Below are 44672 nucleotides of genomic sequence, written 5' to 3'. Positions count from 1 at the left end.
GTTGCTCACCGAACTGGTCCAGATCCTCTGAAAACGACACGGTCGTCGCAACCTCTCAATCGAGAGTGTTGCGACGACCGCGTGAACCCGCCCCTGCTTTCGGGGGTTTCGTCGTTGCTGGGGGCTTCCTCGGGTTCAGGGGCGGGTTTGTGTCGTACCCCCGGTTTACCGTTGTCGCATAACGCGAGTCGAGGAGGGTGGCGATGACCGAGAGTGGGCGTGAGCGTGCGCAGTGCCCGGAGGATCTGAGCCGGCTGGTGGTGCAGCGGTTGAATGCCGGGGATGTGGAGGGGCTGGTGGAGTTGTACGAAAGCGATGCGGTGTTGGCGCTGCCGGATGGGGTGGTGGCAACTGGCGTGGGGGAGATACGGGCGGCGTACGCACGGCTGGTGGCTGATCGGCCGGTGTTTCAGCCGGGACCGCAGGCGCCGGTTCTGCGAGCGGGGGATCTGGCGTTGACGTCGTCGCGGTTACCCGGCGGCACCGGTGGGACCGTCGAGGTGGCGCGCAGGCAGCCCGATGGGAGTTGGCGGTGGATTCTGGACCAGCCGAACGCGCCGTGGGTCGGCAGCGAAGCCGGGTGATCAGCTCGGGTTCAGGCCACTGGCGATCACGACGACCACCTTCTCGTCGGTGACTTCGTTGACCCGCACGTCCATACCGTTGCTGGCCTGAGACTGGCCGACGGGAACCGTGACCTGCTGGCCGCCGATGCTCAAGGTGACCAGGTCACCGTTGACCGAGACCAGTTCCGCGTCGATCCCCAGGACCGAGGCTTTGGCGCTCACCCCGCGTTCGAAAGTGACAGTGCAGCCGCTGAGGGTGCATTCGGAGGTGGTGCCGGGTCCGTTCATGGTGCAGGCGGAAGCGGCGAAGGGAAGCAGGAGGGCGAACGCGGAAAGCGTGATCAGCCGTCGAACAGGCATGCGATCAGTGTAGTGCGCGCGGGCGGGCGATGACCCAATGCGTGGACTCGGGATCGAAGCGACAACGGAACGGTCTCGTCAGGTTGCCCGCCGGTCACAGCGGGAATACCGTCGCTGATAGGTAACTGGCATCGCACGCTTCGATGCCGATCGTGTCGGGCTGACGACCGGCTGGCCGGGTGCTCACCCGACAGGTCGGTCGAGACTGGGAGGTGGCGCAGCATGATCGCGAGCGAAATGACCGTTGCCAGCCGCTGGTGGTGGCGGCCGGGGTGGACACCGGGTCGCTCGTTCTATGACTGGCAGGTCGTGCCGACGCAGCCGGTCGCCGACAAACTGGTCGAGATCTTCGCCCCGACATTGTCGACCCTGCCCGGATTCGAGCAGGTCGACGCGGCGCGATTGCGAATCGGGGTGCAGGGCATCGGTTTTGTCGACGGGGTGAAGGGCCTGCACCTGGCGGCCCTGGTCGCCGGGGCGCGGAAGTTGCTCGCCGGGCACGCACCGTTCCAGATCACCTTCGGACCGCCGGTGGTTGCCGCGGACTCGGTACGACTGCCGATCGCGCTACCGGAGGAGTTGCTGCGAGTACGCGAGGATCTCACCAGCGCACTGACCGACGTGTGGATTCGCGAACGAATCCCCGAATTCGGCGAACCATTGCGGCCCTACCTGGCGCTGGCACACGCGACGAGGCCGATGCCGGTGCGGGAGATCACCGCGGCGTTGGAGCAGGACGGATTCACCGATTTCAGCATCGATGACACGGTGTCCGCGGTGTCGCTGGTCGAATTGCAGTGTGAGAACGACAGATACGACTGGTGTGAGGTCAGCGCCGCGGACCTGCTGCGCGTGCCGGACCCGATCGTCGAGCGCAGCATCTTCGACATGCAGTTGCCCGGTCGGCGTTAGTCGCTTTCGGTCGGTTCGATCGCACCCGACACCCGGATCACGCCCGCATCCAGGTCGATATCGATCCGCGGCTCGTGGTTTTGGCCGTCGGAATCGCCGGTGCCCTCGTTCTGCAGCTTCTTGCCCGGAAACAGCTCGCCCATGATGCCCACGACTCCACGATAGTCGCGGTGGTCAGCTGGTCGATTTCCCGCGGTGAACCGTGGTTATCGGTGCTGGTCAGCTGGATTTACCGAGGGTAGTTCCGCTGCGAGCATGGCGGCGATGCGGTCCAGGAGCGCTTCGAGGCGGGTTTCGATGCCGGTGCCGTTGCGGGCGGAGACTGTCAGTTCGGTGCGGCCGTCGAATTCGGTGAGGCCGAACAGTAGGGGCATGGCGACGCTGTGTTGGGGGAGGACGTACAGCCCGGTCGGGTGGAAGCCGGGGACTGCGAGTTCGTCGGTGGTGAAGCGGCCCATGTGGGACACGGTGGCGGACGCCAGGTTTCGGCCCAGGCGGGCGCCGAGCCAGTTGGTGGTGCGTAGGACGCCGCGGGTGATCGGGTTGGGGATGAGGGCTACTCGGGTGTTGGCCAGTTGATTCAGTTCGCGTCGGTCGGCCAGGCCTGCCTTCATGTGGGCTTTGATGGCGGACCAGTCCTGGCCGGGTTCGATGTCGAGGAACAGCGGCAGGGCGAGGTTGGCGGTGGAGCGCAGTTGCGGGTCGTGGCGGCGCAGGTCCACGGGCATCATGATGCGCGAGGTGCCGGGGGTTTCGGCGGCGAGCAGCGCGCAGACTCGGGCCAGGGCGCCGGGGCCCGCTGCTTCGATGGTGCGGTGACGCAGTAGGTGCGGGGCGAGGTGGCGGTGTTGGCGGCCGCGGCCGACGGCGGTGCGGTAGCGCGGGATCATGGGGGTGGGACGGCCGGGGGCGCCCACTCGGGAAACCAGTTCCTGGTCGGCGACCGCGTCCGGTTGGGGGATCGGGTCTTCGCCGCGTAGCGCACGCAGCACGTTGGTCGCCCAGGCGAGCATGCCGCCGCCGTCCATGACGCCGTGGAAGACACGGAAGATCAGGGTGGTCGTCGCGCCGGTCAGGAGTAGGACTTCGACGGTGGTGTCGGGGGTGGGGCCGATCGCGCTGGTGAGGACGGGGTCGGTTTCGAGGGCGCGGGTGGTCAGTGCGTGGTCGTGGACGACTCGGACTGCGGGGGTGATGCCGCTGTCGATCCATTCGTTGCCGTGGCGGCGTAGTCGCGCGCCGGGGGTGACGCGGGCGGCTTCGGTTACCGCTGTGCGCAATGCTTCCGGGTCGATGTTGCCGTCACCGGGAATGACCAGGTGCATGAGGAAGGGTGGGGCGAGGTCGCGCATGGGGAAGTACATGCGTTCGGTGGTGGTGATCGGGCGTCGGAAAGCGTTGCTGCTGTTCATGTTTGCCTATCGCAAGTCTTGGGCGAGCACTTCGATGCCGCCCTGCTCGTCGAGCCAGGTCAGGAAACCGGTCAGGCCGGTGGCGCGGTCGGTGACCGGGGTGTAGCCGAGATCGCGGTGGGCTGCGCTGGTGTTGTAGGTGGCGGTGCGGGTCATCAGGGCGACGGCATAGCGTGACAGTGGTGGTGACCATCGGTTCGCGATAGCCGGTATGCGCCAGAGGGTTTCGAGGGTGGCGACCACGGCGGTGAGCACTCGGGGGTTCGGTCGGCGTGTGGGCGGCTGGAACCCCAGTCGGGTGGCGACCTCACCGAGAAAGCCCCATACATCAGTCTTTTCGGCATCGGCGATGAAATAGGCATTGCCGCCCACCGCATTCGAGGTCAGCGCGAGCTGGCAGGCGTGAACGATGTTGTCCACGTGGCACAGTGAGGCCTCGATGGTGCGGCCGTAGGACAGGTCGGGCAGCGAGCCGGTGGCGGTGCGGTCGAGCAGGCGGACGATCGGGCCGGAGCGGTCACCTGCACCCCAGATCGCCCGCGGGCGCAGGGCGACTGTGGTGAATTCGGTGGTGTCGGCGGCGAGTACGGCTCGTTCGGCGGCGGCCTTGGTTTCGGAATAGTGGTTGAGGTGGCGGCGGGGGTAGGGCAGCGACTCGTCGACGTCGATCTGGTCGCCGCCGTCGCGTTCCATCAGGGCGCTCGGGCTGGAGATGAAGACGAACCGGCCGGCGCCCTCGCTGCGCGCCGCCTCGAGGAGTTGTTCGGTGGCGCTGACGTTTTCGGTCCAGAACCGGTCCCTGGTGCCACGCTCGTCGACGCGTGCCGCGCTGTGGATCACGACGTCGATGCCGGTCGCGGCCTTACGCAGGGAGTCCGCGTCGGTGAGATCGCCGTATACCAGCGTGACCTGATCCCGTGCGGGGCCGAGATCGTCGAGAGTGCTGGTGCGGCGCACCAGGATTGAGATCTCGTGCGAACCGTCGGCGACCAGTGCGCGCACGATGGCACCGCCGAGGAACCCGGAGGCACCGGTGACCAGGATCTTCATCGGCGGGAATCCTGTCGTCGGGTGGCCCAGCGGGCGAGTTGTTCGCGGCCGATCTTGGCGTTGTGCCGGATATCGACGGGGAAGCCGGGGTGGACCAGGAAGTCGCTGATCGGCACCAAGGTATCGAATTCTGTTGCCCTGGTACGTAATCGGGTCAGTGCCGCCATCTCGTCCGCGCCCGGCTCGAGCTCCACGCACAGCACCGGCTGCTGGTTGCCGGGAGCACCGACGCCCACCAGCGCGGTGCGCGAGACGCCCGCCACCGCATTGAAAACCTGCTCGACCTGCACGGTGAACAGAGGACCCGCAGCGGTGGTGATCCGCTGAGTCTTGCGCCCGCAGAACCAGATTCGGCCCTGCTCGTCGAGCCAGCCCAGGTCACCGGTGCGGTGCCAGACCTGCTCGCCGTCGGCGATCTTGCCCGCGGCATTGGCGTGCTCGGGCCAGTAGTACCGCGTACTCACATTCGGGCCTGCGACCACGATCTCGCCGACCTCGCCCGCGGCAGGTTCGCTGGCATCCGCCCAGCTGGCGACCGGTTCGTCGGTGATGCCCAGCAGTCGAACCTGGACGCGATCGGTGGGTCGGCCGATGCACGTGCCCTCGCCGCGCGTGGCCCGCTCGACCAGACCGGCGAGCAGTTCCCGCGATTCGATGGTCGACAGGGGTAGCGCTTCGGTCGACCCGTAGCCGGCGTAGATCCGCACGTCGGGATGCAGCACTTCGCGCAGTCCGGCGATGCACCAGTGCGGCACGGGCGCTCCGCCGGAAAAGATGCTGACCAGGGACTTCAGCTGGTCGGGGTGGGTGCGCAACCGTTCCAGCAGCGGGATCAGCAGCGCGGGCGAGGCGAACATGGTGCGCACCCCGAAACGCGTGATCGCGTCGATCACGTGGGCCGGGTCGGTCGAGCCGACCTTGCTCGGGATCAGCGGCGGCAGCACACACCGCGACCCGAGCAGCAGGTCCAGCACGCCCACCAGTGGCAAGGTCACCAGCGAGGTGTCGGGCGGTGTGTGGCCGCGGGCGGCGTGCACCTGCTCCACCATCGCGGCGAGGTTGCCGTGGGTCAGTTCCACGGCCTTGGCGGGGCCGGTGCTGCCGGTGGTGAAGCCGATGATCAGCAGCTCGTCCGGGTCGGCGGCCACCCGTTCGGGCAGGATCCCGGTCGGTGTGCGGCTCCACGACGACAGGGTCGGCCCGCCCCAGAACCAGCGGCGTCCCACCGTGAGCGCGGTGCGCACGCCCCGGAAACTGCGCGGGAACAGCACGCGCAGGGCGTGCGCCTGCGGGATGCCGATGAACGCCTCGGCTTCGACCGCGCGCAAGCAATGCGCCATCCGACGCACACCCATGCCCGGATCGATCACCACCGGCACCGCGCCGATCTTCAACAGCGCGAACAGGATTGCGTACAGTTCCGGGCTGGGCAGCACGAGCACGATGGTGCGGGTGCCGCTGCGCACACCGGTGGCGGTGAGGTGTTCGGCGATCGCATCGGACCAGCGATCGAGCTCACCGTAGGACAGGGTGCGGTAGTCGGGCGGACCGTGCGCGGTCGTGCCGTCGGGGTAGGTGACGGCCTCGCGATCGGGTTGCTCGCGGGCGACGGCGCGGAATCGGTCGATGGTCTGCCAGTAGGTCGCGGTCGTCACGCGGGGGTGCCCAGCTGGTATAGCGTCGCGGCGGCGGACGGGCCCGCGCCGGCCGCCACGAACAGCACGTGGGTGTAGCCGACGAGGGTGCCCTCGGCGATCGCACGTGCGTAGGCCAGCGGCAGGGCTGCGGTGTGTGGGTCGCCCTCGGACAGGTCGGGTACCCGCACCGCGTCCTGGTCGATGCCCAGAGCGTCGGCCAGGCGCTTGGGGAACTGCGGGCTCGGCGTGGAGGCGATCAACGCGACGAACGCACCGTCGAAGTCGGCCAGTGCGGCTTGCGCGACTTCGGTTGCGGCAAGCAGGATTCGGTCCTCGAAGTCGGGTTCGCGTTCGACCGTCATCAGCGAACGGCCCACGGTGCCCATGGTCGCGGTGTCGACGTAGGCCACGCCCGCGGGGGTGCCGGGGGAGGTGGCGGTGTGCACGGGGCCGAAGCCTTCGGGGCCGTCTACCTTTTCCAACAACAGTGCGGCACCGGAAGTGGCATAGGGGAATTCGGCGTCCGCGCTGGACTTTGTCATCGACGGGTGCGTGTCGCCCGCGACGATCAGGACGTGCTCGGTGCTGCCGGTGGACAGGATCGACCCCGCCACCTGCACGGCATTGACAACGCCGACCGCACCGTTCATCAGGTCGAACGAGAACGTGCGCGCATCGTCGCGGGTGTAATCCAGGCCGATGCCCGCCGACTTCTGGATCAGCGCGGACACCGCCGGTTCGACGGTGTTGGAGTCGCGGAAGATGCCGGTGTTGATCAGCACGCCGACCTGGTCGGCACGGATACCGGCCTGTTCGAGGCACTGTCGCGCGGCGCGCCCGCTGTGTTCGACGACGCTGTGGGTGTCGGCCGACCTGCTGGTGCCGGTTGCCCGGATGCGGATTCCCATGACGAACCTCAGACCTTCAGGGAGGAGATGGTGGTGGACAGGAAACCCGCGACGACACCGGACGCGGCCGGGACCATGAGCAATTTCGAACCCGCCGCGATCTTGTCGTCGGACAGCTGATCGTGCAGCACGATGAAATGCGAAGTGGTCGAAGTGTTTCCGTACTTCTCGATCACATTCAGATCCGGCGGGATCGGCGCACCGAACTCCCGCGCGGCCACCGCGTTGATGTAAGGCACAGCGGCAGCACCGAATTGGTGGTGAATGATGTAGTCGAACTGCTCGCCGGCGAAATCGCCGCCGCGCTGCTCGAGGAACGTGCCCTGGGCGTCGGGCCACAGCAGGAACCGGGCCTCGTTGTGCATTTTGCGGTTGTCGGTGTACAGGGCCACGCCCGATGACTTGTCGCTGGGCATACCGAGGCACAGGTGCGAATGTTCCGCGGCGGTGAACAATTCGATGTAATGGATCTTGTCGGCGTCGTCGACCGCCTGGTCGAGCACGACCGCGCACCCGGAGTCGCCCACCGACAGCGACGCGAACTGCAGATCGTACTTCTCGGAGATCTCGTGCACCGCGGTCTCGGCGATGGGGGTGATCGCCTCGCCGCTGACCACCATGCCGTTGCGCACCACGCCCGAGCGGATCATCCGGTCGAGAATGTAAGTGCCGGTGAGCATTCCGGCGCAGGCATTGGACACGTCGAAGGTGATGGCGCGGTCGGCGCCCAGCGTCTTGGCGATCGTGGACGCGAACGAGGGCTCCATGTACATCTGGGTGCCGTTGTTGCTGCGGGTGATCGAACAGGAGATGATCACGTCGAGTTCGTCCGGCGCGTACCGCGACCGGGACAGGCAGTCCTGTGCGGCATTCATCGCCAGGGTGAACGAATCCTCGAGCGATTCCGGCCGGGTGTCGCGCACGCGACGTTCTTGCACGCCGGTGATGCGTTCCAGATCGAACGACGGCGGGGTGTGCAGCCGGGAGATCAATTCGGCGGTGGACAACACATCCGACGGTAGATAGGCCCCGATGGATTCGAAACGCGAATGCGACACGTGAGCTCCCGGATGCGGTCGACAATGGAGGGCCCACGACAGCGGATCGTCGGCGAAATCGAACCCTACCGGCCACGGACGGACCGTGCGCTGTTGTGAGCCACCACACTGTGTGCTGCGATTGTCTGTGTGTCGCACGGTGTTGCCACAGGCTCGGCAACCCTTCTTTATCGAATAGATCACCAGTACACGTACATGATGAAGTTCACGGCAATGTACTGGCTACCGGGTCGGGCGGTGTCGTGGTCAGGGTGCCGTACTGCAGAATGATGCTCACACAGTGAGCGACTTCACGATCGCGCGCCCAGCCGAATATCTTCACCGCGCGGCCGACTTGTTTTCGTAGCTGAACGCACCGCCGTGAATTTGTCGCCGGAGAGCAACAGAATAGGGAGAACTATGGAAATCGAAGCAACCAATTTGGACATCTACGGCGGCGAACCGCTGCCGTGGTCGCGGGTCGAACAGGCGTTGGACAATTACATCGGCGGCCCGGGCAGCCCGGCATTTCTCAGTACTGTGCGACCCGACGGCCGCCCGCATACCGCCGCGGTGGGGGCACTGTGGCTCGACGGGGGTTTCTATTTCACCAGCGGACCCGCCACCCGCAAGTCGCGCAATCTCGCCAGAAACTCGGCCTGCACCGTGGCGGTTTCGCTCGAAGGCATCGATCTGATCGTGGACGCCACCGCCGCCGTCATCACCGAACCGGACACCCTCGAACGCATCGCGGCCCGTTATCGCGAGGCAGGCTGGGCGGTCGAAGTGGACGGCGCGGCCTTCACTGCCCCCTACAGCGCCCCCAGCGCGGGACCGGCGCCCTGGCAGCTCTACTTCGCCACCCCGCACAGTGTGGTCGGTGTCGGCACCGCCGAACCCAACGGCGCCACCCGCTGGCAATTGTCCTGAACGCGGCAGTGATCTTCGCAAGAGTGGCCGCGCACCAACCCTGGACCAACCTTTCGCCACCATAGTGGGCTCGCGAGCACGATTACCGTCGATAATCCGCGAGGAGTGCACCATGGTTCGACATCCCCACGGCCGCAAGGTCGATCACCGCCACCGTGCGGTGCAGGCCAGCGACGACGCGCTGCGGGTGTTGCGGTTGCTGTTGGAAATGCACGGTCCGGTGGTGCTGTATCTGCCCGCGGGCAGCGACGGGTTCACGCCGATGTGTGTGCGGCGCAGTGACTTTCGGCCCGGCGACGGCGATGTGCTCGCCGGGCAGACGGCGTGGCACACGCAGTTGTGGATGGCGGACCCGTTCCATATCGGCCTCGACGATCTGGACGTGAAGATCGAGGTGCGCAACCGTGCGCAGCAGGCGCGCGAATCCGCTTCGCTCGAGGCGATGTGCGGGTTCCGGTTCACCCTCCGAATCGAAAACGCCGATACCGCAGCGGAATTGGTCGAGGAAGCCTCGTAATCACCAGAACCGCGGGGTCAGGCCCCAGTCGGCGAACTCCGCGGCCAGCAGGTCGCGCAGGGCCGCGCGGGTGGGGAAACGGTCGGGGTCGCCGCCGGTCACGACCAGGGTGACGGTGTCGTCATCGCAGGAGAAGGCGAGGTTGACACCGACCTCCACCTGACGGAACAGCGCCACCGGGCCGGGGTTGACCACCGGGCGCATGATCACGTCGCGGGCCCGGTGCCCGCCCAGCACGGCGATGTTCTGCGCGGTGCGACCCATGTTGGTGCACAAGCACTCCGGGGCTTTGGCGGTGCGGGCGAACCGGTGCAGGACCACCTTCGGCAACAGCATCTGCACTGGTTGCAGGTGCTGGATCGGGGGGATGGTCTCGGGGTTGCGGTAGGCCAGGCCGGCTGCTTTGAGCGCGGTGCGCACGGCGGGCAGATCGGTGCGTTCGCCGGTGCGGTAGGCCACGCTGATCGGCAGGCCGGTGGTGGCGTTGGCGCGCGGGTCGTCCGCTTCGCGCATCGAATGCGGAATGTCCACGCGGACCTGCGCACCGTCGGCGATGCGGCCGCTACGACCGAGCAGGCCGACCGCGACACCGATCAGCAGGCCGTTGGTGGTCCCGCCGTGCTGCGCGGCGACGGCGTCCCATTCGGCCAGATCGAGCTGGACGATGGTTTCGGCGGGCTGCCAGGTGTCGGCATGGGGTAGCACCGGCTCGGTCGGGCGGGGATTGCGGGCCGGTTCGCTGACACCGCGAGCCCGGCGAGCCGCACGTACCCCGCGCACGACCGCACCCAACTGTCCACGCGCGTCGGCGAGATCGGCGGCGAAACGACCGGCACCTGCCACGGGCCCGACGAGCTTGCCCGCGCTGGCGAACCGATCCGGTGCCTCACCCCGGTTGAGGCGGTCCAGCGAATCGACGATCGCGTGCATCATGCCGCCGCCGTCACAGGCCACATGCGAGGCGACCAACGTGACCACGGTGCCACCGGATTCGGTCGGCGCACCGGCCAGCTGCCAGACCAGTCCGCGTTCGGGATCGAACTCGACCGCGGCCTGTTCGAGGAACCAGTCCAGCACCTTGTCCTCGGGGACCGGGGTGTCGGACCAGCGCAGCGGCAGCGACTCGGTGGCGGGCTCCCAGTGCGCGCGGGCGATCGGGAACCGCGTCGTGCGGACTCGGCGGGCGATGAAGCCGGTTGCCAGGTGGGCGTGCCAGTCGGCCAGTAGGTCTCGGCCCAGTGCGGTGTCGAACCGGTAGGCCAGCTGGTTGACCAGGGCGTTGGGGTAGAGGCTGTGCAGTTTGAAGAACAGGTCGTCGTCGGCGGTGATCCGGTTGAGGCCGGTGGGCGCGGTGGCCACCGTGACGGCGGGGGAGGTGACGGTCATCGGGAACTCCTGATCGGGAACTGCGCGTCAGCGGGAACGGAGGGTGCGCACGGTCAGCGGCGCGAACACCGCGACCACGACCACCGAGGCGACCAGCGACCACAGGGCGTCGGCGCCCACGGTGCCGTCCGCGGCTAGGGTGCGCACCGCGGAGACCAGGTAGGACACCGGATTCAGGTCGGACACGTGCCGCATCCAGGTCGGCATGGACTCCTCGGGCACCAGCGCGTTGGACGCGAACCCCAGGAACGTCAGCACCAGCATCGACATGCCCTGCACGGCGGCGGGGCGGGCGATGGTGGCGCCGATGAACGCGAACAGCCAACTGATCGCGGTGGTCGCGAACACCACCAGCACCGCACCGGCGATGAAGCCCGCGGCGTGCTCGGGTCGGTAGCCCATGCAGAAGCCCACGATCACCACGGTGGTCGCGGCGATGAGATAGCGAACAGCGCCCGCGAGCAACGCCCCGGCAACCGGTGCGGATCGGGCGATCGGCATGGCGACGAAACGGTCGAAGACACCGGAGTGGATGTCCTCCGACAGCTGCACACCGGTGGCCACCGACGAGGTGAGCACGATCTGCACCAGCACGCCGGGGATCATGATCGGCAGATACGCCTGCATGCTGCCCGCGATGGCGGTGCCGAAGATGCTGCCGAACAGCACGGGGCCCACGATCGGCAGCAGGATGGCGTCGTAGAGCAGTTGCGGGCTGTGCCGGAAGGTGAGCAGGCCACGCCACGCCATCATCAGCGAATGCTGCAGGGCGGCAAGGGGACTCACGCGGGTCACGCGCGGCTTGCGCACGACCTGGGCGGGTTTGTCGGTGGTGATCGTCATAGTCATGCGGCGTCCTCGGTGCGGGCGCGTCCGGTCAGCGACAGGAACACCTCGTTGAGATCGGGTCGGTCCACGGCGAAACCGCGCAGGGTGATGTCGGCGTCGCGGCAGGCGGCGACGATGTCGGCACCGCGCTGCACGTCACGCAACGGCACGGTCAGCGTCCCCGCCGACGAACCCTCGGGCACCTCGCCGGTGATCTCCTGGATCAGGGCCTCGGCCCGGCGCAGGTCGGCGGTGTCGGGGATGTCCAGGCGCAGCACCTGTTCGCCGATGGAGGCTTTGAGTTCGGCGGGGGTGCCGTGCGCGACCAGCGTGCCACGGTCGATGACCGCGATCCGGTCGGCCAGCGCGTCGGCTTCCTCTAGGTACTGGGTGGTGAGCAGCACGGTGGCGCCGCGTTCGACCAGGCCGCGCACGATGCCCCACATGCGATCGCGGGTGTGCGGGTCCAGGCCGGTGGTGGGCTCGTCGAGGAAGATCAGCGGGGGCACCGTGATCAGGGTCGCGGCCAAGTCCAGGCGTCGCCGCATGCCGCCGGAGAACGCGCTGACGCTGCGGCGCGCCACCGCCGTCAGTTCGAATTCCTCGAGAAGTTCGTCGGCTCGCACGCGGGCATCGTGGCGTGACAGGCCGAGCAGTCGGCCGAACAGGCGCAAATTCTCACTCGCGGTGAGGGTTTCGTCGACCGACGCGTACTGGCCGGTCAGCCCGATCATCGAACGTACCGCGGTCGCCTCGCGCACCACGTCGAAACCGAACACCTCGGCATTTCCGCGATCGGGTCGCAGCAGGGTGGCCAACATGCGCACGGTGGTGGTCTTGCCCGCGCCGTTGGGGCCCAGCATCGCGAACACCGAACCGGCCGCGATGCTCAGATCGACACTGCCCACAGCGGTGAAATCACCGTAGGACTTGCCCAGGCCGCTGGTGCGGACGGCGATCTCGGTGCTCATAGGTGCCTCCCGGCATGGACGGACAGTGGTGTCGGGATCGACACGGGCAGCAGGCATTCCACTTCGTCGGCGGCACGCGCCACTCCGGTGTCGGCGAATCGGCTCGCTTGCGCGGCCGCGCGGGCCACCACGTTCGGGTCGGCGACGTGATCCAACAGTGCGGTCAACTGGGTCTCGGACAGGTCCGCGGCGCGCACAGTGCCTGCCAGGCCGAGTCGCGCGAGCGCCCGTCCCCAATACGGCTGATCGGCTTGAATCGCGCAGATCACCTGGGGGACACCGGCTCTCAGCGCGGCTGCGGTCGTGCCTGCACCACCGTGATGCACTGCGGCTACGCAGCGCGGGAACACCGAGGCGTGGTCGACCTGGCCCACGATCGCCATGTCGGAGGTCAGGGCGGGTTCGATTCCCGCCCAGCCCGCAGCCAGCAGCAGTCGGCGACCACGCCGGGCGCACACCGAACGCAACATGGTCACCAGTGCTGCCGGGTCGTCCACGGCCATCGAGCCGAAGCCCACGTAGATCGGTGCCGAACCGGCATCGAGCCACCCCATCAGCGCGGGATCGCGTGGGGCACTGAGGAATCCGTCGGGATCGACCATGAACCCGGTGACCGGGTAGCGCGCGGGCAGCTCGGCGGCCAACCCGGGAAACAGGTCGACATCGTAGGCCTGGATCGAAACACGGTTCGGCAGTGCGTGTTCCACGATCCCGAACTCCGACAGCGGCTGCCGCAGCGCGGCATCACGTGCCCACCGCAGACCCGACCAGATCCGCTGATTCAGCGACGCGGGAACCCGAGAACCCCACGCGGCCGGCACCACCGGCACCGACCTGTTCGGGTGGATGGGAAAGAAATGCACTGCGGCTAGCGGCAATCCGATGTGCCGCGCGGCCTTCTCGGCCGCTTCCTCGCCCGCCATCCCGGTCACGAGCACGTCGTGGCCAGGTGCCAGCACCAGCAGATCACGCACCGCCTCGACCACGCCGCGCCGCTGCAGATCCAGCACCGCCCGCACCCGCTGTCGCGGACTCGGACTGCGGAAACGGTGATCGTCGTGCTGGGTGCGCAACAGCTCGGCACTGTCGCGACCGAAACCGACCGCGGGAATGCCGTGCGCGGTAGCGAATTCGACCAGGTTCGGCGACAACGCCAGGGTCACCTGGTGCCCGCGAGCCAGCAGCTCGCGGGCCAGCAGGATGCCGGGCTGGGCATCGCCTCGGCTCCCGGTGAAGGCCAGCAGGGCACGCATGCTCAGCCCGCGCTCAAGGCCGCCGCGGAGTCGGCCGCGGGTGCGGCCGCGGTCGGCACCATGGTCACCGCGTACATGGCGCGGGCGAACTCGGTGAGGAAGCGGTCCATCACCTGCGCGGGCAGACCGGCGGGGTAGCGGGTGGACACGTACAGGCCCTCGGGGCCGCGCACGACCCAGAAGTACACCTCTTCGGTGGAGTACGACACCGCGCGCAAGGTACGTCCGCGCAGGTCCGCGACCAGTTCGTAGTTGGGCAGCATGCGAATGTCGAGGAAGGACGCGCCGTAGGTCGGGCCCTCGGTCGCGCCGACCATGGCCAGGCAGCGACCCCAGGACGCGTCGTTGCACAGGTGCGCGCGCTTGAGCGAGGCGCGGGTGGCGTCCAGCGCGGCGGGCATGTCGGCACCGGCGGGCAACGTGATGTCGACCGGGACGACATTGACGAACCAGCCCATCGACTCGAGCCAGGTCAGATCGGGGCGGGTGGCGATCGGCATCACCGTGCGGAACCTGTTGTCGCCGAACGTCTCTCGCGACGCCACGGCCAGTGCCGCGAACACGGTCACCGACAGCCGATGCTTGGCCCGGTCCAGCGCGGCTTCGACCTCCTCGAGCTGCTCGAGGTTCAGCAGGGTGCGCGACACACTGGGTTGGGCGTGCTCACCGTCGAGGACGGCAACCTGATCCGCGGCGAAGCGGGGCATCGGCGAACCCGGCGCCCCGAGAAAATCCCGCCACACCGCCACGGCGGGGGAGTCCAAGGACAGCTCCTCGGCGGCGGCGCGTTCGAGCACCGCGTGATCGGCAGGGCTGCCGAAAGTGACCGATTCGCGGACCGGTTCGCCCGCGGTGACCTCGGTGTAGAGGGTGCGCAGTTCCAGGATGAGCACGGCCTGGGAGTAGGCGTCCAGCACCGAGTGGTCGGCGCCGACCAGCACGGTGAAGTCGTCGGTGTCGTGCGCGACCGTGGCCACCAGCAGGTGCGGCCACACCAGCGCCGACAGGCGCAGTTCCAGCAGCGTGCACAGGTAGTCGTTGATCTCGTCACCGTCGCGCAGATCGGCGACCGGAACACCGGCCACGCGCACGGTGCCGGGGGCGGTGGTCACGCGGTGGTAGCCGCCGTCGCCGGTGGGAGCCACCGTGGTGCGGAAGCCCTCGTGACGGTCGTGCCAGCGCTGCAGCGTCGTGGCCCACGCGGCCGGGTCCAGCGGGGCGTCCATCTCGAAGATGGTGCCGATCCAGCGGCCCCGGCCGGGCCGGGTGTCCTCGGGGTCGAGGAAGCCCAGGTACTGCTCGTGGACGCTGGCCAGCGGGCGTTCGTCGTCGCGCCAGGCGTCGGCAGTGGTCAGTTCGGGGGTCCAGATCGCCAGGTCGCCGGGGCGGATCTGGAACTCGGAAAGGTGGGTGTATTCCATGGTGGTACCTCAGGGAGTGCAAGCCGAAAACGGCGCGAAGGGGATTCGGTGAACGCGGGCGCGTCACCGGGTGTTGCTCTGGATCCCGCACCGGATGTAGCTGGCGAACCCTGGGCTATCCCGAGTGTATAACTCTGAGAGTTTTCTGAAATATTGCTTAGTCACAATTGAGAGGTGTGAAGAAGCTCACTTTCAAAATTGTCACGAATCACAACCTAGATCATCTGCCCCTGGAGTAAGGGGGTTTTTGTTCACCTCTTTCGTTCACACCGGGGAACCGAACTCGGTCAGGACCGTACCGTGCCGTACGACGCCGGACAGACCCGGCAGATCGGTGGGCGGCGACCACGTTCGAAACCCGTCGAAACTGTCGCTGAACAGGTAGCGGCCCTCGGTGTAGGCGTCGAAGTAGATGCGGTGCCCGCCCTCGGGAAGGCCGACCACCGACTGGCCCTCGCGCGGACCACCCCATCCGGCCCAGTCGCCGCGCGCCACGACCGTGTACGGCCCGATCGGACGGTCGGCCACGGCGAGTTCGATCAACTTGGTGTCCTCGTTCTTGACGAAGGCGAACAGGCGGCCGTCGAGGCGGACCAGCGTGGTGTCGATGTGCCCGAGCGAACCGGGACCGGCGGGTCCGAGGCCGAGCAGGGGAACCGGGGGCGCCCAGGCGGTCAGCGCCGCGTCGAGGGGGAGCAGCAGGTGCGGGGTGAAACCGTGACCCCAGGTCAGCGAGACGATGATGCCGACCCGACCGTCGGCGTCGGCATACCACTCCGGTGCCCACGCGCCTTCCAGCCTGCCCGGCACCAGCATCGGGACATTGCCGAGGAACGTCCAGGTGATCCGGTCGCGGCTGCGGGCAAGGCCGATCGCGGTGGCGTCGCCGGCGATCGTGTAGGTGAGGTAGTAGTGGCCGTCGGTGTGCAGCAGCACGCTGGGGTCGCGGACCAGGCCGGTCGGCGGGGTGTACGCGTGCTCGCTGACCGGGGTGAAGGCGGTGCCGTCGGTGGATTCGTAGACCGCCAGGGTGGTGTCACTGTCGGCGCGGAAGGCGGTCATCGTGTACCGGCTCGGCGGTCGGTGGGGGTCGGGTCCGACGCCGGGGCCCAGTGCGGACTGCGCGCGTGCGGTGCCCGTCGCCAGCAGTGGGAGTCCGGCTAGCAGGGCCAGTGCGGTTCTTCGTCCCATCGCCATGACCAGGGATTATCCGGTCGGGTGCGGGCCGGTGGTCGCAGGCGCGCCGGTTCTCAGGAAGTGGCGGGTTGCGGCTCGGGTGCGTCGACGGGGAGTCGCAAGTCCACGATCAGCCCGATCATCCCGATCGACAGGCAGATCGCGGACACGGTGATCGCGATCGGGTGGCTGTCGCCTGCCAGCGAGCCGGCCAGGACAACCGTGGCGATCGTGCCCGGCGCCGAACCGAGCACAGTGGCCACGAGATACGGCATCACGCGCACCGAGGACAGGCCGCAGCAGTAGTTGACGATCGAGAACGGGGCCAGCGGGATCAGTCGCAGCGCGGCCACTGCGAGCCAGCCGCGTCGGTCCAGGCGCTCGTCGATCGCACGGACCGCGGGGTGGGTCAGGTGTTGCGCGACCCGGTCGCGGCCCACCGCGCGCACGCCGAGCAGTGCCACCGTCGCGGCGACTCCCGAAGCCAACAGCGCGATGATCGAGCCCAGGATCGGGCCGAACAGCACGCCGCTGGTCACGGTGAGCACGGTGCGCGGGACGGGGAACACCGCGACGACCGCATAGAAACCGAAGAACAACAGTGGCAGCAGCGGTCCGGCGCCGCCCGCCCAGTCGCGGATCTGCTGGGGGCCCGGCAGCGGAACCAGCATCGCCACCACGAACAGCGCGGCGAGCCCGGCCAGGGCGATCAGCAGGCGCGGGGAACGGATCAGTGCGGACACTCGGGCAAGGATACCGGGCGGTAGGGGATGGCCCGAGTGAGCGGACGCGGTGTCACAGATAGCATCAGAAGCGAACCGGACACTTACCGGTTCGCGGTGGGCCCCGTTGCGGGATTTCACGGATCGGCAGCACACCGGGGTGCGGTCGTCGAATGGAAGAGAGAACAGCAGCTATGCCGATTGGTTCAGAGTCCGGGGCGGGTCTGGCACCGGATCCGGTGCCCGAGTTCGCTGCCTGGCGCAAGGGTGTGGCGGGGGTGCTGGCGAAAGCACGGCGCGTCGACGCCGCGGAGCTGCCTGCCGAACCCGAGCATCTGCTCGACGAGACCACCTACGACGGGCTGACCATCGCCCCGCTGTACACCCGCCGCGACGAGCTGCCCGAGCAGCCGCTGCCCGGCACCTTCCCTTTCGTGCGCGGTGGCGACGCCACTCGCGATCCGCAACGCGGCTGGTACGTGGGCGCTTTCGCCGGTGACGCGGACGCCGAAGCCACCAACCGGGCGATTCTGACCGGGCTGGACAACGGCGTGAGCGCGATCGCGCTCGGTGTCGGCGCCTACGGTGTCGCCGTCGAGGACATCCCGGTCGCGCTGCGCGGGCTGCTGTTCGAGTTGGCCCCGCTGACGCTGGTCGCCGGTGCTGCCACCGAGACCGCCGCCGCGAAGGTGTTCGAGATCCTCGACGGTTACTCGATCGACGATCGCGCCCAGATCCGGGTCGGGCTCGCTGCCGCCCCGCTGACCTCCGCCTTCACCGGCGCCGAAGACCTCGACCAGGCGCAGACCGTCGCACTGGCCGTGCGCGCGATCGCCCGACCCGAAACGGTGCGCGCGATCACCGTGGACGGCATCGCCTTCCACAACGCGGGTGCCGCGGACGCCCAGGAAGTCGGCGCCGCCATCGCGGCCGGACTGGCCTACCTGCGCCTGCTCACCAACGCCGGGGTCGACATCGCCGACGCGTTCGGTCAGCTCGAGTTCCGCTTCGCGGCCACCGACGACCAGTTCGCCACCATCGTGAAATTCCGTGCCGCACGGCGCCTTTGGGCTCGTGTCGCACAGGCGTGCGGTGCCCCCGCGTTCGGCGCCGCCCCGCAGCACGCGATCACCTCCGCCGCCATGATGAGCCAGCGTGACCCGTGGGTGAACCTGCTGCGCACCACCCTGGCCGCGTTCGGTGCCGGTGTCGGTGGTGCCGATTCGGTGACCGTGCTGCCGTTCGACGCGGCGCTGCCCGCGGGCGAACTGGGTGTGTCGACCACGTTCTCGCAGCGGCTGGCCCGCAACACCCAGCTGCTGCTGCTCGAGGAATCGCACCTGGGTCACGTGCAGGACCCGGCCGCCGGTTCCTGGTACGTGGACTCGCTGACCGACGAACTCGCCACCAAGGCATGGGAATTCATGCAGGAGCTCGAGTCCGCGGGCGGCTACCTCGCCGCCCTGGACGCCGGTGTGCTCGCCGAGCGCATCGCCGAAACCGCTGCCACCCGCGCCGCCGATGTCGCCCATCGCCGCACCGCGGTGACCGGGGTGAACGAGTTCCCCAACCTCGCCGAGACCCCGCTGTCGGAGCAGGCCCGCCAGGAGAGCTCGATCGCGCGCTACGGTGCGGCGTTCGAATCGCTGCGCAACCGTTCCGACGCGTACCTGGCCGCCAACGGCGCGCGCCCCAAGGCGCTGATCGTGCCTTTGGGGCTGGTCGCCGAACACAACGCGCGCACCATCTTCACCGCGAACGTTTTGGCCTCGGGCGGTATCGAGTCGGTCAATCCCGGCCCGCTCACTGTCGACGAAATCGCCGCCGCCGCAACCGAATCGGGGGCGCGCATCGCGGTCCTGTGTGGTGCGGACAAACGATACGCCGAACAGGCCGGTGCCGCGGTCGACGCATTGCGCGGCGCGGGCATCGACACGGTTTTGCTGGCCGGACCGGAATCCTCGGTGCAGCAGTACAGCGGTACCCAGCGACCCGACGGATATCTGGGCTTGCGCATCGACGCGGTCTCGGTCCTGTCGCAGCTGCTGGAGAAGGTAGGAGCCTGATGACCACCTCCGATATCACCCACATCATCGGCAGTTTCGCCGACGTGCCGCTCACCGAGCACGCGCCCGCGCCCGCGGCGGTCGATGCCGAGCAGGTGGCGCAGTTCGTGGCCGAGGCCGCCACGGCCAACAATGCCACGCCCGAGCAGCTGGTCTGGTCGACGCCCGAGGGTATCGACGTGCCGCCGGTGTTCACCAAGGCTGATCGCGATGCTGTTGTCGCGCAAGGGTATCCGTTGGATACCGTGCCCGGTGTGGCGCCGTTCCTGCGCGGGCCGTACCCGACCATGTACGTGAACCAGCCGTGGACCATCCGCCAGTACGCGGGCTTCTCCACCGCCGCGGACTCCAACGCCTTCTACCGCCGCAACCTGCAAGCAGGCCAGAAGGGCCTGTCGGTCGCCTTCGACCTGGCCACTCACCGGGGCTACGACTCCGACCACCCCCGCGTGCAAGGCGATGTCGGCATGGCCGGTGTCGCGATCGACTCCATCCTGGACATGCGGCAGCTGTTCGACCAGATCCCCCTGGACCAGGTGTCGGTGTCGATGACCATGAACGGTGCGGTGCTGCCGATTCTGGCGCTGTACGTCGTGGCCGCCGAGGAACAGGGCGTGACGCCCGACCAGCTGGCCGGAACCATTCAGAACGACATTCTGAAAGAGTTCATGGTTCGCAACACCTACATCTACCCGCCCAAGCCGTCGATGCGGATCATCTCCGACATCTTCGCGTTCGCCAGCGCCAACATGCCGAAGTTCAACTCGATCTCGATCTCGGGTTACCACATCCAAGAAGCCGGTGCCACAGCCGATTTGGAGCTGGCGTACACCCTGGCTGACGGGGTGGAGTACATCCGCGCCGGTATCGCGGCGGGCATGGATGTCGACAAATTCGCGCCGCGGCTGTCGTTCTTCTGGGCCATCGGCATGAACTTCTTCATGGAGGTCGCCAAGCTGCGCGCGGGGCGGCTGCTGTGGAGCGAGCTGGTGTCGAAGTTCGAACCCAAGAGTGCGAAGTCGCTGTCGCTGCGCACACATTCGCAGACGTCGGGCTGGTCGTTGACCGCGCAGGACGCCTACAACAATGTGGCGCGTACCTGCATCGAGGCGATGGCCGCGACCCAGGGGCACACCCAGTCGCTGCACACCAACGCCCTCGACGAAGCGCTGGCGCTGCCCACGGACTTCTCCGCCCGCATCGCGCGCAACACGCAGCTGCTGATCCAGCAGGAGTCCAACACGACTCGTCCGATCGACCCGTGGGGCGGCTCGTACTACGTCGAGTGGCTCACCCACCAGCTGGCCGAACGCGCTCGCGCCCACATCGCCGAGGTGGAGGCGCACGGCGGTATGGCACAGGCGATTTCGGAAGGCATTCCGAAACTGCGCATCGAGGAGGCCGCCGCCCGCACCCAGGCGCGCATCGACACCGGGCAGCAGCCGGTGATCGGCGTGAACAAGTACCAGGTCGAAGAGGACCACGCGGTCGAGGTGCTCAAGGTCGAGAACTCGCGCGTGCGCGCCGAGCAGATCGAGAAGCTGGAACAGCTTCGCGCCGAACGTGATCCGGTCGCGGTGGAACAGGCGCTGGCCGAATTGACCCGAGCGGCAGCGTCTTCCGAAGGCGGCATGGAGAACAACCTCCTGGCCCTTGCCATCAACGCCGCGCGCGCCAAGGCCACCGTCGGGGAGATCTCCGACGCGCTGGAGAAGGTGTACGGCCGCCATCAGGCCGAAATCCGTACCCTGTCCGGTGTGTACCGTGACGAAGCAGGCAAGGCAACCAACATCGGCGCGGCCATCGAGCTCGTCGAGGAGTTCGCGCAGGCCGAGGGTCGTCGACCGCGCATCCTGGTCGCCAAGATGGGGCAGGACGGGCACGACCGCGGGCAGAAGGTGATCGCGACCGCGTTCGCCGACCTGGGCATGGACGTGGACGTGGGTCCGCTGTTCTCCACACCCGAAGAGGTGGCGCGGCAGGCCGCGGACAACGACGTGCACATTGTCGGTGTGTCCTCGCTGGCGGCAGGGCATCTCACGCTGGTGCCCGCGTTGCGTCAGGCCCTAGCCGAAGTGGGTCGTCCCGACATCATGGTCATCGTCGGCGGCGTGATTCCGCCCGGTGATTTCGACGAGCTGTACGAGGCCGGCGCTGCGGCGATCTTCCCGCCCGGCACCGTCATTGCCGACGCGGCCATCGATCTGTTGAAGAAGCTGGGCTCGGCGCTGGGGCACGAGATCGGCGGCGGCGTACAGGCATGAGCGGTCAGCGTCCGGAGGCGGTAGCTGGCGTAACCACGGAGGTCGCCCGAGCATGCCGAATCAGAACAGCATGAGCGATGCCGCACAGGTAGCCGGGGGTGCCGACGCGCACCCCCGGCTCGGGACCACCGCGGGCGTCGGCTCGCCACGCAACGAGGGTCGCACCGCGGCCGATGTTCGCCGCTCGATCGATGTCGACGCGCTGGCCGCACAGGTCAAGGACGGGCAGCGGTCGGCGCTGGCGCGGGCGATCACGCTGGTCGAATCGACCCGCTCCGATCATCGAGAACTGGCGCAGCAGTTGCTGTTACGGGTGGCCGCCGAACCCGGCGCCGCTGTCTCCAACCGTGTCGGGATCACCGGCGTTCCCGGCGTGGGCAAGTCCACGTTCATCGACGCGCTCGGCATGTTCCTGCTCGAAAAAGGCCACCGGGTAGCGGTTCTCGCGGTAGACCCGTCCTCGACGCGCACCGGCGGCTCGATCCTCGGCGACAAGACCCGCATGGCGCGACTGTCCCTGGAGGCCGACGCGTTCATCCGCCCGTCGCCGACCGCGGGGACTCTCGGCGGCGTGGCCAAGGCGACCCGCGAAACCATCGTGCTGCTGGAAGCCGCCGGGTACGACGTGATCCTGGTCGAGACCGTCGGTGTCGGCCAGTCCGAGGTGACCGTGGCCAACATGGTCGACGTGTTCTGCTTCCTTACCCTGGCCCGCACCGGCGACCAGTTGCAGGGCATCAAAAAGGGTGTACTCGAGCTGGCGGAGCTGGTCGCGGTCAACAAGGCCGACGGCAAACACGAGATCGAAGCCAAAGGCGCCGCCCGCGAACTGGCGGGTGCGCTGCGCCTGATCCACCCGCACGACGCACTGTGGAAGCCGCCGGTGCTGACCATGAGCGGCCTGGAAGGTGTTGGGCTGGACAAGTTCTGGGCCGCGGTTCTGGATCATCGCCGGGTGCTCACCGACGCGGGCGAGTTCGCCGAGAAGCGTCGCCGCCAGCAGGTCGACTGGACCTGGACCATGGTGCACGACCAGATCCTGCGCCGCCTGGCCGACAACCCGCGGGTGAAAGACGTTCGCGCGCAAGTGGAATCGGCGGTGCGTGCCGGCACCCTCACTCCGTCGCTCGCGGCGGAAGCCATTCTGGGAGCCTTCGACGCCTGAGCTCTGGTGTCTGTGCGGTAGCTGTCTCGCGGAAGGTCGGCGCAGATTGGCTGCTCGGTGAGATTCAAACCCCAGCTAGAGCCGATATTTCGCCGATGATAACCCTTATATGCGTGATTTGCTACCTGTTGCCTGAGGTCGGTTCCGGGGATCATGGAAGGTGTCGAAAGGCCCAACGGCCGAGGAGGCACCAGTGGCGATCTTTCGTTCAGACCGGGTAATCGGCAGCGATCTCACGCCGGAGCGAGCGACCCTGGGAGGCGACGGCCGCTGGCGACTCGGCTGGCTTCCCGAACAGGGATTGGACCTGGACCAGGCGATGGACGGTCTACGACTGGACGAAATAGTCAGCGACCCGACCCTGGTACACGACCGGATGGCGGTGGCCGAGGCGACCGCCTGCGCGGATCGCATGGGCATCCTGTTCGAACAGGCGCTGATCCGTCTGTGGAAGCGCACCCTGGCCACCCTGACGCTGTGCGGGTTCGCCGCCCTCCGCTTACGACTGCTGGTCAAAGGCCACCGGCTGATGGCGTTGAGCGGATAGTCCGCTATAGCCAGCGGACGCGGCGGAAGACCACGGCCAGCCCGGTGCAAATGGTGGCCATCACGATCAACGTGACGGGGTAACCCCACGGTTGTCGCAGTTCGGGCATCGTGTCGAAGTTCATGCCGTAGATGCCGGCGATCATCGTCGGCACGGCCAAGATCGCGATGTACGCGGAAATCTTGCGCATATCGGTGTTCTGCTGCACGGCGATCTTGGCCACCGCCGCACCGACCAGGGTGGTCAGCGTCTCGTCGAGATCATTGATGCGCTCGGTGACACCGCTGTGGTGGTCGGCGACATCGCGCAGATAGCGACGCACCTCCTTGGGCAGCGGCGTGCGCGGCGACGTGAGGGTCTGCAGGGGACCGGCCAGCGGACGCACCGCGCGCCGCAGCTCCACGACCTCGCGTTTGAGCTGGTAGATCGCCTCGATGGGGATCTTGCTGCGCGGGCTGAACAGCTCCTCCTCCATCGACTCGACATCGAACTCGACCGCCTGCGCCACATCGATATAGGAGTCCACGACCACGTCGGCGATCGCGTGCAACACCACGCCGGGGCCCAGCGCCAGGCGATCGGGTTCGGCTTCCAGGCGATGCCGCACCGCGGTGAGCTCGTTGTGTTCACCGTGTCGGACCGCGACCACGAAATCCGCGCCGAGAAAGACCATGATCTCGCCGGTCTGCACGATCTCGCTGACCGAATGCATATCGTGCTCGACATAGCCCACGGTCCGCATCACGGTGACCATGGTGTCGTCGTAGCGTTCGAACTTCGGCCGCTGCCGACCGGTCACCGCGTCCTCGACGGCGAGTTCGTGCAGACCGAACACCTGCGCGATCTCGCCCATCTGATGCGAATCCGGCTCGAACAACCCGATCCACACGAAACCCGTTCCGCGACTGCGGATCTCGGCCAGTGCGGTCTGCGGCGTGAACCGGCCGGGCAGGCGCGCCCCGTCGACATAGGCCGCGCAATCCACGATCGCCCGCGCGGTCGGCACCGACGGTTTGGGCACAGTCTCCACGTGGCGCCTGCTGCGCGACCGGAACGGCGAACTGGTCATCACGTCGCCGATGCTGCGCCGCCCCGGTGCCTGGGTGTTCGGGCTGTCCACCATCGCGTCGACCTCGCTCTCCTCGATCGTGGCGCAGCATCCCACGACGACGAACACCGGCGCAACCGAACCGAGGTCAGCCGTGGTGCATTCCGCCCATTCCGCCGGGAGCGCCCATGTCCATCTGCATGGGCGCGGGCTGCTGGCCCGGACCCAACACCAGGAACTGGCCCATCATGCCCTTGTCCTCGTGGTGCAGCAGGTGGCAGTGGTACATGTACGGGAACGTGGGGTCGGTGTGGTCGGCGAAGTGCATGGCCAGGGTGTAGGTGGCGCCCGGGGTGGTGTAGACGGTGTCCTTCCAGCCCGAAAGCGCTGGGGGAGGCGGGTTTCCGTCGATGGCCAAGACCTGGAACTGCACGTCGTGGACGTGGAAGTTGTGCGGCCAGTTGTCCTTGTTGCGCACGGTCCACACCTCGGTGGTGTTCACCGGGATGGTCATGTCGATGCGGTTCATGTCCATGCGCTGGTTGTTGATCATGAACCACTGCAGCTCGAACGCGCGGGTCGGCGGGGTGTTCGCCGCGGCCAGGGCACGCATCGGGATCAGCGCGGCGGGCAGGGCCGCGGAGGTGCGCAGGGAGGGGGCGGCGCGCAGAGTCAGGATGTCGAAGGTGTCGTCGAGACCGTATTCGGCGGCGTTGTCCACGCCCGCGCGTTCGGTGATCGGCAACGACCGTAACGTGACGTTCTCGCCCGCGCGCAGGGTGACCACCAGTTCGGCGCGCTCGCCGGGACTGAGCTGAATCGTTTTCAGCGCAACAGGTTTGGTGAGCAGTCCACCATCGGTGGCGATCAGCTGGAACTCGCGGTTGTCGGCGAACGACAGGTTGTACAGGCGACCCGACGAACCGTTGAGAACGCGCAACCGGACCCGCTCGGTGGTGACAGGCAGGTGGGCGTTCGCGATGCCGTTGGTGATGATGGTGTCACCGAGCAGCCCGATGTCGGTGCTGTCGGTTTCGTTCAGGGTGCCGTCGGCGTTGAAGCGGCGATCCTGGATCACCAACGGAATGTCGTCGACGCCATAGTCTTTCGGCAGATCCAGCGCGTCGGCCTCGTCGTCGTCGACCAGGAACAGGCCCGAAAGTCCACGCTGCACATGCTTTTCGGTCGCGCCGTGCGGATGCGGGTGATACCACAGCGTCGCGGCCTGCTGCTGCACCGTCCACTCGGGCGCCCAGGACGCGCCGGGCGCGATCATCTGGTGCGGGCCACCGTCATACTTCGCCGGCAGGTGCATACCGTGCCAGTGCACCGAGGTGGGCTCGGGCAGATCGTTGGTGATGGCGAACGCGACCTTCTCGCCCCGTCGCGCCCGCACCGTGGGTCCGAGGACCGAGCCGCTGAACCCCCAGGTCGGGGTCGAGGAACCACGAACCATCTCGGTCACGCCGGTCTGCACGCGCAGGGTGAACCGGCGCACGCCGTCGGAGCCGACCGTGGACGGGGCCAGCGGCGGGATCGGCAGCGGCCGCGTCGCCGACGAACCGACCGAACCGGGGGCCGAGGTGCCGATCGAACAACCGGCCGCGTACACCGCTACCGGTGCCAGGGCCAGGCCGGTGAGAAAACCTCGTCGCGAAACCAACGTGCGCTCCTTGTCTGGGGAACCTCCAGCTTCTTGTCTGGGGAACCTCCAGCTTCGCCGGTGTGGAGCCGCCGCCACTCCGCCCAACAGTCGGACCCCGCCGCCCCGATTACACCCGCCCGACCGTTGCGAACGCGCCGATAACGTGCTAGCGCCGATCGGTCACCTACCGTGGGGGCGTGATCGACATCCGCGCCCGCCACGGCCTGCGCCCCCTGTTGCGGGCGGTGCCGCTGCTGGTGATTCCGATATTGCTGCTGGCCAGCACTTACCCCGGCCAATACCGGGTGCCCCCGCACTACTGGGCGCTGGCGATGGCGTCGGCGGTGGTCTTCCTGTTCGGGGGCAGGTGGCCGCTGACGGTGTCGTTGGTGTTGTCGGCGCTGGCGGTGCCGATGATGCGCACCGACGCCTGGGGGGTGTCGAGCCTGGCCTGGTTGCTGGGTGCGGTGACGTTGGTGGATGTCGTGGCGCGCACGCAACGGCGGTCCACGGTGGTGCTGGCCACGGTGGGCTGGGCCGCGGCGGTGGTCATCGGTCGGATAGGGGTGCACGATACGTCGATCGGGCGGGTGTCGACCATGGTCGAAGCGGGCGCATACGTGGGGTTGCCGCTGCTGCTGGGCCTGTATCTGCGCGGGCAGCGTGAACTGGCGCAGAACCTGCGCGAACAAGCCGCCGACGCCGAAGCCCGCACGCGCACCGACGAACGGTCGGCGCTGGCCAGGGAGCTGCACGACGTGGTCGCCCACCATATGGCGTCGATCATCCTGCGGATCTCGGTGGCCGAACACGTTGTGCGAGAAGCTGATCCGCGCGTGCTGGCGGTTCTCGACGATGTGCGCGGGACCGCCGCGGCCGCCCTGGCCGATATCCGTCGACTGCTCGCTGCCCTGCGCGACCCGGCGCTGGGCACCGTCGCGCTGGTCGACACCGGCGCGGTCGCCACCGAGATCACCGCCGCCCTGGATCGGGTGCGTGCCGCCGAATTCACCGTGGACGCGGTGATGGACACCGACCTCGACGGCCTGGACGCGATCAGCCGACTCACCCTGCTGCGATTGGTGCAGGAATCGCTGACCAATGTGATGAAACACGCGGACCGCGAGGTCCCGGTCCGGTTCCGGGTCGGGACCCGCGGCGGTGGCATCGCGGTCGAGGTCGTCAGCGGGCGACGGGAACCGGCCGGCCCGCCCGGGCACGGCATCGTCGGCATGCGCGAACGCGCCGAACTCGCCGGCGGGACCTTCGCCGTCGGGGCGCACGACAGTGACTGGGTAGTACGAGCGTGGCTGCCCGACAGCTCACGGACAGGAGAACAGACGTGATCACGGTATTGCTCGTGGACGACCAGCGCCTGGTGCGGGCGGGCCTGCGGATGCTGATCGAGGACACCACCGACCTGGCGGTGGTCGGGGAAGCCGCCGACGGGGTCGAAGCGGTGCGGCTGTACGCCGAACTCACCCCCGACCTGGTCGTGATGGACCTGCGGATGCCCGGCCTGGACGGTGTCGCCGCGACCCGGCAGATTCTGGCGATGTCACCGCGCGCGAAGGTGTTGGTGTTGACCACTTTCGACGACGACGAACACCTGTTTCCCGCGCTATCCGCCGGGGCCGCAGGCTATTTCGTCAAAGACACCGAGCCCGCGGTGCTGCTGGACGCCATCCGTCGCACCGTGGAGGGTGACCTCTTGTTCTCGCCCGCGCTGTTGCGTCGATTGGTCGGACGGGCCGTAAAAGCGCAGTCCGTCCCCGAAACACCCCCTCTGCCAACCGATCTGACACCCCGGGAGCTCGACGTGCTGCGCCTGGTCGGCGACGGGCACGGCAATCAGGCCATCGCCGAGCAACTCCACCTGGGCGTGAGCACCGTCAAGTCCCACGTCGCCAGCCTGCTCGACAAAACCGGCACCGACAACCGGATCCGGCTCGCCATCTACGCCTCCAAACTCACCGGCTGACCGCGTTCACCCGCTCGACTGGCGGGCGAACTCGGCGTGACTGTGCGAGCTGAAAATGGTGACGGGGTCGGTCTTTTCGGCGGCCAGGGTTCGCAGGGCCGCGAGATTACGCCGTCGACTGGTGCCGTCGGCCTGCCCCAAGGTCTGGAAGACGGTGATCCCGGCCGGACAGGTCGGCGGCGAATCGAGTTGGCCGGGCGCGTAATAGGCGTCGCCCGCGTGCAACAGCCAGCCGGTTCCGGTGTCGATCGCGACCCCGGTGTGCCCGCGGCTGTGACCGGCCAGCGGGATCATCAGGATCTGGGCGGGCAGGCCCTCGATATCGCGGACGGCGGTGAAGCCGCGCCAATCGGCGGCGCCGTCGCTGGTGTGCGCCCGCCAGTGTGGCTGGTGGTCGAAATGGCAGGGGCGGTAACGGTTTCGCTCGGCCATCGTCGACGGATGGGTCAGCGCGTCGAGTTCGACGGTGCTGATGTGCACGGTCGCCTCGGGGAAGTCGGCGAGGCCGCCCGCGTGGTCGAGATCGGCATGGGTGACGATGATGTCGCGCACGTCGTCGGGGGAGTAGCCCAGGGCGATCACCTGTGCGCGGGCGGTACTGGTCGAATCCGGTTGGGGATTCCAGATTGTGGTCCACGAGGTGCCGAGCCAGCGGGCTGGGTCGGACACGGCGTTGCCGCCCAGTCCGGTATCGACGAGAACCAGACCTTTCGCGTGCTCGATCAGCAATCCGTGACAGACCAGTGTCGCCCGCTGATGCCAGGCGCGTGCACTGCCGTCGAACAGTCCCCCGCCGCGAGGATTCAAAGTGGCAAAATTCAGATGGTGAACACGCATGAATAACTCTTTCCACCCCGGATAACGTGAACTTCTCAGTTTACGTCGCCGAGAAAATGCCCGAGGTAGAGTTATTCGCTTGGTATCACTGGGGATTCGCCCCGCCACACAGCAATGCGAGTGCGCGTAACGTCACAGGTCGAACAGGGTAACCGCGTTGTCGTGGCACACATTCCGAATCCACTGTGGGCCCAGTTCGAGACGCTCCAGCGCGCTGATCGCCTCGGCATACGGGTACGGGATATTGGGGAAATCGCTGCCGAAAAGAATGCGATCCCCGAACCGGATCAGGCGCTCGCGTTCGGCAGGGGGAAAGGGTGCGCCGGCCTCACTGAAATCCGTCCAGACCATGGTGGTGTCGAGATACAGCCGCGGATACTGTTCCGCCAAGTCCAGAAATTCGGTGTATTCGGGCGTGCCCATGTGGGCGATGATCAGGCGCAGCGTCGGAAAGCGTTGCAGCAGTGTGGCAATCGGCTTCGGGCCGGTGAATTCGCCAGGAGCGGGGCCTGATCCGCAATGGATCAGCACCGGGATCTGACGTTGCGCGAGCACCGCCCACACGGGATCCAGGAGCGGATCCAACGGCGAGAACGCGCCGACTTGGATGTGCACCTTGAAGATTCGCGCACCACTGTCGATGGCCGCTCGCACATACTCGGCAGCGCCGGGTTCGGGGTAGAAGGTCGCGGTGTGCAGACAGTCGGGGGTGCGGGCGGCGAAATCCGCGGTCCAGCTGTTGAGCCACTGCGCCATCTCGGGCTTGTGCGGGTACACCAGCGAGGTGAACGCGCGAACACCGAAGTCGCGCAACGTTTTCAGACGCACCTGTTCGTCGTCGCGGTAGGTGATCGGCCACGGCTTGCCGGTGAGCGGGCCCGCGGAGTCGAAGTACGCCCACACCTTGCGCATGACCTGGTCGGGCATGAAGTGGGTGTGCACGTCGACGATCGCGGGCAGGTCGTAGCGGGCGCGAAAGTCGGCGAGGTAGGCGGCGGTGTCTACGGTCATGGCTGCTCCGGGTACAGGCGACGGGCCAGGGCGCCGACGCGGGTGACGAGACGTTCGAAGAACACGGCGGGGTCGGTGCCGATCACGATGTCGGCGTTGGGTTCTCGACCCCACATGCCCGCCCAGTCCGCGACCGTGGTGGCGCGGGTGATCGTGCCGGCCAACTCCACGTCGACCGTGGCCGGGCGGGTGACGGCCAGACTCGGGTCCAGGGCGACGGCCGCGGCGAACGGGTCGTGCATGTGCGCCAGATAGCCCAGGTCGTAGTGGTGGTGGAAGTCGAAGTAGAACCGCACGGCGTCGGTGAGGTAGGCGATGATCGGATTGCTTGCCGCGGAACGGAACTCGGCCGCGGTATCGGTGCCGACCTGTTCGAGCGGCGTACTGTGCGCTGCTTCGGCCAGTAGCACGAGATGTTCGGGCAGCATCTCGATGGACTCGGTGATATCCAGCGCGCACACCAGCGGCCTGCGGTCCGGCGGTGCCGCCGAGAACGCGTCGAACACCTCCTTGGCCGCCTCGGGATCGACGTGAATATTCCACTCGTTGGTCGGCGTCGTATTGCCTGGATGATTGAACGCGCCACCCATGATGACCAGGCGGCGCAACAGGCGCGGCAGCTCGGGTTCTATCCGCAGGGCCAGCGCGAGATTGGTCAGCGGACCCGTACACAGCCCGGTGACCTCGCCGGGATCGGCGCGCACCAGGTCCACCCACAATTGCGCCGCCGACCGCTGCGACAACACGCGTGGTGACACCGGCAACTCGGCATAACCGAGACCCTGCGGACCGTGCGTGTCCTCGGTGGTCCGCAACGGGACAGCCAGGGGTTCCGCAGCCCCCAGCGCCACCTCGATCTCCGGCGCGCCGCCCAGATCCAGCATGGCCAGGGTGTTCGCCGCGACCTGCGCCCCGGGCACATTGCCCGCGGTCGCGGCGATCCCGATGATCTCGGCCTCGTCGCAGGCCAGCAGATACAGGATCGCCAGCGAATCGTCGATCCCGGTGTCTACGTCGAGGAAGATCTTCTGCGGCACGCCACCGAGACTAGCCGCGGGGCCTGACGAGGTCCGCGGCCCGTCGGATCAGTACGTCGGCAGCGCGAATTCCTCGGTGTGGCCGAAGAAGATCTTCTTGGTCAGCGGACGCATCGGCCGGGACATCATCAGACGCACGTTCACCTTTGCCAGTCGCGTCAGCAGCGGAGACTTGGGGATCATCATTGCGATTCCGCCACCGGGAATCTCCTTCGCCTTGTCCAGAAACGGCGAGATCTTGTCCTGGTAGCGCCGCTGCGCACCAGCGAGATCGTGTGGGGTGGCGGCGATTTCGGCCGCGAGTATGTACGCGCCGACGATCGCCATCGCGGTGCCCATGCCGCTCAGTGGCGAGCCGCAGTAACCCGCGTCACCGATCAGCGTGACCCTACCCACCGACAATTCCGGCACGTCCACGCGCGCGATCTCATCGAAATAGAAGTCGGGTGTGGACTCCATCGCCGCGAGCACTGCCGGGGCGTGCCAGCCCGCATCGCCGATGGTCTTCCTGATCAGCGCGCGCTGGGCGTCGGTGTCGCGGCGCAGGGCCGGGTCCTGTTCGGTGCGCAGGGTGATGATCGCCTTGGCGGTGGTGGGGTCGCCGTCGGGGCGGATGCCGAGCATGGCGCCGGGCACCAGCCGCATGCTGAACCAACCGGGCTCCACATCGGCGGGCTTGGGCATGGTGAAGAAGGCTCCGTAGCCGCCGAGGTTGGTGCTGAACTGCTCCTCGGGCCCGAAAACGAGTGCGCGGGTGGCCGAGTGCACGCCGTCGGCGCCGATCACCAGGTCGAACCGTTCGGTGCTGCCGGAAGCGAAGGTGACGTCGACGCCGGTGTCGTCCTGCGCGACCTGCACGATCCACTCGCCGTAGCGGTAGTCCAGCTGGCCGTTGTCGGCGGCGGCCACCGCGTCCAGGAGCACCTGATTCAGGTCACCGCGGGTGATCTCGATTTCGGCGACGGCACCCTGGCCGTCGAAGTCCTCCATGGCCATCCGGGCGTAGATCTTGCCGTCGCCGTCGATGTAGGACATGCCGCGCTCGTCGAGCTGATACTTGGCGATGCCGTCCATCAGGCCCATGCGCTGCGCGGCTTCCTTGCTCGGGCCACGCAGATCCACGGCCTGCCCGCCGGGGCGGGGGACCGCGGCGCGTTCGACCACGGTGGTGCGAATGCCGTTGCGCAGCAACTGCAATGCCACCGCATTGCCCGCGATGCCGCCGCCGGAGACCAGAACGTGCAGGGGGCTGTTGGTGCTCATGATGGTGGTTCCCGTCTGATGAACGATTGTCTTAGACATATGTCTAACAGGAATTTGCACAGGTGTCTAGAACAAATGTCTAAGACGGTCGGGTAAGGTCTCGGCCATGGGTAACCGAGAAGATCTCCTGGCGGGGGCGCGCAAAGTGATTCTGGAACGCGGAGTCGCGAAGGCGACCGCGCGCGATATCGCCAGCGCGGCAGGGGTGAGCCTGGCGGCGATCGGCTACCACTTCGGGTCGAAGGATCGCCTGGTCACCGAGGCGTTGAGCGAGGCGCTGGGCAACTCCATCGGTGACGCGATGGACGAGCTGATCGCCGCAGGCGCGGGGAGCTCACCGTTGGCAGGGCTGGCTCGGCTGTGGAACGGGATGCCGGCGGTGTTCGAGGCCAACCACGAAGCGATGCTGGCCAGTCTCGAGAACATCGTGCGGATCGTGCGCTCCGACGACGCGCGCGGCCAACTCGGCGACCAGCTCTCCGGCGCGTTCGACGACCTCGCCGCGCATGTCAAGGCAGCGCACCCCGAACTCGACGACGGGCAGGCCGCGGCCATCGGACGAATGTACTTCGTGCTGGTCCAGGGACTGGGGGTGTTGTGGTTGCTGAATCCGGGCGAACTGGTCGCCAATGGCGATCAGCTCACGACCGCGGTCTCGGCGCTGGCCGGACAATGACCGGGACGTCTGCTCACGCCGGGTGGTAGTGGTCGGGCGCCGCCACCCAGAACGGCTGTGCCGACCCGTACGGTGGTGCGGGCCAGCGGTAGTCGTCGTACTCGGCGAAAGCCGGTGCGGCCGTGACCGATTCGCCGTGCGCGACGGTGGCGGCCGGATCGGGTGGCGTCGTGGCGGGGTGGTCGGGCGTGCGACCCTCGGCGGCCAGCAGCCAGGATGCGGTGCGGGCCAACGAAACCCGCACGGTTGCGCCGAACCCGTCGTTCGCGCGAGTCACCAGGGCATCCATGACGCCCGCGGCCAACAGATATCCCGACCCGTGGTCCAGTGCCTGGGCGGGGAGCGTGCCGGGGTGGCCTTCCAACAGCGAAATGCCTGATGCCGCTTGGACAATGCTGTCGAAACCGCGCCGATCACCCCACGGTCCGCTCGCTCCCCACGCGGAAACAGAGGCCTCGATCACACCGGGACCGACGTGCACCCCGGCCGCGGCCAGCGCACCCGGACGGTAACCGGTGACCAGCACATCCGCCGCGGTGAGCAGGTCCTCGAAGGTGGCGAGGTCGGTCCGCAGGTCGAGCAGGGTAGATCGTTTGCCCTGGCAGGTATCGGCGAACTGCCAGTCGATCTCGGGCAGGTGCGGCGGATCGATGCGCAGCACGTCCGCGCCCAGCAGTGCCAGCGTTCGGGTGGCGACCGGGCCCGCGAGGACACGGGTGAGGTCGAGGACGCGAATACCGGTCAGCGGACGGTCGGTCGTGGGAGCCGCCGACGCGACGGGTGCAGCGCCAAGCCCCCGGCCCTGGTCGGAGACTCGGGGCCCGTGCCCGGCGACCCACGCAGTACCGGCGGTGGATCGGTGGTCGTCGCTCGCCCGGTCGGGCGCAGCGGTGGTATGTCGGCGGTCCTCGCGCACATCCATCGTGACCAGCGGGCCTGCGGCAGCGGCGCGACCCATCGAGCTGTTCGCCCATTCCTGCTCGGTGCGCACCCGTGCCACGATCGCACCGATCGCGACGGCCGCGTCTTCGACTTCGGTGGCCTTCATGGTGGACAGCCGGGCGCTGAATCCAGCGGCGTCGCTGTCAGCGGACAGTTCGAGCGCCCGCAGGATCCGCTCCCGGTGATGCGGGTAGTTGGCATGCGTGCGAACCCAGCCGTCGGCAGTGCGGAAGAAGCCGGAGAACTCGGCGAACACCGACGGCGCGCTGCCGTCGCGGCGGAACAGTCGCTCGCTGCTGAACGCCGCGCTCACCCGGTCGGCATCGAGCCGCACCGGACGGATGGACAGGCCGTGCGCGACCCGAACCCGGTTGGCGGCCGCACTCGCCGCCGCGACCGAGCCCGCCGCGAGCGCCCACACCGGTAGGGTGGCCGCCAGTCGCGCGTCGGGGTCCGGCACGTCGGCATCGCCCGACAACGGGAGCTCGAGTCCCGTCTCGTAGGCGTGGACGAGCTGCTGCGCGGTGGTCACCTCGACCAGCCTAGTGGCGGTGACAACGGTGAGGAGTGGGACGTGAAGACGACTGGCACACAATGGGTTCGGGTGCTGCGACCGGACACCGCCGCACGCGGACGGCTGACCTGCTTCCCGCCGGGCGGCGGTTCGGCACCGTTCTATCGGGAGTTGGCGCGACACATCGGCCCCGGTATCGAGGTGACGGCCGTGCAGTACCCCGGCCGCCAGGACCGTCTCGACGATCCGCCGATCACCGACCTGCATCTGCTCGCCGACCGGATCGCGGCCGACCTCGCCGGTGCGCCCGCGCGTTCGCTGTTCGGCCACAGCATGGGCGCCACGGTGGCCTACGAGACCGCCCTGCGCCTGGCCGCCGCCGGACAACCGGTGCGCGCCCTGATCGTATCCGGCCGTCCCGCACCGGAATTCGTCGAAACCGCGCGCCTGCACCAGGCCTCGGACGTCGCCCTCATCGACGACCTCGAACGGCTGGCCAACGACCCCGCGCCGGTGCGACTACTGCGCACCGAACCCGGCCTGGCCGATCTCGTGCTGCCCGCCGTGCGCGCCGACTACCAGGCGGTCGAGACCTACCGGCACCGTCCGGGACCGCTGCTGACCTGCCCGGTGGTCGCGCTGGTCAGCACGCAGGACCCGACCACGACCGTGGCCCAAGCCGAACAGTGGCGTGCGGTCACCGACGGACCGTTCAGCATTCAGACGTTCCCCGGCGGACACTTCTACCTCGATGACCAGCCCGCGGCGGTCGCGCAGGAGATCACACGGCATCTGAGCTGAGGCGGCGTTGGTGCAGGCGCACGTACCCGACCCAGGACACGAGTACCGTCACCGCCGCGAGCGCGCGCATCAGGCCGACCGAGCTGTCGGGGTAGATCACTCCGGTCAGGTAGTGGTCGATGAAGCCCGCTTCGGGTAGTTCGCTGACCCCTGCCTGCCTGCGTGCCCAGTTCTCGGCGTAGGTCAGTGGGCAGTGGAAGCCGATCAGGACGGTGCCGAACCCCCAAGCGACCGCTAGAGCGTGGAGTCCGATTGTGCGGGGCCAGCGCCACGCGAGGAAACCGCCGAAGACCACGTACGCGATGAACGCGACGTGGGTGACGGCGAGAACGTCGGCCAGCACCCGGAACGGCACCTATTCAGAATATGTTCCAAGTCGCCGAACCGGAATCATGATCACCATTCCGGTTCGGCATCGCTGCGGTGACCAGCGCGGGTCACCAGGGTGACGGCCGGTAGTCCTTCAGGAAGCAGCCGTACAGGTCCACGCCGTCTTCGCCCTGCACGATCGGATCGTAGACGCGGGCGGCGCCGTCGACCAGGTCGAGCGGTGCGTGGAAGCCCTCTTCGGCGAGGCGGACCTTGGTGAAGTGCGGGCGTTCGTCGGTGATCCAGCCGGTGTCGACCGCGGTCATCAGGATCGAGTCGGCCTCGAACATCTCGAGCGCGCTGGTGCGGGTGAGCATGTTCAGCGCGGCCTTGGCCATATTCGTGTGCGGGTGGCCGGGGCCCTTGTAACCGCGGCCGAACTGGCCCTCCATCGCGGACACATTGACCACGTACTTGCGCCTGCCCGACGCCGCGGCCATGGCCGGACGCAACCGCGACACCAGGATGAACGGCGCGACCGAGTTGCACAGCTGCACCTCGAGCAGTTCGGTGGCCTCCACCTCGCCCACGGTCTGCACCCAACTGTTGGTGTGCGCGAGATCGGGGACCAGGCCGCCGGCGTCGATGGCCACGCCCGCCGCGATGCGTTCGGGGGTAGCCGAGCCCGCGACCAGCGCGAGTTCGGCGACATCGACCGCCGACAGCGACGGGGTGAGCGAAGCGGTCAGCGCGGTCGGGTGGGCCTGCATGGTCTTGCCGAACGTGACCATCTCCGGCATCACACCCGCGGGCAGCGGCGCGGTCTCGGCATCGACCAGCGCGCTGTACGCACCGGCGGAACGACGCACGGTCTGCGCGGCATTGTTGATCAGGATGTCCAGTGGCCCCTGCGCGGCGACATCGTCGGCCAGCGCCACGACCTGCGCGGGGTCACGAAGGTCGATGCCCACGATCCGCAGCCGGTGCAGCCAGTCGGCGCTGTCCTCCATGGCGGCGAACCGGCGGATCGCGTCGTTGGGGAAACGGGTGGTGATGGTGGTGTGCGCGCCGTCGCGCAGCAGCCGCAACGCGATGTACATGCCGATCTTGGCGCGCCCACCCGTGAGCAGGGCGCGCTTGCCGGTCAGGTCGGTGCGGGCGTCGCGCTTGGTGTGGCTCGAGGCCGCGCACTCGGGGCACAGCTGGTGGTAGAACGCGTCCACCTGGGTGTACTTCTGCTTGCAGATGTAGCAGGGGCGCGCCTTGAGCAGCGTGCCCGCACTGGCGCCCGCGGCCGCGGAGCTGATCGGGATGCCCGCGGTCTCGTCGTCGATGCGCTGCGGGGACCCGGTCGCGGTCGCGGCGATCACCGCGCGGTCGTTGGCCGAGATCTGCTCCCTGGCCTCGATGCGACGGCGGGTCTTGAGCTTCTTGAACATGTGCCCGACCGCGCGCTGTACCGCGATGGAATCGGGGTGTTCCTTCTCCAGTTGTCCGGCGCGTTCCAGCACCCGCAGACAGGTCGCCAACTCGTCCGGATCGATCATGTTCTCGGTCATCGGGGAGTGCGACATTCCTTCGTGCGACAGCGGGGGACAACATCTATTGTCGCATTGGCCGCGCGCGCGACCCGCTGGGTATCGTGATGGGCCGTCACCGCAACCACGCGAGGACGATGCGAACTCGACGGAGCACCCCGATTTCCCCGCTGGACACCGACACCGCAGACGCGCCGCGCAGGCGCAGGCTCGAACCCGACGAGCGACGCGCGCAGATCCTGGCCTGTGCCATCGACATGTTCGGCGAACGACCGTACGCGGCGGTGTCGACCGCGGAACTGGCCCAGCGCGCGGGGGTGGCGCGCGGCCTGATCAACCACTATTTCGGCAACAAACGCGACCTGTATCTGGCGGTGGTGCGTCGCATGGTGACGCTGCCGCGCCAGGACAAGGTGACCATCCCCGACGGCACCCCGCAGGAGCGGGTCGATGCGATCGTGGGCTGGCTGCTGGACACCATCGCCGAACACGGCACCACCTGGGTGAAGGTCACCAGCCACGAAGGCGTGGGCGATGACCCGCAGGTGCAGCAGATTCTCGACCAGGCCGATGACGCGGCCGCCGAACGCATGCTGGTGATGATCGGACGCGCGGATCTGGCACACAGTGCATCGTTGCGCGCACTGGTCTTGGCCTACGCGGGCCTGGTGAAGGTGGCCGGGCGCGAGTGGATCACCCGGGGCACGCTGACCAGGCCGCAGGTGCATCGACTACTGGCCGATACCTTGCTCACGATGATCACCGAGACCATTCCCAGCATGCAGGTGGTGGAGCCCGGTTCCGACCGCTAGCTCGACAGGCCCGGGCGCGCGGGCTTGTTCTCGCCGGGCACGAAGCGCCGGGCGGCGCTGTACCGCTGCGCGGACGCCCGCCCCGGCGCGTGCCCGGTGCGGCCGAGGGCCTTCTCGATCTTCTGTTCCCGGCGATGCTCGAACATCAGCGCGCCGATGCCGCCGACGAGGAACAGCAGCGTCACCACCCCCGCGACGATGGCCCACCCGGTGTGCTCGGTGCCCGCCGCGACCAGCGTGCAGGCCAGTCCCGCCACCGCGATGCCGCACATGATGATGCCGGGGACGTTGTAATCGTCGGCCAGCAGGTCACCGGCTTGGGCGTGCCATGGACGGTCTGCCGAACGCGTGCTGTCGGACATGTGGTCTCCTCGCGAACTAGGGGTGCGCGCAGTGGTTCACCTGATGACCAGCATGAACCCTGTCGTGGCGAGGTGGCAAAGGTGTTAGCTGGTTCGTTACCGGCCGGGTAGGGGTGGGGTCGCACGTTATGTCACTGTGACCCTATTTCGCGTTTGAGGTGTCATACCGGGCTTTCAGTCCCTATTCTCGTCGCGTAACCCGGCGTCGCACCGGTTTCTGTGTGCGCCCGGGGAGATCGGAGAGGGACCCGGGGTTGATGGCACGGTATGAGGAATGGGACGACGACCCCGAGCAGGAGTCCGACGATCGGCGCTGGGACGGTCAGCGGTGGCCGCAGGTGTCGTCGGACGGGTCGGTGGGCGGTCGTCGCAGTGAGCCGCCGCGGGTGAATCCGTACGCGATGGTGGCGTTGGCCGCCGCGCTGGTGCTGCTGTTCCCGATCGCGGTGGTGTTCGGGCTGCTGTCGTTCGGGCATCCGCGCGGGCGGGGGATCGCGGTGTTGGCGTTGCTGCTGGGTCTGTCCGAGGCGGCGGTCGCGGTGGCGATCGGGCTGTCGGTGTTCGGCGGGTTGGATGTGGAGGTGCCGAAGCTGGCGCAGGCCGCGGCGACCACGCCGGTGTCGGTCACCTCGTACGGCTCGCCGTCCGCGACCAACCCGGTGCCGGTGACCTCGGTGGTGGAGAAGGGCAGCATCGTGGAGAAGGGCACCGAGTGTGCGCCCGAGAAGGCGGGCTTGCTCGGTGTCGCCGCCGACGGCGCGACGCTGCTGTGCCTGCGCGGGCCGAGTGGTCACCACTGGTCGGGGCCGTTCCGGGTGTCCGGGTCGTACTACACCGCGGGCGCGAAATGTGATCCCTCGGTGGACAAGTCGGGCCGCACCTCCGACAACCACGCGCTGGTGTGCGAGGGCAAGGCCGGCACCGGCGTCTGGACCCCCTGGATCAGCGAGTAGGTCTCACTCCTTCTTCGCGCGGCTGGGTTGCACGCGCGGTGGCTCGTTGGGCATCTTCGGATATTGCGGTGGCCACGGCGCGTCCATGAGTCCGGCCGCCATATCGCGCTCGGACATCGCCAGCAGTGGTTCGATCGATTGCGGTGCCCGGTTCGCCCACGGGTCACCGGATTCGGCGAGGCGGGCGGGCACGGTGGCCAGGGTGAGTTCGTCGGGGACCACGGTGTCCAGGTCGGCCCAGGCGATCGGTGTGGACACCTGACCGCCGACCTTGGGCCGCACCGACCAGGCACCGAACACGGTTTTGTGCGGGGCGTTCTGATTGAAGTCGATGAACACTCGCGAGCCGCGTTCCTCTTTCCACCATTGCGCGGTGATCTGGTCGGGGTGCCTGCGTTCCAGCTCCCGTGCCAGGGCCACCGCGGCCGCGCGTACTTCGTAGCCGTCCCAGCGTGGTTCCAGCGCGGAATAGATGTGCAGCCCACGCGAACCCGAGGTCTTGATCGAGGAGTCGATGCCCAGTTCGGCCAGCAGTTCGCGGGTGAGCACCGCGGCCCGGCGCAGGTCGTCGAAGGAGATGCCGGGCGAGGGGTCGAGGTCGATGCGTAACTCGTCGGCGATGCGCAGATCGGGTACGTGATTGGGCCACACGTGAAAACCCAAGCAGCCCTGGTTCGCTGCCCACAGGATGTGCGCGAGGTCGTGCGCGACCAGTGCGTCGCTGGTGGTGCCGTTGGGGGTGGATACCTCCACGGTCTGCAACCAGTCCGGCGCCGACTTGGGCACCCGTTTCTGGAACCACGATTTCCCCGACGCGCCGTCGGGATACCGTTCCAACAGCAGCGGCCGCCCGCCGATCGCCGCGAGCAGTGGCTGTTCGACCGCCTGGTAGTACCGCACCAGATCCAGCTTGGTGTCGCCGCGTTTGGTGAAGTACACCTTGTCGGGATTGCTGATCGACAGCGTGCGGCCGTCGACGTCGATCTCTACTGCTTCGCTCATCGTCGTGCTCCGAAGATCGCGTCCAGTTCGGCGGGTGCCACTTCGTCGAGTTGGGCGTAGGTACAGGAATCCGGGGTGCGGTCGGCCCGGAAGCGGGCCAGTCGACCGCCGTGCCGGAATCGTCCCGACTGCACGTGCTCGTATCGCACTTCGGCGACCAATTCCGGCCGCAACGGCTCCCACGACAGGTCCTTGCCGCCGCTCCAGCGACTCACCCCGCCGGGCATCTTGCCGTCGGCCCTGGCTTGCGCGGCCGCGTCGGCCCAGTCACGCCAGGGATGGTCGACTAGCGCGTTCTCGCGCAGGGGCGCGAGCTCGGTCAGCAGTTCCCTGCGCCGGGCCGCGGTGAAACTCGACGCCACCCCGACGTGGTGCAGATTGCCTTCGTCGTCGAACAGCCCCAGCAGCAGTGACCCGACCCCTTCACCGTCCTTGTGCATCCGATACCCGGCAACCACACAGTCGGCGGTGCGCTCGTGCTTGATCTTGAGCATCACGCGCTTGTCCTGCAGGTAGGCCAGATCGTCGGACTTGGCCATCACCCCGTCGAAACCCGCGCCTTCGAACCGGGTGAACCAATCCTGCGCGACATCGGGATCGTGGGTGATCGGCGTGAGATGGATCCGCCCCGGCGCGGCATCCAGCAGCGAATCGAGCTCGCGCCGACGCTCGCTGAACGGCTCGGCGGTGAGATCGCGATCGCCGAGCGCGAGCAGATCGAACGCGACGAAACTGGCCGGCGTCTCCGCGGCGAGCTTGGCCACCCGCGAGGCCGCCGGATGCAACCGCTGCTGCAAGGTGTCGAAATCCAGGCCCTGATCGGTGACGACCACGATCTCCCCGTCCACCACACACCGTTGCGGCAGTGCCTCTTTCAGCAGTTCGGCCAGTTCGGGGAAATACCGGGTGAGCGGGCGATCGTTGCGGGAACCGAGTTCGATCTCGTCACCGTCGCGGAACACGATGCACCGGAAGCCGTCCCACTTGGGCTCGAAGCTGAGTCCGGGCTCGCGCGGCAGCGACGGTGTGGACTTGGCCAGCATGGGGCGCACTGGCGGCATCACCGGTAGATCCATGCGATCCTCCTCGCGGGTGGGTTCACCCGTATCGACGATGCGAGCACGCCCGATTCATCGGTGTGTGAGGCGATCGTAGGACGGGGCACCGACAGGTGCGCGGACATCGCGGGCGCGGTGTCGTCAGCTGTCCACGTGCACGTGCGGTCGACGCGCCTGATCGGGCTCGGCCCGGCGGATGATCTCCCTGGTCACCGGCGCGACTTCGCCTTCGCCGACGAACAGGAACCGCAGTAGATTCACGATCGGATTGCCTTCGGTCCATTCGAAATACACGTGCGGTTCCAGCCCGGTCCGGTCGCGGATCGCGAACAGGATGGCCGCCACCGAATTGGGCACCGCGGCGGCGGTGACAGTCAGAATGTGGTGGCGGCCCACATCGACCGCGTCCACGCGCAGGTCGGCGTTGAAGTCGGAAGGGTCGGCCACGACCACTTCCAGGAACAGGATCGAATCGGTGTCGGGAATGTGGCTCTCCCAGCGCTGCACGCGCTCCTTCTCGTCGTACTCCTCGGGCCGATGATCATCCACGTCATGGGTCACGATCCGGATGACGCCGGTGGCCGCGGCCGCATCGATCAGCGCACCCGCCTCCGGGCTGAACGTCACCTCGATCGCCCGCAACTCGAACGCCCGATGCACTCGCGAGGCCAACGACACCACGATCACCGCCGCGATGAACAGCGACGCCAAATGCACGCCCTCGGGCCGTTCGAACACGTTCACGATCGTGGTGTACGTGAACACCAGCGAAACCAACCCGAACCCGATCACCTTGGCGCGCTCACCGTTTCGGTGCGCCGACATCGTCACCGCGACCGCCGCCGACGTGATCAGCACCAGCACACCGGTGGCGTACGCGGCGCCCTGCGCGTCGACATCGGCGTCGAAATACCAGGTGATCCCGAACGCGACCACCGCGAACACCAGCACCAGCGGCCGCACCGCGCGCGCCCACTCCGGCGCCATCCCGTAGCGCGGCAGATAGCGGGGCACCAGATTCAGCAACCCGGCCATGGCCGAGGCACCGGCGAACCACAGGATCGCGATGGTGGCGACGTCGTAGACGGTGCCGAAACCGTTGCCCAGGTACTCGTGCGCGAGATAGGCCAGCGCGCGACCGTTGGCCTGTCCACCGGGTTGGAATTCCTGCTCCGGGATCAGCACCACGGTGATGAAACTGGACAGCAGCAGGAACACGCTCATGATCAGGGCGGCGGTGGTGAGCAGTTTGCGGGCACCGATGATCCGTCCGCGCGGATCAGCCGGGGTGTCGCCGGGTTCGCCCTTGATCAGCGGCATCACCGCCACCCCGGTCTCGAAGCCGGACAGGCCCAGCGCCAGCTTCGGGAACACCAGCAGTGCCACGCCGACCATCAACCAGATATTGCCGTGCTCGGCGGTCATCGCGTGCGTCCAGTCCACGACCAGATCCGGCGCGGTGAACACGTGCCACAGCCCGACCACACCCACGATCGCGTTGAGCGTGAGAAACGCCCCGACCAGCACGACCGAGATGCCGATCGCCTCGGCGAAACCTCTCAGGAACACCGCCGCCAGCAGGGCAAGCATCACCAACGTGATGAGCAGCCGTTCGTCGTGCCAGCTCGCGGGGGTGAACGGGTTCTCCACGATATGGGCGGCACCGTCGGCCGCGGACAGGGTCATCGTGATGACGAAGTCGGTGGCCGCGAACCCCAGCAGCACCAGAATGAACAGCTTGCCCGACCAGCGCGGCATGATGTCGGCGAACATCTGCAGCGAGCCACCACCGTTGGGGCTCTCGCGCGCGACCCTGCGATACACCGGCAACGCGCCCAGCAACGTCAGCAGCACCAGCACCAGCGTCGCCAACGGGGACAGCACGCCTGCCGCGATCGCGGCGATGCCCGGTTGATAGCCCAGCGTGGAGAAGTAGTCGACGCCGGTCAGGCACATCACCTTCCACCAGGGCCGCTGATGCGGTTCGGCGTGCTCGACCGAACGCATCGGGCCAGGGTGTTGCGCGTGGCCGGGTTCGTCGGTGCCGTCGAGCAGCCATCGGGTGAAACGTGAGCGAGTGTGTTTGCTCGTCACCAGTTCTCCTGTACCTGATCGGTCCCATGGCGCGCGTTGCGCCGGGGATCAGGCCGGAGTTTAGGTGCCCGGGGGGCGTTCGCCGCGCAGGCGCGAGCTCAGTGGTCCAGCCAGCCGTGTTCGTCGGCGAAGGTGGTGAACCGGTCGCGGATGGTGATGATCTCGGCGGCGGTGAGCGCGGGGGAGGCTTCCAGCAGCAGTTCGGTGATCTGCTGACGCAGCTCGTCGGGGCCCAGCCGGTCGCCCTTGCGGGACTTCGGTGTGGTGGAGGAGGGGCCGACCGCGGTCAGGTTGATCGCCTTGGGTCCCCGATCACCCTCGGTGACATCGAATTCGAACAGCCGACCCTGGCGCAGTTCGTCCTCGTCGAGGCCGATGTCGTTGACGTGGACGAACACATCGGGACCGCCGTCATCGGGCCGGATGAACCCGAAACCCCGTGACCCATCGAACGACACCAATTTCCCGTTGGACACCAACACACTCCTCGCTCAACTTTTCCCGCCGCTACTGTAACGCGGCTTTTGGGCGTTTTCGGTGGAAAGTGGATATCTCCGGGTGTGATCAACCGCGTTCCATGGGCAGGCCCGCGTCGCGCCACGCGACCATGCCGCCCGCGAGACCGAACGCGTCGAAGCCCGCCGCGTGCGCCGATGCCGCGAACCGCTGCGAGGTCTCACCGACCGGGCATACGAACACCACCGGCCTCGAGCGGGGAAACGGCACTCCTTGCGCGAGCAGGTCGTCGAGTTGATCGTCGCGGATATTGACCGCGCCGGGGACGTGCCCGACCCGGTAGGCCATGGCGCCACGGGTGTCGACGATGGTGGGTCTGCCGGTGCGGTCGAGTTCGGCCAGGGCGGCGGGGGACAGGGTCGGCGCGGCATCGGCCGGGCTAGGGGGTGTCGGCGCGGCCGGTTTGCCGAACAGATCGGGTCGACGCTTGGCGAAATAGGACAGGTACGGTTCGATCCGGTCGCACACGATCAGCACGGCCACCAGGGGTCGGCCGTCGGGTCGCGGTGCCGCGGACAGAGTGCGCAGTGCGGCGGAATAGGCTGCGCCACTGGTGGGTCCGGCGAGCACGCCGTAGCCCTGGACCAGGTCCAGGGTGGCGGAGATGGCGGCGGCGGAGTCCACGGTGACGATTTCATCGTAGAAATCCGGCCGGAAAAGCCCCACATCCCACATCTCCCGCTCGGACCGAATGCCCGGGATGAAGTCGAACCGGTCCGACACCACCCCGATGGTGCGCAGGCCCGGATGCTGGGGCAATAGTGCGGTGGCGGTGCCACGCGTGGACCCGGTGGTACCGAGGCCCCCGATCAGATAGTCCAGGTCAGTAATGCCCGCCTGCGCAAGGTCGCTGGCGATCTCCGTGCCCGTGCCGTCGTGATGGGCCGCGATATTGCGTTCGTTGGTGTATTGCGACGGGTGGAACCAGCGGTCCGGTGCCTGGCTGGTGGTCTGGTCGATGACGGCCGAAACATCGTCGGCCGCATGGGGATCCGGGCATTCGGACAGGCCGGGCAGCTCCACGATCTCGGTGCCCAGCAGCTGCAGCAGTTGGCGGACTTCACCGACTCGGATCCGGTTGGTGACCGCACGCAACGGAACGCCGTGCAGGGCACCTAACACCCGCAAAGCCTTGGCGGTATTAC

43 protein-coding genes (1 of these 43 cut by a window edge) are annotated in these 44672 nt (G+C 67.8%); 14 read left to right on the top strand and 29 right to left on the bottom strand.

Annotated elements, in window-relative coordinates:
* Positions 1–203 precede the first annotated feature (203 nt).
* On the top strand, positions 204–584 hold the full coding sequence (locus ACFWU5_RS20730) for a YybH family protein (protein ID WP_379241804.1): 381 nt from the start codon (positions 204–206) through the stop codon (positions 582–584).
* Here ACFWU5_RS20730 and ACFWU5_RS20725 read toward each other — a convergent pair whose 3' ends face one another.
* Entirely contained in the window at positions 585–926 is a 342-nt protein-coding gene (locus ACFWU5_RS20725; protein ID WP_379241805.1) for a hypothetical protein, read from the bottom strand.
* A 222-nt stretch (positions 927–1148) separates the two neighbouring features.
* On the opposite strand from ACFWU5_RS20725, the gene ACFWU5_RS20720 reads away from it, so the two are divergent.
* The gene (locus ACFWU5_RS20720) at positions 1149–1838 is read left to right on the top strand and encodes a hypothetical protein (protein WP_379241806.1); all 690 of its coding nucleotides are present in this window, start codon (positions 1149–1151) and stop codon (positions 1836–1838) included.
* Here the strand turns inward: ACFWU5_RS20720 and ACFWU5_RS20715 are convergent.
* From ACFWU5_RS20715 to ACFWU5_RS20690, 6 genes are read right to left on the bottom strand one after another with little or no spacing between them, the layout of a single operon-like run.
* Positions 1835–1990, bottom strand: coding sequence for a hypothetical protein (locus ACFWU5_RS20715; RefSeq protein ID WP_379241997.1), 156 nt, complete (start codon positions 1988–1990; stop codon positions 1835–1837). The two genes, ACFWU5_RS20720 and ACFWU5_RS20715, sit on opposite strands and share 4 nt — an antisense overlap.
* 54 nt (positions 1991–2044) lie before the next feature.
* Positions 2045–3250 carry a peptide synthetase gene (locus tag ACFWU5_RS20710; RefSeq protein WP_379268308.1) on the bottom strand — a complete coding sequence of 402 codons (1206 nt, stop codon included), beginning with the start codon at positions 3248–3250 and terminating at the stop codon, positions 2045–2047.
* Positions 3251–3256: 6 nt separating this feature from the next.
* Positions 3257–4300: an NAD-dependent epimerase/dehydratase family protein gene (locus ACFWU5_RS20705; RefSeq protein WP_379268307.1), complete on the bottom strand. Its 1044-nt coding sequence runs from the start codon at positions 4298–4300 to the stop codon at positions 3257–3259.
* The gene (locus ACFWU5_RS20700; protein WP_379268306.1) at positions 4297–5955 is read right to left on the bottom strand and encodes a fatty acid CoA ligase family protein; all 1659 of its coding nucleotides are present in this window, start codon (positions 5953–5955) and stop codon (positions 4297–4299) included. The genes ACFWU5_RS20705 and ACFWU5_RS20700 overlap by 4 nt, the downstream gene beginning before the upstream one ends.
* Positions 5952–6845, bottom strand: a complete 894-nt coding sequence (locus ACFWU5_RS20695; protein WP_379268305.1) for a hypothetical protein — start codon at positions 6843–6845, stop codon at positions 5952–5954. Before ACFWU5_RS20695 ends, ACFWU5_RS20700 begins: the two co-directional genes overlap by 4 nt.
* Before the next feature lie 8 nt (positions 6846–6853).
* A complete protein-coding gene (locus tag ACFWU5_RS20690; protein ID WP_379268304.1) occupies positions 6854–7903 on the bottom strand; it encodes a 3-oxoacyl-ACP synthase III family protein in 1050 nt (349 codons plus the stop codon).
* Positions 7904–8302: 399 nt separating this feature from the next.
* Between ACFWU5_RS20690 and ACFWU5_RS20685 the strand changes: the two genes are divergently transcribed.
* Positions 8303–8812, top strand: a complete 510-nt coding sequence (locus ACFWU5_RS20685; RefSeq protein WP_379268303.1) for a pyridoxamine 5'-phosphate oxidase family protein — start codon at positions 8303–8305, stop codon at positions 8810–8812.
* A 112-nt stretch (positions 8813–8924) separates the two neighbouring features.
* Positions 8925–9329 (top strand): DUF779 domain-containing protein, encoded by a 405-nt coding sequence (locus ACFWU5_RS20680; protein WP_379268302.1) that lies wholly within the window; start codon positions 8925–8927, stop codon positions 9327–9329.
* On the opposite strand, the gene ACFWU5_RS20675 is transcribed toward ACFWU5_RS20680, so the two are convergent.
* From ACFWU5_RS20675 to ACFWU5_RS20645, 7 genes are all read right to left on the bottom strand, one after another.
* Positions 9330–10715, bottom strand: coding sequence for a hypothetical protein (locus ACFWU5_RS20675; protein ID WP_379241814.1), 1386 nt, complete (start codon positions 10713–10715; stop codon positions 9330–9332).
* A gap of 27 nt (positions 10716–10742) precedes the next feature.
* The gene (locus ACFWU5_RS20670; protein ID WP_379268301.1) at positions 10743–11564 is read right to left on the bottom strand and encodes an ABC transporter permease; all 822 of its coding nucleotides are present in this window, start codon (positions 11562–11564) and stop codon (positions 10743–10745) included.
* Positions 11561–12514, bottom strand: coding sequence for an ATP-binding cassette domain-containing protein (locus ACFWU5_RS20665; RefSeq protein ID WP_379241816.1), 954 nt, complete (start codon positions 12512–12514; stop codon positions 11561–11563). Before ACFWU5_RS20665 ends, ACFWU5_RS20670 begins: the two co-directional genes overlap by 4 nt.
* Positions 12511–13767 carry a glycosyltransferase gene (locus tag ACFWU5_RS20660; protein ID WP_379241817.1) on the bottom strand — a complete coding sequence of 419 codons (1257 nt, stop codon included), beginning with the start codon at positions 13765–13767 and terminating at the stop codon, positions 12511–12513. Before ACFWU5_RS20660 ends, ACFWU5_RS20665 begins: the two co-directional genes overlap by 4 nt.
* Before the next feature lie 2 nt (positions 13768–13769).
* Positions 13770–15188, bottom strand: coding sequence for a condensation domain-containing protein (locus ACFWU5_RS20655; protein WP_379241818.1), 1419 nt, complete (start codon positions 15186–15188; stop codon positions 13770–13772).
* 264 nt (positions 15189–15452) lie between these two features.
* Positions 15453–16385: a hypothetical protein gene (locus ACFWU5_RS20650; RefSeq protein ID WP_379268300.1), complete on the bottom strand. Its 933-nt coding sequence runs from the start codon at positions 16383–16385 to the stop codon at positions 15453–15455.
* A 53-nt stretch (positions 16386–16438) separates the two neighbouring features.
* Entirely contained in the window at positions 16439–17107 is a 669-nt protein-coding gene (locus tag ACFWU5_RS20645) for a TVP38/TMEM64 family protein (protein WP_379268299.1), read from the bottom strand.
* 173 nt (positions 17108–17280) lie between these two features.
* On the opposite strand from ACFWU5_RS20645, the gene ACFWU5_RS20640 reads away from it, so the two are divergent.
* The 4 genes from ACFWU5_RS20640 to ACFWU5_RS20625 all read left to right on the top strand — a co-directional run bounded on the left by ACFWU5_RS20640 (position 17281) and on the right by ACFWU5_RS20625 (position 23128).
* Positions 17281–19152: a methylmalonyl-CoA mutase family protein gene (locus tag ACFWU5_RS20640; protein ID WP_379268298.1), complete on the top strand. Its 1872-nt coding sequence runs from the start codon at positions 17281–17283 to the stop codon at positions 19150–19152.
* Complete coding sequence (gene scpA, locus ACFWU5_RS20635; protein WP_379268297.1) at positions 19152–21416, top strand: methylmalonyl-CoA mutase; 2265 nt, start codon at positions 19152–19154, stop codon at positions 21414–21416. The genes ACFWU5_RS20640 and scpA overlap by 1 nt, the downstream gene beginning before the upstream one ends.
* Before the next feature lie 70 nt (positions 21417–21486).
* Complete coding sequence (meaB, locus tag ACFWU5_RS20630) at positions 21487–22581, top strand: methylmalonyl Co-A mutase-associated GTPase MeaB (RefSeq protein WP_379268311.1); 1095 nt, start codon at positions 21487–21489, stop codon at positions 22579–22581.
* Positions 22582–22774: 193 nt separating this feature from the next.
* Positions 22775–23128: a hypothetical protein gene (locus tag ACFWU5_RS20625; RefSeq protein ID WP_379268296.1), complete on the top strand. Its 354-nt coding sequence runs from the start codon at positions 22775–22777 to the stop codon at positions 23126–23128.
* Between the two features lie 4 nt (positions 23129–23132).
* Here ACFWU5_RS20625 and ACFWU5_RS20620 read toward each other — a convergent pair whose 3' ends face one another.
* Together ACFWU5_RS20620 and ACFWU5_RS20615 are read right to left on the bottom strand one after the other, a co-directional pair.
* Positions 23133–24197, bottom strand: coding sequence for a magnesium and cobalt transport protein CorA (locus tag ACFWU5_RS20620; RefSeq protein ID WP_379268310.1), 1065 nt, complete (start codon positions 24195–24197; stop codon positions 23133–23135).
* Between the two features lie 127 nt (positions 24198–24324).
* Positions 24325–25839: a multicopper oxidase family protein gene (locus ACFWU5_RS20615; RefSeq protein WP_379268295.1), complete on the bottom strand. Its 1515-nt coding sequence runs from the start codon at positions 25837–25839 to the stop codon at positions 24325–24327.
* Positions 25840–26018: 179 nt separating this feature from the next.
* Here ACFWU5_RS20615 and ACFWU5_RS20610 point away from each other — a divergent pair, with 179 nt between their 5' ends.
* Complete coding sequence (locus tag ACFWU5_RS20610; protein ID WP_379268294.1) at positions 26019–27167, top strand: sensor histidine kinase; 1149 nt, start codon at positions 26019–26021, stop codon at positions 27165–27167.
* Positions 27164–27802, top strand: a complete 639-nt coding sequence (locus ACFWU5_RS20605) for a response regulator (RefSeq protein ID WP_379268293.1) — start codon at positions 27164–27166, stop codon at positions 27800–27802. Before ACFWU5_RS20610 ends, ACFWU5_RS20605 begins: the two co-directional genes overlap by 4 nt.
* A gap of 6 nt (positions 27803–27808) precedes the next feature.
* Here ACFWU5_RS20605 and ACFWU5_RS20600 read toward each other — a convergent pair whose 3' ends face one another.
* The 4 genes from ACFWU5_RS20600 to ACFWU5_RS20585 form a co-directional block, all read right to left on the bottom strand.
* Positions 27809–28639, bottom strand: coding sequence for an MBL fold metallo-hydrolase (locus ACFWU5_RS20600; protein ID WP_379241827.1), 831 nt, complete (start codon positions 28637–28639; stop codon positions 27809–27811).
* Positions 28640–28771: 132 nt separating this feature from the next.
* A complete protein-coding gene (locus ACFWU5_RS20595; RefSeq protein WP_379241828.1) occupies positions 28772–29650 on the bottom strand; it encodes an amidohydrolase family protein in 879 nt (292 codons plus the stop codon).
* The gene (locus tag ACFWU5_RS20590; RefSeq protein ID WP_379268292.1) at positions 29647–30687 is read right to left on the bottom strand and encodes a nucleoside hydrolase; all 1041 of its coding nucleotides are present in this window, start codon (positions 30685–30687) and stop codon (positions 29647–29649) included. Before ACFWU5_RS20590 ends, ACFWU5_RS20595 begins: the two co-directional genes overlap by 4 nt.
* 48 nt (positions 30688–30735) lie before the next feature.
* On the bottom strand, positions 30736–31950 hold the full coding sequence (locus tag ACFWU5_RS20585; RefSeq protein ID WP_379268291.1) for an FAD-dependent monooxygenase: 1215 nt from the start codon (positions 31948–31950) through the stop codon (positions 30736–30738).
* A 106-nt stretch (positions 31951–32056) separates the two neighbouring features.
* On the opposite strand from ACFWU5_RS20585, the gene ACFWU5_RS20580 reads away from it, so the two are divergent.
* The gene (locus ACFWU5_RS20580) at positions 32057–32626 is read left to right on the top strand and encodes a TetR/AcrR family transcriptional regulator (RefSeq protein WP_379268290.1); all 570 of its coding nucleotides are present in this window, start codon (positions 32057–32059) and stop codon (positions 32624–32626) included.
* 13 nt (positions 32627–32639) lie between these two features.
* Here the strand turns inward: ACFWU5_RS20580 and ACFWU5_RS20575 are convergent, their stop codons facing one another.
* Positions 32640–34100 (bottom strand): CoA transferase, encoded by a 1461-nt coding sequence (locus tag ACFWU5_RS20575; protein ID WP_379268289.1) that lies wholly within the window; start codon positions 34098–34100, stop codon positions 32640–32642.
* 42 nt (positions 34101–34142) lie between these two features.
* Here ACFWU5_RS20575 and ACFWU5_RS20570 point away from each other — a divergent pair, with 42 nt between their 5' ends.
* Positions 34143–34883 carry a thioesterase II family protein gene (locus tag ACFWU5_RS20570; protein ID WP_379268288.1) on the top strand — a complete coding sequence of 247 codons (741 nt, stop codon included), beginning with the start codon at positions 34143–34145 and terminating at the stop codon, positions 34881–34883.
* Here ACFWU5_RS20570 and ACFWU5_RS20565 read toward each other — a convergent pair.
* Both ACFWU5_RS20565 and ACFWU5_RS20560 read right to left on the bottom strand, forming a co-directional pair.
* Positions 34864–35238 carry a DUF2784 domain-containing protein gene (locus tag ACFWU5_RS20565; RefSeq protein WP_379241834.1) on the bottom strand — a complete coding sequence of 125 codons (375 nt, stop codon included), beginning with the start codon at positions 35236–35238 and terminating at the stop codon, positions 34864–34866. The genes ACFWU5_RS20570 and ACFWU5_RS20565 overlap by 20 nt on opposite strands.
* Before the next feature lie 82 nt (positions 35239–35320).
* Positions 35321–36751, bottom strand: coding sequence for an SDR family NAD(P)-dependent oxidoreductase (locus tag ACFWU5_RS20560; protein ID WP_379241835.1), 1431 nt, complete (start codon positions 36749–36751; stop codon positions 35321–35323).
* Positions 36752–36867: 116 nt separating this feature from the next.
* Here ACFWU5_RS20560 and ACFWU5_RS20555 point away from each other — a divergent pair, with 116 nt between their 5' ends.
* Positions 36868–37542 carry a TetR/AcrR family transcriptional regulator gene (locus ACFWU5_RS20555; RefSeq protein WP_379268287.1) on the top strand — a complete coding sequence of 225 codons (675 nt, stop codon included), beginning with the start codon at positions 36868–36870 and terminating at the stop codon, positions 37540–37542.
* Here ACFWU5_RS20555 and ACFWU5_RS20550 read toward each other — a convergent pair.
* Complete coding sequence (locus ACFWU5_RS20550; RefSeq protein WP_379268286.1) at positions 37539–37904, bottom strand: hypothetical protein; 366 nt, start codon at positions 37902–37904, stop codon at positions 37539–37541. The two genes, ACFWU5_RS20555 and ACFWU5_RS20550, sit on opposite strands and share 4 nt — an antisense overlap.
* 257 nt (positions 37905–38161) lie before the next feature.
* On the opposite strand from ACFWU5_RS20550, the gene ACFWU5_RS20545 reads away from it, so the two are divergent.
* Entirely contained in the window at positions 38162–38857 is a 696-nt protein-coding gene (locus tag ACFWU5_RS20545) for a hypothetical protein (RefSeq protein WP_379268285.1), read from the top strand.
* 3 nt (positions 38858–38860) lie between these two features.
* Here the strand turns inward: ACFWU5_RS20545 and ligD are convergent, their stop codons facing one another.
* The 5 genes from ligD to ACFWU5_RS20520 form a co-directional block, all read right to left on the bottom strand.
* Positions 38861–39859, bottom strand: coding sequence for a non-homologous end-joining DNA ligase (gene ligD / locus ACFWU5_RS20540; RefSeq protein WP_379268284.1), 999 nt, complete (start codon positions 39857–39859; stop codon positions 38861–38863).
* Positions 39856–40935, bottom strand: coding sequence for an ATP-dependent DNA ligase (locus ACFWU5_RS20535; RefSeq protein WP_379268283.1), 1080 nt, complete (start codon positions 40933–40935; stop codon positions 39856–39858). The genes ligD and ACFWU5_RS20535 overlap by 4 nt, the downstream gene beginning before the upstream one ends.
* 123 nt (positions 40936–41058) lie before the next feature.
* On the bottom strand, positions 41059–43011 hold the full coding sequence (locus ACFWU5_RS20530; RefSeq protein ID WP_379268282.1) for an amino acid transporter: 1953 nt from the start codon (positions 43009–43011) through the stop codon (positions 41059–41061).
* A gap of 98 nt (positions 43012–43109) precedes the next feature.
* Entirely contained in the window at positions 43110–43493 is a 384-nt protein-coding gene (locus ACFWU5_RS20525) for a cold shock domain-containing protein (RefSeq protein ID WP_379268281.1), read from the bottom strand.
* 82 nt (positions 43494–43575) lie between these two features.
* Positions 43576–44672, bottom strand: partial view of a pyridoxal-phosphate dependent enzyme gene (locus tag ACFWU5_RS20520; protein WP_379268280.1) — the 3' portion only. The gene runs 214 nt beyond the window's last position; the window shows 1097 of its 1311 coding nt (coding positions 215–1311); the start codon falls outside the window, past its right edge; its stop codon occupies positions 43576–43578.

It is taken from the genome of Nocardia sp. NPDC058640 (assembly GCF_042716995.1).
In the GTDB taxonomy this organism is placed as follows: Bacteria; Actinomycetota; Actinomycetes; order Mycobacteriales; family Mycobacteriaceae; genus Nocardia.
The sequence above is the reverse complement of the archived record's forward strand: the minus strand, read 5'-3'. Positions and strand labels throughout refer to the sequence as shown.

Excerpts from the sequence above, each read along its gene's own strand:
- ACFWU5_RS20545 (WP_379268285.1), top strand. The coding sequence starts at position 38,162 with ATGGCACGGTATGAGGAATGGGACGACGACCCCGAGCAGGAGTCCGAC.
- ACFWU5_RS20585 (WP_379268291.1), bottom strand. The coding sequence starts at position 31,950 with ATGAGCACCAACAGCCCCCTGCACGTTCTGGTCTCCGGCGGCGGCATC.
- ACFWU5_RS20695 (WP_379268305.1), bottom strand. The coding sequence starts at position 6,845 with ATGGGAATCCGCATCCGGGCAACCGGCACCAGCAGGTCGGCCGACACC.
- ACFWU5_RS20660 (WP_379241817.1), bottom strand. The coding sequence starts at position 13,767 with ATGCGTGCCCTGCTGGCCTTCACCGGGAGCCGAGGCGATGCCCAGCCC.
- ACFWU5_RS20725 (WP_379241805.1), bottom strand. The coding sequence starts at position 926 with ATGCCTGTTCGACGGCTGATCACGCTTTCCGCGTTCGCCCTCCTGCTT.
- ACFWU5_RS20555 (WP_379268287.1), top strand. The coding sequence starts at position 36,868 with ATGCGAACTCGACGGAGCACCCCGATTTCCCCGCTGGACACCGACACC.
- ACFWU5_RS20680 (WP_379268302.1), top strand. The coding sequence starts at position 8,925 with ATGGTTCGACATCCCCACGGCCGCAAGGTCGATCACCGCCACCGTGCG.
- ACFWU5_RS20670 (WP_379268301.1), bottom strand. The coding sequence starts at position 11,564 with ATGACTATGACGATCACCACCGACAAACCCGCCCAGGTCGTGCGCAAG.
- ACFWU5_RS20665 (WP_379241816.1), bottom strand. The coding sequence starts at position 12,514 with ATGAGCACCGAGATCGCCGTCCGCACCAGCGGCCTGGGCAAGTCCTAC.
- ACFWU5_RS20600 (WP_379241827.1), bottom strand. The coding sequence starts at position 28,639 with ATGCGTGTTCACCATCTGAATTTTGCCACTTTGAATCCTCGCGGCGGG.
- ACFWU5_RS20595 (WP_379241828.1), bottom strand. The coding sequence starts at position 29,650 with ATGACCGTAGACACCGCCGCCTACCTCGCCGACTTTCGCGCCCGCTAC.
- ACFWU5_RS20550 (WP_379268286.1), bottom strand. The coding sequence starts at position 37,904 with ATGTCCGACAGCACGCGTTCGGCAGACCGTCCATGGCACGCCCAAGCC.
- ACFWU5_RS20655 (WP_379241818.1), bottom strand. The coding sequence starts at position 15,188 with ATGGAATACACCCACCTTTCCGAGTTCCAGATCCGCCCCGGCGACCTG.
- ACFWU5_RS20675 (WP_379241814.1), bottom strand. The coding sequence starts at position 10,715 with ATGACCGTCACCTCCCCCGCCGTCACGGTGGCCACCGCGCCCACCGGC.
- ACFWU5_RS20705 (WP_379268307.1), bottom strand. The coding sequence starts at position 4,300 with ATGAAGATCCTGGTCACCGGTGCCTCCGGGTTCCTCGGCGGTGCCATC.
- meaB (WP_379268311.1), top strand. The coding sequence starts at position 21,487 with ATGAGCGATGCCGCACAGGTAGCCGGGGGTGCCGACGCGCACCCCCGG.
- ACFWU5_RS20640 (WP_379268298.1), top strand. The coding sequence starts at position 17,281 with ATGCCGATTGGTTCAGAGTCCGGGGCGGGTCTGGCACCGGATCCGGTG.
- ligD (WP_379268284.1), bottom strand. The coding sequence starts at position 39,859 with ATGAGCGAAGCAGTAGAGATCGACGTCGACGGCCGCACGCTGTCGATC.
- ACFWU5_RS20620 (WP_379268310.1), bottom strand. The coding sequence starts at position 24,197 with ATGACCAGTTCGCCGTTCCGGTCGCGCAGCAGGCGCCACGTGGAGACT.
- ACFWU5_RS20685 (WP_379268303.1), top strand. The coding sequence starts at position 8,303 with ATGGAAATCGAAGCAACCAATTTGGACATCTACGGCGGCGAACCGCTG.
- ACFWU5_RS20580 (WP_379268290.1), top strand. The coding sequence starts at position 32,057 with ATGGGTAACCGAGAAGATCTCCTGGCGGGGGCGCGCAAAGTGATTCTG.
- ACFWU5_RS20650 (WP_379268300.1), bottom strand. The coding sequence starts at position 16,385 with ATGGCGATGGGACGAAGAACCGCACTGGCCCTGCTAGCCGGACTCCCA.
- ACFWU5_RS20560 (WP_379241835.1), bottom strand. The coding sequence starts at position 36,751 with ATGACCGAGAACATGATCGATCCGGACGAGTTGGCGACCTGTCTGCGG.
- ACFWU5_RS20730 (WP_379241804.1), top strand. The coding sequence starts at position 204 with ATGACCGAGAGTGGGCGTGAGCGTGCGCAGTGCCCGGAGGATCTGAGC.
- ACFWU5_RS20720 (WP_379241806.1), top strand. The coding sequence starts at position 1,149 with ATGATCGCGAGCGAAATGACCGTTGCCAGCCGCTGGTGGTGGCGGCCG.
- scpA (WP_379268297.1), top strand. The coding sequence starts at position 19,152 with ATGACCACCTCCGATATCACCCACATCATCGGCAGTTTCGCCGACGTG.
- ACFWU5_RS20710 (WP_379268308.1), bottom strand. The coding sequence starts at position 3,250 with ATGAACAGCAGCAACGCTTTCCGACGCCCGATCACCACCACCGAACGC.
- ACFWU5_RS20535 (WP_379268283.1), bottom strand. The coding sequence starts at position 40,935 with ATGGATCTACCGGTGATGCCGCCAGTGCGCCCCATGCTGGCCAAGTCC.